Origin of the sequence: Thermomonas sp. LB-4 (assembly GCF_036409385.1) — a bacterium.
Lineage (GTDB): Bacteria > Pseudomonadota > Gammaproteobacteria > Xanthomonadales > Xanthomonadaceae > Thermomonas.
The window spans coordinates 1-43,590 of sequence record NZ_JAXOFT010000017.1 but is presented as its reverse complement, the minus strand read 5'-3'; the positions used below and the strand labels follow the sequence as shown (position 1 = coordinate 43,590).

The 43,590-nt window shown below is 68.7% G+C and carries 44 protein-coding genes and 1 tRNA gene; 28 read left to right on the top strand and 17 right to left on the bottom strand.

Features of this window, described 5'->3' with window-relative positions; translation table 11 throughout:
* The first annotated feature begins 152 nt into the window (after positions 1 to 152).
* Together SPK54_RS10665 and SPK54_RS10660 are read left to right on the top strand one after the other, a co-directional pair.
* Positions 153 to 851 (top strand): DUF433 domain-containing protein, encoded by a 699-nt coding sequence (locus SPK54_RS10665; protein WP_330947879.1) that lies wholly within the window; start codon positions 153 to 155, stop codon positions 849 to 851.
* Entirely contained in the window at positions 841 to 1,245 is a 405-nt protein-coding gene (locus SPK54_RS10660) for a hypothetical protein (protein ID WP_330947878.1), read from the top strand. The genes SPK54_RS10665 and SPK54_RS10660 overlap by 11 nt, the downstream gene beginning before the upstream one ends.
* 21 nt (positions 1,246 to 1,266) lie before the next feature.
* Here the strand turns inward: SPK54_RS10660 and SPK54_RS10655 are convergent, their stop codons facing one another.
* From SPK54_RS10655 to SPK54_RS10630, 6 genes are all read right to left on the bottom strand, one after another.
* Complete coding sequence (locus SPK54_RS10655; RefSeq protein WP_330947877.1) at positions 1,267 to 2,076, bottom strand: abortive infection family protein; 810 nt, start codon at positions 2,074 to 2,076, stop codon at positions 1,267 to 1,269.
* A 14-nt stretch (positions 2,077 to 2,090) separates the two neighbouring features.
* Positions 2,091 to 3,284, bottom strand: a complete 1,194-nt coding sequence (locus SPK54_RS10650; RefSeq protein WP_330947876.1) for a restriction endonuclease subunit S — start codon at positions 3,282 to 3,284, stop codon at positions 2,091 to 2,093.
* A complete protein-coding gene (locus SPK54_RS10645) occupies positions 3,281 to 4,921 on the bottom strand; it encodes a class I SAM-dependent DNA methyltransferase (protein ID WP_330947875.1) in 1,641 nt (546 codons plus the stop codon). The genes SPK54_RS10650 and SPK54_RS10645 overlap by 4 nt, the downstream gene beginning before the upstream one ends.
* A gap of 9 nt (positions 4,922 to 4,930) precedes the next feature.
* Complete coding sequence (locus SPK54_RS10640; RefSeq protein ID WP_330947874.1) at positions 4,931 to 7,072, bottom strand: DEAD/DEAH box helicase family protein; 2,142 nt, start codon at positions 7,070 to 7,072, stop codon at positions 4,931 to 4,933.
* A 57-nt stretch (positions 7,073 to 7,129) separates the two neighbouring features.
* Positions 7,130 to 7,206, bottom strand: a tRNA-Pro gene (locus SPK54_RS10635).
* Positions 7,207 to 7,228: 22 nt separating this feature from the next.
* The gene (locus SPK54_RS10630) at positions 7,229 to 7,564 is read right to left on the bottom strand and encodes a hypothetical protein (RefSeq protein ID WP_330947873.1); all 336 of its coding nucleotides are present in this window, start codon (positions 7,562 to 7,564) and stop codon (positions 7,229 to 7,231) included.
* A 295-nt stretch (positions 7,565 to 7,859) separates the two neighbouring features.
* On the opposite strand from SPK54_RS10630, the gene rocF reads away from it, so the two are divergent.
* Entirely contained in the window at positions 7,860 to 8,783 is a 924-nt protein-coding gene (gene rocF / locus SPK54_RS10625) for an arginase (protein WP_330947872.1), read from the top strand.
* Here the strand turns inward: rocF and hemF are convergent, their stop codons facing one another.
* From hemF to SPK54_RS10600, 5 genes are all read right to left on the bottom strand, one after another.
* On the bottom strand, positions 8,784 to 9,713 hold the full coding sequence (hemF, locus tag SPK54_RS10620; RefSeq protein ID WP_330947882.1) for an oxygen-dependent coproporphyrinogen oxidase: 930 nt from the start codon (positions 9,711 to 9,713) through the stop codon (positions 8,784 to 8,786).
* A gap of 31 nt (positions 9,714 to 9,744) precedes the next feature.
* Positions 9,745 to 10,590, bottom strand: a complete 846-nt coding sequence (locus SPK54_RS10615; RefSeq protein ID WP_330947871.1) for an EamA/RhaT family transporter — start codon at positions 10,588 to 10,590, stop codon at positions 9,745 to 9,747.
* 142 nt (positions 10,591 to 10,732) lie between these two features.
* Entirely contained in the window at positions 10,733 to 11,980 is a 1,248-nt protein-coding gene (locus SPK54_RS10610) for a heme biosynthesis HemY N-terminal domain-containing protein (RefSeq protein ID WP_330947870.1), read from the bottom strand.
* Positions 11,981 to 12,123: 143 nt separating this feature from the next.
* Positions 12,124 to 13,104, bottom strand: coding sequence for a hypothetical protein (locus tag SPK54_RS10605; RefSeq protein WP_330947869.1), 981 nt, complete (start codon positions 13,102 to 13,104; stop codon positions 12,124 to 12,126).
* Positions 13,105 to 13,114: 10 nt separating this feature from the next.
* Positions 13,115 to 13,894, bottom strand: a complete 780-nt coding sequence (locus SPK54_RS10600; protein WP_330947868.1) for a uroporphyrinogen-III synthase — start codon at positions 13,892 to 13,894, stop codon at positions 13,115 to 13,117.
* A 45-nt stretch (positions 13,895 to 13,939) separates the two neighbouring features.
* On the opposite strand from SPK54_RS10600, the gene SPK54_RS10595 reads away from it, so the two are divergent.
* The 5 genes from SPK54_RS10595 (at position 13,940) to SPK54_RS10575 (ending at position 17,063) form a co-directional block, all read left to right on the top strand.
* Positions 13,940 to 14,410, top strand: coding sequence for a YiiD C-terminal domain-containing protein (locus SPK54_RS10595; RefSeq protein WP_330947867.1), 471 nt, complete (start codon positions 13,940 to 13,942; stop codon positions 14,408 to 14,410).
* Between the two features lie 72 nt (positions 14,411 to 14,482).
* Complete coding sequence (locus SPK54_RS10590; RefSeq protein WP_330947866.1) at positions 14,483 to 14,899, top strand: hypothetical protein; 417 nt, start codon at positions 14,483 to 14,485, stop codon at positions 14,897 to 14,899.
* A 49-nt stretch (positions 14,900 to 14,948) separates the two neighbouring features.
* Complete coding sequence (locus tag SPK54_RS10585; protein ID WP_330947865.1) at positions 14,949 to 15,383, top strand: rhodanese-like domain-containing protein; 435 nt, start codon at positions 14,949 to 14,951, stop codon at positions 15,381 to 15,383.
* A 116-nt stretch (positions 15,384 to 15,499) separates the two neighbouring features.
* Complete coding sequence (gene secB, locus SPK54_RS10580) at positions 15,500 to 16,024, top strand: protein-export chaperone SecB (protein ID WP_330947864.1); 525 nt, start codon at positions 15,500 to 15,502, stop codon at positions 16,022 to 16,024.
* Positions 16,025 to 16,034: 10 nt separating this feature from the next.
* A complete protein-coding gene (locus tag SPK54_RS10575) occupies positions 16,035 to 17,063 on the top strand; it encodes an NAD(P)H-dependent glycerol-3-phosphate dehydrogenase (RefSeq protein WP_330947863.1) in 1,029 nt (342 codons plus the stop codon).
* Positions 17,064 to 17,151: 88 nt separating this feature from the next.
* On the opposite strand, the gene SPK54_RS10570 is transcribed toward SPK54_RS10575, so the two are convergent.
* From SPK54_RS10570 to SPK54_RS10560, 3 genes are all read right to left on the bottom strand, one after another.
* Positions 17,152 to 17,709: a diffusible signal factor-reguated Ax21 faimly protein gene (locus tag SPK54_RS10570; RefSeq protein WP_330947881.1), complete on the bottom strand. Its 558-nt coding sequence runs from the start codon at positions 17,707 to 17,709 to the stop codon at positions 17,152 to 17,154.
* 157 nt (positions 17,710 to 17,866) lie between these two features.
* Positions 17,867 to 18,343, bottom strand: coding sequence for a tRNA (cytidine(34)-2'-O)-methyltransferase (locus SPK54_RS10565; protein WP_330947862.1), 477 nt, complete (start codon positions 18,341 to 18,343; stop codon positions 17,867 to 17,869).
* A gap of 77 nt (positions 18,344 to 18,420) precedes the next feature.
* Positions 18,421 to 19,374, bottom strand: coding sequence for an SDR family NAD(P)-dependent oxidoreductase (locus SPK54_RS10560; RefSeq protein ID WP_330947861.1), 954 nt, complete (start codon positions 19,372 to 19,374; stop codon positions 18,421 to 18,423).
* A 98-nt stretch (positions 19,375 to 19,472) separates the two neighbouring features.
* Here SPK54_RS10560 and SPK54_RS10555 point away from each other — a divergent pair, with 98 nt between their 5' ends.
* The 10 genes from SPK54_RS10555 to SPK54_RS10510 all read left to right on the top strand — a co-directional run bounded on the left by SPK54_RS10555 (position 19,473) and on the right by SPK54_RS10510 (position 32,755).
* Complete coding sequence (locus tag SPK54_RS10555; RefSeq protein ID WP_330947860.1) at positions 19,473 to 22,316, top strand: pitrilysin family protein; 2,844 nt, start codon at positions 19,473 to 19,475, stop codon at positions 22,314 to 22,316.
* Positions 22,317 to 22,429: 113 nt separating this feature from the next.
* Positions 22,430 to 22,744, top strand: coding sequence for a DUF4156 domain-containing protein (locus tag SPK54_RS10550; RefSeq protein WP_330947859.1), 315 nt, complete (start codon positions 22,430 to 22,432; stop codon positions 22,742 to 22,744).
* A gap of 123 nt (positions 22,745 to 22,867) precedes the next feature.
* A complete protein-coding gene (locus SPK54_RS10545) occupies positions 22,868 to 23,884 on the top strand; it encodes a 3-oxoacyl-ACP synthase III (RefSeq protein ID WP_330947858.1) in 1,017 nt (338 codons plus the stop codon).
* A 90-nt stretch (positions 23,885 to 23,974) separates the two neighbouring features.
* On the top strand, positions 23,975 to 25,144 hold the full coding sequence (locus SPK54_RS10540) for a Fic family protein (protein WP_330947857.1): 1,170 nt from the start codon (positions 23,975 to 23,977) through the stop codon (positions 25,142 to 25,144).
* Positions 25,141 to 28,869, top strand: coding sequence for a DNA methyltransferase (locus SPK54_RS10535; RefSeq protein WP_330947856.1), 3,729 nt, complete (start codon positions 25,141 to 25,143; stop codon positions 28,867 to 28,869). Before SPK54_RS10540 ends, SPK54_RS10535 begins: the two co-directional genes overlap by 4 nt.
* On the top strand, positions 28,856 to 29,731 hold the full coding sequence (locus SPK54_RS10530; RefSeq protein WP_330947855.1) for a GIY-YIG nuclease family protein: 876 nt from the start codon (positions 28,856 to 28,858) through the stop codon (positions 29,729 to 29,731). The genes SPK54_RS10535 and SPK54_RS10530 overlap by 14 nt, the downstream gene beginning before the upstream one ends.
* A gap of 106 nt (positions 29,732 to 29,837) precedes the next feature.
* Positions 29,838 to 30,260, top strand: coding sequence for a hypothetical protein (locus SPK54_RS10525; protein ID WP_330947854.1), 423 nt, complete (start codon positions 29,838 to 29,840; stop codon positions 30,258 to 30,260).
* Between the two features lie 171 nt (positions 30,261 to 30,431).
* Positions 30,432 to 31,133, top strand: coding sequence for a hypothetical protein (locus SPK54_RS10520; protein WP_330947853.1), 702 nt, complete (start codon positions 30,432 to 30,434; stop codon positions 31,131 to 31,133).
* Positions 31,133 to 31,825 carry a class I SAM-dependent methyltransferase gene (locus SPK54_RS10515; protein WP_330947852.1) on the top strand — a complete coding sequence of 231 codons (693 nt, stop codon included), beginning with the start codon at positions 31,133 to 31,135 and terminating at the stop codon, positions 31,823 to 31,825. The genes SPK54_RS10520 and SPK54_RS10515 overlap by 1 nt, the downstream gene beginning before the upstream one ends.
* Positions 31,826 to 31,852: 27 nt before the next feature.
* Positions 31,853 to 32,755, top strand: a complete 903-nt coding sequence (locus tag SPK54_RS10510) for an alpha/beta fold hydrolase (protein WP_330947851.1) — start codon at positions 31,853 to 31,855, stop codon at positions 32,753 to 32,755.
* 154 nt (positions 32,756 to 32,909) lie between these two features.
* On the opposite strand, the gene SPK54_RS10505 is transcribed toward SPK54_RS10510, so the two are convergent.
* The gene (locus SPK54_RS10505) at positions 32,910 to 33,647 is read right to left on the bottom strand and encodes a glucose 1-dehydrogenase (protein ID WP_330947850.1); all 738 of its coding nucleotides are present in this window, start codon (positions 33,645 to 33,647) and stop codon (positions 32,910 to 32,912) included.
* Between the two features lie 79 nt (positions 33,648 to 33,726).
* Entirely contained in the window at positions 33,727 to 34,152 is a 426-nt protein-coding gene (locus SPK54_RS10500) for a YkgJ family cysteine cluster protein (RefSeq protein WP_330947849.1), read from the bottom strand.
* A gap of 95 nt (positions 34,153 to 34,247) precedes the next feature.
* Between SPK54_RS10500 and oleC the strand changes: the two genes are divergently transcribed.
* The 7 genes from oleC (at position 34,248) to SPK54_RS10465 (ending at position 41,297) form a co-directional block, all read left to right on the top strand.
* Entirely contained in the window at positions 34,248 to 35,900 is a 1,653-nt protein-coding gene (oleC, locus tag SPK54_RS10495) for an olefin beta-lactone synthetase (protein WP_330947848.1), read from the top strand.
* Positions 35,897 to 36,892 (top strand): 2-alkyl-3-oxoalkanoate reductase, encoded by a 996-nt coding sequence (oleD, locus tag SPK54_RS10490; RefSeq protein ID WP_330947847.1) that lies wholly within the window; start codon positions 35,897 to 35,899, stop codon positions 36,890 to 36,892. Before oleC ends, oleD begins: the two co-directional genes overlap by 4 nt.
* A gap of 119 nt (positions 36,893 to 37,011) precedes the next feature.
* Complete coding sequence (locus tag SPK54_RS10485) at positions 37,012 to 37,167, top strand: DUF1328 domain-containing protein (RefSeq protein ID WP_330947846.1); 156 nt, start codon at positions 37,012 to 37,014, stop codon at positions 37,165 to 37,167.
* 54 nt (positions 37,168 to 37,221) lie between these two features.
* The gene (locus SPK54_RS10480) at positions 37,222 to 37,860 is read left to right on the top strand and encodes an SCP2 sterol-binding domain-containing protein (RefSeq protein ID WP_330947845.1); all 639 of its coding nucleotides are present in this window, start codon (positions 37,222 to 37,224) and stop codon (positions 37,858 to 37,860) included.
* Positions 37,857 to 39,509 (top strand): ubiquinone biosynthesis regulatory protein kinase UbiB, encoded by a 1,653-nt coding sequence (gene ubiB, locus SPK54_RS10475; RefSeq protein ID WP_330947844.1) that lies wholly within the window; start codon positions 37,857 to 37,859, stop codon positions 39,507 to 39,509. Before SPK54_RS10480 ends, ubiB begins: the two co-directional genes overlap by 4 nt.
* A gap of 129 nt (positions 39,510 to 39,638) precedes the next feature.
* Positions 39,639 to 40,562 (top strand): cation diffusion facilitator family transporter, encoded by a 924-nt coding sequence (locus tag SPK54_RS10470; protein ID WP_330947843.1) that lies wholly within the window; start codon positions 39,639 to 39,641, stop codon positions 40,560 to 40,562.
* 30 nt (positions 40,563 to 40,592) lie between these two features.
* Positions 40,593 to 41,297, top strand: a complete 705-nt coding sequence (locus tag SPK54_RS10465) for a pseudouridine synthase (RefSeq protein ID WP_330947842.1) — start codon at positions 40,593 to 40,595, stop codon at positions 41,295 to 41,297.
* Positions 41,298 to 41,338: 41 nt separating this feature from the next.
* On the opposite strand, the gene SPK54_RS10460 is transcribed toward SPK54_RS10465, so the two are convergent.
* Complete coding sequence (locus tag SPK54_RS10460) at positions 41,339 to 41,860, bottom strand: DUF2059 domain-containing protein (RefSeq protein ID WP_330947841.1); 522 nt, start codon at positions 41,858 to 41,860, stop codon at positions 41,339 to 41,341.
* A gap of 130 nt (positions 41,861 to 41,990) precedes the next feature.
* On the opposite strand from SPK54_RS10460, the gene arfB reads away from it, so the two are divergent.
* From arfB to SPK54_RS10445, 3 genes are all read left to right on the top strand, one after another.
* Entirely contained in the window at positions 41,991 to 42,404 is a 414-nt protein-coding gene (gene arfB / locus SPK54_RS10455; protein ID WP_330947840.1) for an alternative ribosome rescue aminoacyl-tRNA hydrolase ArfB, read from the top strand.
* A 50-nt stretch (positions 42,405 to 42,454) separates the two neighbouring features.
* The gene (locus tag SPK54_RS10450) at positions 42,455 to 43,048 is read left to right on the top strand and encodes a lysophospholipid acyltransferase family protein (RefSeq protein ID WP_330947880.1); all 594 of its coding nucleotides are present in this window, start codon (positions 42,455 to 42,457) and stop codon (positions 43,046 to 43,048) included.
* Between the two features lie 239 nt (positions 43,049 to 43,287).
* Positions 43,288 to 43,590: hypothetical protein (locus SPK54_RS10445; RefSeq protein ID WP_330947839.1), on the top strand; the 303-nt coding region annotated here is incomplete at its 3' end.

Genomic DNA, 43,590 nt, shown 5'->3' with positions numbered 1-43,590 from the left:
TCAGCAAGTCTGCCCGGTCGGCCGTGCGCCTTTCCCCTCAGTTGGGAGAAGAACCGAAAATCAGCCACCTTCTTAGATCTACCATGGCTGGCTCTCTGGGCGAGGGCTGTGGCTAGCTGGCCCGGTATACTGGGTCAATCTGGAGCCCGGCCATGAACCGCCCTACCGTCGCCGACATCCGCCACATGCCGCTGTACTCGCCCGCCGAGGCCGCCAGGTTCCTGCGCCTGCCGCCATCGACGGTGCGCGCCTGGGCCTTCGGCCAGCGGTACAAGGTCAAGGACGAGGCTCGCCGGTTTCAGCCCGTCATCAACGCGGCGGACCCGAAGGCGCGACGCCTGTCGTTCGTCAATCTGGTGGAATTGCTGGTGCTCGCAGCTATTCGCAAGGGACACGGGGTCGAGCTGAAGCAGGTGCGAAGCGCCGTGGACTTTCTGCGGAAGCGGTATCCCAGCAATCATCCTTTGGCTGACAACGAGTTCCAGACCAACGGCATCGATCTGTTCATCGAGAAGTACGGCAGCTTGCTGAACATCTCCAGGGATGGCCAGATAGCTATCAAGGAAGTCATTCAGCAATACCTGAAGCTGGTAGACCGCGATCCTTCTGGCGTGCCGTTCAAACTGCACCTGCCACGCCGTCCTGGCGCTCCTGATCCCTTGGCTGCCGTGGTGATCGACCCGGAGCGAGGATTTGGTCGTCCGGTGCTGGATGGGCGCGGTATCCGCACGGAAGTCATCTGGGAGCGTTTTCAGGCAGGTGAATCCATTGCCTCCCTGGCCCAGGACTACGGCCTGGAGCCTGCTGTGATCGAGGACATCCTGCGGAGCCTGCAGCCCCTTGCCGCCTGAGGCCGCGCTTGGTGAGCCGGTCTTCTTCGTCGACCGCAGCCTCGGCGGCAAATGGGTAGTGGAGGCGCTGCGCGGGGTCGGTGCGCAGGTCGTGGTCCATGACGACGTGTTCGACCAGAACGCTCCGGATGTCGAATGGCTGCAGGAGACCGCGCGTCGCGGCTGGGTTGTGCTGACGAAGGACGGCGCCATGCGGCGGAATCCCCACGAGCTGGCGATGATCCGCTTGGCGCAAGCGCGCGTGTTTACCTTGTCGCGCCAGGATCTGACTGGGCAGGAAATGGCCGCGTTGTTGGTCAGTGCGCTAGCGGGGATGCGTAAACGGGCAACTGCGACAGAGCCCCCGTTCGTGTACAGCATCTCCCGCGCTGGCGATTTCAAGCGTTTGGACTAGGTCGGCCAATGCCCGGACGGTCTATGGCGTCCTGGCCTCGTATGTCTCGAGGAGAAACATGCACAGCGCCGCGCTTGCGGAGACGGCAAGCCTGGCGTGCCGGATGGTGAGGCCCTTGTGGTTGCTGCTCTTGCCATGGCCGGTTCCGTAAAGGTTGCGGAGTTCCGCAATGCCGATGGCGACGGAGCCAAGATTGCTCAGGGTCCTCTTGATAACGTCCGCGCCCTTCTTCTGTGCGTGGATGTCGGTCGGGGCCAGTTCGAGGGTCGTCTGAACTGCCTTCAGGAGCTGCGGGATCTCGTCACTCTTGCCGTACTCGATGTCCGAGCCTTCCAGGATGGTCTTGAGCGTGGACTCGAGGAGTTCCTTGGCACTGCCAATCGCCTGCGCTGGATCGTCGGCAAGGGACCGTTCGATCCGCTGAACATGCTCGGCGAGATGCCGGCTTCCTAGAGACGCGAGGACCTCCGGGGTAAGACCGACGCCCCGGCCTTTGGCGACAAGGGTGTTCCCTTCCAGAACATAGCCGTCCCGTTCCAGGTGGCGGAGCATTTCCTTGACGTCAGGAAGACTCCGATCCTCGATCTTGAACAGGATGTCTTCGTAGACCCGCAGCATACGCGCCACATGCTCCGGGCTTGACCAATCCACGGACTCGTAGAAGTGCTCGACGGCGCTGCGGCGTTCGCCCTGCGGCAGTAGCTCCTGCGGAATGAACGTCTTCTCGAACCCATAGCCGCTGAACAGGTCATGGATCTCACGTAGGGTTGAGCCGACCAGCCATTCCCGAAAATGCACGCGTGTGACGCGACTGATCAGATCTCGCTTCATGGCCAGAACGGATGTTAGGAGACGGCAAACGACTGGTGGAGCAAGGCGTCGAATGTGGCCTGCGCGGTTGCCAGTGCGGCCGCTTGCTGAGCTGCTATACCGCGCACCGCGTCTGCCTTGGCAGCAAACTGGCGCTGCAGTTCGATCGGAGGAACTGGCAATTCCAGAGTCTTCAACTTGGCTTGCGAGATGTTTTTCATCGAGCCACCGGTGCCGGAAGCAAGCTGGCTCAATTTGTTCCGAATGGCGGGCTGTTGGAACAAATGCAGCGCGAACTTCGGCTCGATAGCTGTATCACTGCGCCAAACGAAACGCCAAAGCTTGTCGGGAAGTAATGTCCTACCGTCAGTGCGATCCACGATCGCAGTTGCACCGACCAACGCTTCCGTATTCGCACGGGAAATCAGCAAGTCGCCTGTGCGGACGAAATGCGATTGAGCTGGAATCAGATCGTTCGGCGCAGGCTTGGACTCGCTTTCGATATAGCGACCAGAAGTCACTGCACTAATTTTCAAGATTCGATACGTTGCTGATTCGTCATCGCCAGCCTGTAGGTTCTTGCCTCCCTCAAATCGTTCGAGTAGCTCATCAATGCGATACATCTGCCATCCCTTCGGATTGCTGGCCGGGTCGCCGAACATTTCCAGGAACAGCGCGGGCACCAGTTCGGCGGCCTTGCGTTGGGCTTCGCGGCGAAGGCGGACAATGCCTTCGGCACGGGAAAGCAGATCGACGACTCGTCTTTGTTCGGAGAGTGGAGGCAGCGGGATCCGTGCCGATTTGATCAGCGAAGTCGGCAGCGATGGCAAGCTCGTTGTCTGCGCTTGGCTGCGCGGGTCATAGGTCAATGACCAGAAGTAGAGATAATCCGCGTCAACGCGTGAAGTATCTGGGACAACAGTTGCAAGGTGCGAAACGACGTAAGCGTCTCGCGCAAGCAGCGCGCGATGGTTCAAGTTGATTGATGCGCCACTCTTAGGGATTAGAAGCGTGCCAGCCGGATAGAGACGAAGCCGATTACGACGAACAGCGTCCGCGGTCAGCTTGTCAGCGGTATGTGTAAGCGTGCGCGTGTGGTGTTCTCGTCCAACGTCCTGCATTCGCACGAATGGCTGACCATCTTCCGAGAAGTCTGCAGCATCTTGAGGCGCCGGATTTCCCGCGCTGATGTCTGCGATGTCCTCCAATGCAATAAAACGCGATGTCATGTTGCGTCAACCGCCAACGCCTCGCGCAGCGCCTCTACCTCGATGGCAATCTCGGCTTCCAGGGCCGCCAACTCGTCCAGTAACTCGCGCGGATCGCGATGGTCCACCTGCGCCGCATTGAGCGGTCGATAGCGACTGGCACTCAGGTTGTAGTCGTTTCCGCGCAAGGTCTCCGCTGTAGCAAACCACCAGTTTTGCTCCCACTCGAAATTGGTAGCGGGGGCAGGATTCGAACCTGCGGCATGCCACTCCGCCCAGCGATCATCGCGGGTACGGAACGCCTCGATCAGCGCCGGCAGATCGTCCGCCTCGATCGGTTGGTCGTGATTGGCGTCCAGCTTGTAGCCGTCGTTGTCCGCATGCAGGAACAGTACGCGATCCGTGCTGCCGCCCTTGCGGAAGAACAGCGCCGAGGTCTTCACCCCCGAATACGGCTGGAACACGCCACCCGGGAAGGACAACACCGCCTCCACCGTGTTGTTCTCCACCAGCAGGCGCCGGATTTCCTTGTGCGCGCCGGTCGAGCCGAACAGCACGCCCTCCGGAACAATTACCCCGCAGCGGCCACCCGGCTTCAACGAGTCGAGCATGTATTTCAGGAACAGGATTTCGGTGGCACCAGTGTTCCCTACCCTCACGTCCTCCACGATCCGGTCGCGGTCAACGCGCCCGGAGAACGGCGGATTGGCCAGTACCACGTCGTAGGCGTCCGGTAGGCCCAGGTCGGCGCGCTGCTGCACGTCCAAGGTGCTGGTCAGCGCATTGCGGCGCAGGATCCGCACGTTCGGCAGGCCACGCAGGGTCAGGTTCATCGTCGCCAGACGCACCATCTTCGGATCGACGTCGTTGCCGTAGAAGGTGCGGTTAGCCAGTTGGCTTTGCTGCGCCTGGTTGAGTCGGTCACCCAGACCGCGCCGTTGCGGCTTGCCATCGGACTCGACGGTTTCGATGGCCGCCTCCGACGAATTGGCCAGGCGAATATGGTTGTAGGCCGCCGCCAGGAAACCGGCCGTACCAGCAGCCGGGTCGTAGATGGTTTCGCCGATCTGCGGGCTCACCACGTCCACGATGGCGCGGATGATGTGGCGTGGCGTGCGGAACTGGCCCAGTTCACCGGCCTGCTTGATCTGGCGCAGCACATGCTCGAATAGGTCGCCCTTGGTGTCGGCGTCAGCCTCGTCCAGGCGCAGGCCGTCCACATCGGTGACCAGCTTCGATAGAACGGCCGGATCATCGATACCCAAACGGGCACCATCCATGAAGTTCACCGCACTGTCGGCGGCAACATCAGCGAAGAACGGGAAGACTTCGTCGCGGACGAAACGCACCAGGTTCTCACCGGACAGGCCGCGCGCCCACAGCGACCAACGCAGGCGCTCGGCAGGGATCGTCGTGTCGCCCTTGTTAGGTGCGTTCAACGGATTGCGCAACGTCCATTCGCCGGCGAACAGGCTGGTGTAGGGCTGCTTCATCACCCGCGCGCGGGCCGCGTTCTGCTTGTCGATCCCTTCGATCAGGTAGAAGAAGAACAGGAACGCCAGTTGCTCGGCATTGCTGACCGGGTCGGGATAGCCACCGCCAAACAGGTCGTCGCGAATGCGATCCACCTTCTGGCGGAGTTCGGGAGTCATCGGCATGGGTAGAACCTAGTGAAGGGAAGCGGAGACGGCGTCGCCAGAATGGCCGGGACCCGTCGCTTCGGTTGAGAACACGGCAAGACTCAGGCTGGCCAGCATATTTTCCAGCGCCAGCGCGCCGCCGAACAGGCGAACCGCCGCGGCCTGGCCACCGAGCGCCGTGAAGGACTGGAAGAAATCCAGGTGATCGGCGGTGAAATCGTCCAACGTGCCGGCATTGGCGCGCAGCGTATTGCCGATCAAGCGCAGCCAGCGGACCTGTTCCTGGTTGAACTGCGCCTCACGCGGCAGCAGCCAGGACTCGAAGCGCGCACCGATGGCCTGCGCCAGTGCCTCGGTCGCTTCCGGCTGCACCAGGTTGCCGTCGGCGTCCATGGTGAGCCAGGCGCGCGTGGTCGGATCGATCTGATCGTCGATATCCAATGCCAGTAGGCGCCGGGGTTGCTGTGGGCGGGGCTTGGGTTCACTGACGCGGACGGCGCCGCCCTCGACCGGGCGATCGTCACCTTCGTGCATATCTGTTACGCCGACGAAGTCGAACATGGTGAACAAGGCTTTGCCGGGCGCCTTGCGTGCGCCACGCCCGCGCATTTGCCGGTAGAGGATGGCGGACTTGGTATAGCGGGCGAAGATCAGGTTCTGCAGTTCCGGGAAATCGAAGCCGGTATCCAGCATGTTCACCGACACCAGGATTTGCGGGTACTTCTCTTTCTTGAAGGCGCGGATCTTCGTCATGCCATCGCGAGTGTCGTCGCCTCCTGTGTCGGAGACCACGTAGTCGGCGTAGCGCACGGCAGGATGTGGCTTTTCGTCGGCGAAGGCTTCATCGAATAGACGCGCCAAGGTCTCGGCGTGGCGCTTGGTTACGGCAAAGACGATGGTCTTGCCAGGCACCGGCTTACGCTGAATGCCCTTGGCGTCCAGATAGCCATTGCGCATGACTTCACGGAACTCGCGCACGATGGCGCGGTTGCGCTCTGGAATAGTGAAACGGCGTTCCAAGGCATTGGGGTCGACGGTAATGCTCTTGTTGTCCCCGAATGCGTCGCGCAATTCGACGGCAGTGACCTCGTCCATTGCCGACCAGTCCAGTTCCTCTTTCTTGACCTCGAAGCCACCTTCTGCTGCCGTCTTGACAGTCTTCGCCTTGTAGATCTGATACGGCACCAGATACCCATCATCGATGGCCTGGCCAATCCCATAACTGAAGGTGGGCTTGTCCACGCCAAAGAAGCGCAATGTGTCGCGCACGAAGGCCTTGTCGTCCTCAGCCTGTTCCTCACCTGCGACGCAAGGCGTAGCAGTCAAGCCCAACTGGATCCCGTCAAAGTGCCGCAGCACGCCCGACCATTGCCCATAAATGCTGCGATGGCATTCGTCGGTGATGATCAGATCGAAATACCCTGCCGAGTAGTCGCGGTAGATGTTCACCATGCTCTGCAGGGTGGCGATCGTGATCCGCTTGGCGTCGTCAAAGCGACGTCCAGCCCTGAGTACGTAACTCGGGAGATCCGGGAGGTATTCGGTGAAGTTCTCTTCGGTCTGCCCTGCTAGGGTGATCCTATCCACGAGGAACAGCACGCGGGTCGCGGCATTGGCCTCGAACATGCGCTTGATGAAGGCGGCGGCAGTGCGGGTCTTGCCGGTACCTGTGGCCATTTCGACCAACAGGCTGCGCCGGCCCAACTGGATCTCGGTGGATAGCGCGTCGATACAGGCTTGCTGGTAATCGCGGCCGGCAACGCGTTTGTCGATGGGGACTGATAACAGGTCCCGACGCTGCACGGCCGTGGCGACACGCCGTTCCAGGTCTGCCTGGGAGTAGAAGCTGGACACCAGCCGCGGGTGGGCCTCGTTGCGCCAATCCCAGAACCAGATTTCACGGCCATTGGCCAGGAAGATGAAGGGGACATTGGCCAGCCCCGCGTAGTGCCGGGCCTGGTCGGCAGCGGTCGGCGCGTGAACGCTGCTGCGCTTGGCCTCTACCACGGCCAAGCCGCGGCCGTTGCGGTCGCACAGCAGGTAGTCGGCTTTGGTGCCGTCAGACAATTGATACTCGAAATGAGCACTGACGCCATCGCTGATCTTCCAGCCGACGTCGCCGAGCTGGGCGTCAATCAGTGTCCGGGAGAATGCCTCGTTGGTCGCCATGTGGTCCCCTTGTGGGGGACGAGGATAGCCGAGTACACACGCAGACTGCCGAAGCCATGGTCGGGGCGGCAGGATTCGAACCCGCGACAGCCGGTCCCCAAGACCGGAGCTCTACCAGGCTGAGCTACGCCCCGTTTGCATGCACCCAGGGGGAGATTAACCGCTGGTCGCCCTAGCGCAGTTGCCGACCGCCACCCGGAAACCGATGTCAGACTGCACTGAGGGCAACTTTGGCAGCATGCAGTCAGCCAACGCTTTATCGATCGGGCGTGCGGCAGGATCCGTCCGGTAGTGGCAGTAGGTCACAGCGGCGCGAGTCGTCAGTTCTGTTGGAGCAGGGACGGCATAGCGCTCAGTGCATTCGTCGTAAGTCTCGGTTAACGCAGTTCTCGCGAGATCCCCGGCCCCGGTGCCCTTTCCTGTGTAACGCGCCATATTTCCGAGCAGCATGACCAGAACGGCAGCAATCGCGATCCAAGTCCACTTCGACATGATGATCTCCCTTGTTTACGGGTAAACGCCAGGTAGGTGCTGGTTCGGTCAGGAGGGTGATGTCCGGCTGCTTACTGAGGCGGAGGCGCGGATTCGCTCGCGGTACACTCTGCCCCGGAGCTTCCCATGTCCCCTGACGCGCCTTTTGGGGCGGTACGGGGGCACAATTGGGGGCACTTGCTTAACAAATCGCTTGTCGATCCAAATAAAAACAACGTCTTACGTTGATTGTTTGGTGCTGACAAGCGCACCACTCCCGCCCGCATCCGCGCTCTTGCCAGCGCCTGGAGTCACCATGACCCGTGCCTATCCGCCCGTTTCCGTGTTCGGCGTGCCCACCGACATCGGCGCGTCCCGGCGCGGCGCCTCGATGGGACCGGAAGCGCTGCGGGTGGCGGGGCTGGTGGAAGCGATCGCCGCGCGCGGCGTGGACGCACGCGATATCGGCGATGTCGCCGGCCCGCGCAACCCGGTTAGCCCGCCGGTGGACGGCTATCGCCACCTGGCGGAGGTCACCGCGTGGAACCGCGGGGTCTTCGACACCAGCATCCGCGAACTGCGCGCCGGCCGCATGCCGATCCTGCTGGGCGGCGACCACTGCCTCGCCATCGGTTCGATTGCCGCGGTCGCCGCGCACTGCCGCGAGACCGGCAAACAACTGCGGGTGCTGTGGCTGGACGCGCACGCCGACTTCAACACCAGCGCGCTTACCCCCAGCGGCAACATCCACGGCATGCCGGTGGCCTGCCTGTGCGGGATGGGGCCGGAGGCGCTGACCACGCTGGGCGGCGTGGCGCCGGCGATCACCCCGGCGCAGGTCCGCCAGATCGGCATCCGCTCGGTCGATCCGGGCGAGAAGCGGCTGGTCAAGGAACACGGCCTCGACATCTACGACATGCGCTACATCGACGAGGTCGGCATGCGCCGCGCGATGGAAGAAGCGCTGGAAGGCGTGGACGACGACACCCACCTGCACGTCAGCTTCGACGTGGACATGCTGGACCCGTCCATCGCGCCCGGCACCGGCACCCGCGTGCCCGGCGGCGTGAACTACCGCGAGGCGCAGCTGATCATGGAGATGGTCGCCGACACTGGCCGCCTGGGCTCGCTGGACCTGGTCGAAGTGAACCCCGCGCTGGACCGTCGCAACGCCACCGCCAAGCTCGCGGTGGACCTGGTGGAAAGCCTGTTCGGCAAGTCCACCCTGATGCGCGACTGATCAGGCCGCCGCCTCGCCCAGCCAGTCGCGCGGGCGCAGGTAGTCGGCCAGCTGCGCTTCGGCGCTTCCGGCCTCGGGCTGGTAGCCGTATTCCCAGCGCACCAGCGGCGGCAGGCTCATTAGGATCGACTCGGTGCGACCGCCGCTCTGCAGCCCGAACAGGGTGCCGCGGTCGAACACCAGGTTGAACTCCACGTAGCGGCCGCGCCGGTACAGCTGGAACTGGCGTTCGCGCTCGCCATGCGGCATGTCCTTGCGGCGCGCGACGATGGGCAGGTAGGCATCGAGGAAGCCGTCGCCGACCGCGCGCAGGTAGCTGAAGCAGTCGTCGAAGTCGCCGTGCAGGTCGTCGAAGAACAGCCCGCCCACGCCGCGCGTCTCGTCGCGGTGCTTCAGGAAGAAGTACTCGTCGCACCAGCGCTTGTGCGCGTCGTAGCGCGCCTGGCCGCCGAACGGCTCGCACAGCGCGCGCGCGGTGCGGTGCCAGTGCAACACGTCATCAAGGAACGGGTAGAACGGCGTCAGGTCGAAGCCGCCGCCGAACCACCACGCCACCGTTTCGCCGTCGCGCTCGGCGCGGAAGTGGCGGACGTTGGCGTGCGTGGTCGGAAGAAACGGATTGCGCGGATGGAACACCAGCGACACGCCCACGGCGCGCCACGAGGCGCCGGCCAACTCCGGCCGACCGGCGCTGGCCGAAGGCGGCAGGCGGTCGCCGGCCACGTCGGAAAAACCGATGCCGGCCTGCTCGAACACCGCGCCATCGCGCAGAACGCGGGTGCGCCCGCCGCCGCGGATCGGCGAGCTGGCGGGGTCCTTGGTCCACGCGTCTTCCATGAAGCGCGCGCTGCCGTCGGCGCCTTCGATGGCGGCGCAGATGCGGTCCTGCAGGCCGGTGAGGTAGTCGCGGACGCTGTCGATGTCGGGGATGTCCATGCGGGCATTGTAGGAGTTGCGCCGCTCAGCCCAGCGCCAGCAGCGCGATCGCCGCCAGCGCCAGCAGCAGGCCGGCGGCGTTGATCCGGCCCAGGCGTTCGCGGAACAACGCCACGCCGGCTACCGCGCCCAGTGCCACCACGCCGAGGTTCATGCTGGCGAACACCAGCGAGGGGCTGTCCGGCAGCGCGCGGTGGGCGCGCAGGTAGAACAGGATGTTGGCGAAGTTGACGGCGCCCAGCAGCAGCCCGCCCAGCGCGCTGCGCAGGGTGAAGCGCGCCCGCCGCGCCAGCTGCCATGCGAAGGCGACCATCAGCGCCAGCGCGAACACCGCCAGCAGCGCGCTGCCCAGCGGCAGGCCGCCGGCGGCCATGCGCTTGAACAGCACGTCGATCACGCCGAAACCGATGAACACCGCCAGCGGCCAGCCCCAGCGGGCCGCACGGTTGCCGTCCGCAGTGGGGCCATCGCGCCAGACCAGGCCGGCCAGCGCCAGCAGGCCCAGCGCGCAGCCGGCCAGTTTCAGCGGCGCGAGGGTCTCGCCGAACAGGGTGAACGCGGCCAGCAGCGGAATCAGCAGCGACAGCCGCTGCGCCGCGTCGCTGCGCACGATGCCGGCATGGCGCACGGAAGCGGCCAGCGCCAGGAAGATGGTTGGCAGCAGCAGGCCCAGGGCCGCCAGGGTCAGCCACGGCGTGTCCGCCTGCTGCAGCGGGGGTAGCGCCGGCTGCAGCACGGCGAGGGTCAACGCGCTGGTGGCGACGTAGTTCCAGGCCACCGCTTGGCCGACGTCGACATCGAACCGCCGGGCCAGCTTGAGCAGGACGGAAACCAGCACGCTGCACAGCGCGGCGACGACGATATTGAGCATCGGAGGCATCCGAAGAAGTGAAGGGGCGGCTGCCCGCGCGTGGGGTCGCGGCTGCATGCGCGGCGGCGCGGGATACGGGCAAGGCGCGCGCTATTTTCGCCGAACCGCGCGCGGGCGATGACGCGCCGCGGTGCGGGCCGGATCAGTCGGACAGGCCCGGCGTGCCGTACGGGTCGCGCGTTTCCACCTGCGCGGCCAGCGGCAGCGCCTGCGGCGCCGGCTCTGCCGGCTCCAGCACGGTCTCCCCGCGCAGGCTGCGCAGCGCGTTGGCATAGCAGCGCTGCGCGCGAACGTGGTCGTCCAGCCGCGCGGCGCCATCGCCCAGCGCTTCCCATGCCGGCGCGCCTGCGCCTGCCGCGATGGCGCGATGCAGCGCGTCCTCCGCCGCCAGCCAGCGGCCCTGGCGCTGGTCGATGCGGGCGCTGGCGAGCAGCAGCGCCGGGCTGGCCGGGCGCGCCTGCAGCCAGCGTTCGAGCTGGGCGCGCCGGGTGTCGAGGCGGTCGTCGTCGAGCTGGCCGTACAGCGCGACCAGCGCCTCGTCCCAGCCGGTCTCCAGCGCCCGCTCGATGCTGCCCGCGGCCGCCTCGTGCCAACCCAGCGCGGCGGCGCGGCCGGCATAGGCGGCAGCCACCTCGGGGCGGGTGCGCAGCGCTGGCGGCAGGGCGTCCCACAGCCCGGCGATGGCGTTGCCGTCCTCGGCCTCGCGCAGTGCCTGCGCCGCCCAGCGTGCCGGCAGCGATTCGCCTTCGGCCGCCGGCAGCGCCTGCTGCTGGCGCAGCGCGCCAAGCAGGCCGTAGGCCTCGGCGCTGCGTCCGCTGGCCACCAGCGCCTGCGCCCGCAGCCACAGGCCGCGCGGCGGCAGCGGCTGCGCGGCCGTGGCGTCGAGCGCATGCAGCGCGGCTTCGGGCTGCTGCCGGGCCAGCGCGCGTTCGGCCTGCACTACCGCGCGGATGCCGGCGTGGCGGTGTTCGAATCCCGCCAGCAGCGCCTCGCCTGCAGCGTCGTCGCCGCGCTCGAATGCGGCGCGTGCCGCTTGCGCACGCGCAACGGCTTCCAGCGCGGGATCGTTTGCGGCCTGCGGCAACAGCTGTCCGGCGCGCAGGTAGTCGCCGCGTTCGTACGCCGCCAGGCCATCGACCAGCTGCGCCCGCGCGCGCCGCCGGCGGCGCCGGTTCCACAGCCGGAACGGCAGCCGCAGCAGGGTCCACAGCAGGGCAAGTGCGAACAGTCCCGCCAGCAGCAGGCCGACGCCGACCGCCAGGGTGGTGCTGTAGTCGGTGCCGCGGTAGCGCACCAGCAGATAGCCCGGGTCCTGCAGCAGGAACTGCACCAGCACGGCGCCCAGCACCGCCAGCAGCAGCCAGAGCAGCACGTTGCGGAACAGGTTCATGGTGCCTCCCGGGTGTGCAGGACCCGCGCGGCGGCGGACGCGGTGCGTGCGTCGATGCGCGGAATGGGGCCAGTGTACGCAGCCGCGTGCAACGGGATGTCCACGCTGCGCGTGGTCGGGCAGGTGCGGCGATGCTCCGCGGCTCAACCGTCGCGCTGCGCGCGCAGCTGCGCCAGGGTGCTGCCGGACAGGGGCATCGCCGGATCCAGCGCGACGGCGCGCAGCTGCGCGCTCAGGCGCTGGCGTTGCGCCAGCTGCGGCGAGCCGGCCAACAGGCGGCGCAGCCAGCCGTCGATGCGGACCACCGCCTGCTGCAGGCCGGCCGCGTCGCGGCGGGCAATGGCGGCCCGCGCCAGCGTGGCCTCCAGCTGCAGCGCAGCCAGCGCGGCCTGGCGATCGGCGGAGTGGCGCAGGCCGGCACCGGCAGTGGGCTGCACGTGCACGATCCGATCCAGCACGCGGGCGTACCAGGGCGCGGCTTTCGCTGCGGCTGCGGCGCTGCTGGCGGGGGGCGCCAGCGGGATCGCCGCGACCAGCTGGTCGAGCAAGCCGTCCGCAACGGTGCGCGGATCGGATCCCAGCGCCTCCAGCGCCGCCCGCTCCTGTGCCAGCGTCTGCTTGAGGTTGAGCCAGGCCGGATCGTCCACCGCGGCCAGCAGGGGCGCCGCCAGCGCCAGCGCGCGCCGTGCGCCGTCGAGGTCGCCGTCGAGTTGCAGGCGCTGCTGGCCGATCGCCAGCAGCAGCTCCACCTGATCGAGGCGCAGCGCCTGCGCGCCGTGGCGATCCGGGTCGGCCAGCTTGGAAACGCTGTCTTCGATTGCCGCGGCGCGCTGGCCCAGGCCGAGCAGTTCGTCGCGCAGCACCCGGTTGGTGGCCTCGGCCTGCTGCAGTCGCTGCGCCTGGCCGCGCTGGCCCTGGCGCAGGGCGTCGATGCGGGCCTCCAGCGCGTCGCGCTGCTGCTGGTCGCGGGCCTGCGCCTGCGCCTGCAGCGCCCGCCACTGCTGCCAGCCGAGCAGGCCCGCGGCGGTGGCGGCGACCAGCAGCAGGGCCAGCAGCAACAGGCCGCCGGCGCGGGAGCGGTGCGCGGGCGTGGAAGCGGGGGCGGCGGTATCGGGCGTGTCCACGGCGATGATGTTAATCGGGCTGGCCGAAGGCGTCCGCGGCTGCGCGCAGCAGCGCGGCCGGCCGCGCATCGGTGGCGACCGCGATGCGGGTGAAGCCGGCTGCGCGGGCGGCGTCGCCCAGGCGTGCGCTGGCGGCGACCACCGCGATGTCGCGCAGGCCGCGCGCCGGCACCTGCGCCAGCAGCGCGTCCAGCGCCTCGCCGCTGCTCAGCGCCAGCAGCACGCGGCCGGGATCACGCGCGGCATCGTCCAGCGCGGCGCGCTGCGCGGGCGACAGGGCCACGCTCCGGCGCATGTACACGTCCGCGCGCCGCACCGTCGCGCCGCGCGCGGCCAGCGTTGGCGCCAACACGCCGCGGCCGCCGGGGGCGGTCACCAGGCCGATGCGCTTGCCGCGCACGTCGGCCAGCTGCGGCAGGCCCAGCAGGCCCTCGCTGTCCATCCGCGCCGGCGCCACCGCGGCGATCCCGCAGCGCGCCAGCGCGCGGCGGGTGCCGGCGCCGACCGCGAGCCAGGGCTGGCCGCGACGTGCGTGCAGCGGCGCCAGTGCCGCCGCCGCGCGCACCGCGTTCGGGCTGGTGAACAGCACGATGTCGGCGCCCAGCGCGGCGGCGAGGGACTGGCGCGCGTCGGCGGTGTCGAGCGTAGCGATCGCGATCGGCGATACCGCGCGCAGGCGCGCCCCGGATCGTGCCGCCGCCGCGCGCAGACCGGCGTGCTGTCCGCGCGGTCGCAGCGACAGTACGGTCCAGTGTTGAAGCGGAAGTGCTTGATCGGCAAGGCGCGGCATGCATACAGCTTGGCATGGCACCGACGATTGCGTCAGGCTGCGCGCATGGATGCAATCGAAACAACCGCTTCTGCGCTGGACGCGCTGGCCCGGCATTTCGCCGGCATGCCGCCGGTGGCCGCCATGCGGCCGCAGGTGCTGGACTGGCGCGACGGCGTGCTGCGCCTGCGCGCGCCGCTGGCCGCCAACGTCAACGACAAGCACTGCGCGTTCGGCGGCAGCCTGTCGTCGCTGATGACCATCGCCGCGTGGGGGCTGGTGTCGCTGGAGCTGGAAACCGCCGGCCTGCACGCCGACGTGTTCGTGGCCGACAGCCGGGTGCGCTATCTCAAGCCGGTGTTCGAGGACATCGTGGTCGAGGCCGCGTTCGATGATGCGGTCGAGCACGCCGCGCTGGTGGACACGCTGCGCCGGCAGGGCCGCGCCGGCATCCGCCTGCAGGCGCGGACGCTGCTCGCCGACGGCGGCGTGGCGGCGACCTACACCGGCCGCTACGTGGCGATCGGCAAGGACTGAGCGATTCCGGCGCCGGCGGCGGGCCTTGCCCGCGAGCGGTTAGGATGCGTCGTCCCCCGCTGGAGAACCCCGATGCAAAGACTGCTGCTGCGCTGCCTGCTGCTGTGCTGCCTGGCCCTGCTGGCCGGCTGCCCGAAGTCCGCCAGCAAGGGCAGCGCGCTGGACGAGGCCCAGTACAGCTATTCGGCGGCGATCCGCTGGGGCGATTTCGAAGGCGCCTGGAACCTGGTCGATCCCAAGGTGCGCAAGGAACACCCGCTCACCGACATCGACTTCTCCCGCTACCAGCAGGTGCAGATCTCCTCCTACCGCGACAGCGGCGGCACCACCCTGGGCAACGGCGAGGTGGTGCGCGACATCGAGATCGGCGTCATCAACCGCAACACCCTGGCCGAACGCACGGTGCGCTACCGCGAGCGCTGGCGCTACGACGAGGCTTCCCGCAGCTGGTGGCTGGTCAGCGGCCTGCCGGACCTGTGGGGCGAATGAGGCGCGCGCTGCGGCTACAATTGCCGCCCCGCCTTGACCGGTCGATGCCGTGACCTTCGCCGAACTGGCCGCCTTCGCCGGCCGCCACCCCATGCTTTCGCTGGCCCTGGCCGGCATCACCATCGCCCTGATCGGCAACGAGCTTGCCAACCTGCTGGGCGGCGTGCGCCGGGTCGGCCCGGCCCAGCTGACCGGCCTGATCAACCGCGACAACGCGCTGGTGGTGGACCTGCGCTCGCCCGGCGAGTTCGAGAAAGGCCACATCGCCGGCTCGAAGAACGTCCAGCCCAGCCAGTTCGATCCCGAACACAAGCAGCTGGCCGCCGCCAAGGCGCTGCCGGTGGTGCTGGTGTGCCGGGTCGGGCAGACCGCCAGCGGCGCCGCCAAGCGCCTGCGCAAGGCCGGTTTCGCCCAGGTCAGCGTGCTCGAGGGCGGCATCCAGGCCTGGCAGGCCGCCGACCTGCCGCTGGTCAAAGGCCGCTGAGCCGGCATCGCGCCGGGCTTGTGTTCCGCGCCCGCACGCCCCACGTCGAAAGGGTCGCGCCGCGTTCGGTGCGATAATCGACGTTTCCCATTCTTCCGCTGCACTCGAGAATTCCCATGTCCGATGAAAACCTGAACGGCATCGCGCCGGCCGCCGACGCCCAGCAGGGCCCGACCTTCACCGTCGAAAAGCTGTACGTGAAGGACGTCTCTTTCGAAGCGCCGAACGCGCCGCAGGTGTTCAACGAACAGGGCCAGCCGGACCTGCAGATGAAGCTGAACCAGAAGGTGCAGCGCCTGGCCGAGAACGCGTTCGAGGTCAGCCTGGGCATCACCCTGACCTGCACCCTGAACGACAAGACCGCCTACCTGGCGGAAGTCGAGCAGGCCGGCGTGTTCGGCCTGGGCGGCATGGACGACCAGATGCTGGACGCCATGCTGGGCATCCAGTGCCCGAACATCCTCTACCCCTACGCTTCGGCCATCATCGGCCAGCTGATCACCTCGGGCGGCTTCCCGCCGTTCCCGATGCAGCCGATCAACTTCGAGGCGCTGTACGCCGAGACCCTGCGCCAGCGCGTTGCGCAGATGTCGCAGCAGGGCGACTCGCTGGCCGACGCCGAAACCGCCGGCAACGCCTGATCCGCGACGCATGACGGCGTCTGCAAAACCGAAGGTCGCCGTCCTCGGCGCGGGCTCCTGGGGCACCGCGCTGGCGGCGCTGATCGCCCGCCACGACCACCCCACCGTGCTGTGGGGGCGCGACGCCGCCACCGTGGCGGCCGTGGAGGCCGCTGGCGAGAACCCGCGCTATCTGCCCGGGATCGCCCTGCCGGGGGCGCTGCGCGCCACCACCTCGTTGCACGAGGCGTTGGCCGATGCCGACCTGGTGCTGGTGGTGGTGCCTTCGCACGCGTTCGCCGAAACGCTGCGCGCGCTGGCGCCGCTGCGCCCGCCGCATGCCGGCGTGGCCTGGGCCACCAAGGGCTTCGAGCCCGGCAGCGGCCGCTTCCTGCATGAGGTGGCTGGCGAGGTGCTGGGGGATGACGTGCCGCTGGCCGTGGTCACCGGGCCGTCGTTCGCCAAGGAAGTAGCCGAGGGCCTGCCCACCGCGCTGACCGTGCATTCGGACGACGCCGGCTTCTGCCAGCAGGTCGCCGATGCGCTGCACGGCCCGGCGTTCCGCGCCTACACCGGCAACGACATGCGCGGCGCCGAGCTGGGCGGGGCGATGAAGAACGTGCTGGCGGTCGCCACCGGCGTCGCCGACGGCATGGGCCTGGGGCTGAACGCCCGCGCCGGCCTGATCACCCGCGGCCTCAACGAGATGCTGCGCCTGAACATCGCCCTCGGTGGCCGCCCGGAAACCCTGATGGGCCTGGCCGGCCTCGGCGATCTGGTGCTGACCTGCACCGGCGACCTGTCGCGCAACCGCCGGCTGGGCCTGGCGCTGGGGCGCGGCGCCTCGATCAGCGACGCGGTGCGCGAGATCGGTCAGGTGGTCGAATCCCTGCAGACCGCCGACGAGGTGATGCGGCTGGCCAATGCGCACGCCATCGAACTGCCGATCGCCGAAGGCGTGCGCGACGTGCTGCACGGCACGGTCACGCCGGCGGAAGGGCTGGCGCGGCTGATGGCGCGCGAGCGCAAGGCGGAATACCCGCAGTCGCTGTTCGGTTGAGTTGGGTCGATGCCGCGGCGTGGGTCGCGCGGCGCGCAAAAGAAAACGCCCGGCAATGCCGGGCGTTTTGCTTGGTGGGGCGATCGCCTTACCAGGTGAAGCGCGGGCCCACGAACCACTGGGTGTCGCCGCCGTTGACCAGCTTGACCTCGGCGGTGGCGCCCCAGTTCTGGTTGAACTTGACCGCTGCGCCCAGGCGGCCATAGGCATCGCCGTCGAAGTCGTCGCCGTCCTGGTAGCCCAGCATCGCGTAACCCTCGATGTTCGGGGTCATCATGCTGCGCACGCCGGCTTCGGCGCTGTAGCCCTCGGCCTTGATGCCGGCGCCGGCATCCACCTTCTCGTAGGCCAGCTGGCCTACGAAGTCGGTGCGGTCGGAGATGCTGCGGTTGTAGCCGCCGCCCACCCGCCACTGGTCGAAATCGACGCTGGTGTTGTCGATCTTCTGGTTGGCGTAGTCGGCGAACAGGTGGAAGTTCGGATGCACGGCCACCGAACCGCGCACGCCCCAGCCATCGGCGTCGCCGGCGTCGGTATTGGTGGCGACGTAGCCGCCCTGCACGTAGTTGTACTTGATGCCGTCGGCCGCGGAGGCGGCGAAGGGCAGGCTGGCGACGAGGGCGAAGGCAAGGATGTGACGCTTCATGAGGTGGACCTCCATGTTGTTGTTGTCCGTCCAGCCGGACCGGCGGGACTTGCGGGCATTCTTTGCGCCCGGTCACAACATGGACTGAATCCCGCCCGGCGCGGTACAGCCGTCATTCGGGTTGCTTGTTGTACTTCGCGCGCGCTTGCCTCCGGCCCTATTCGCCGCCCGCGAACCCCGCCTGCCGCCACGCTTCGAACACCATCACCGCCACCGCGTTGGACAGGTTGAGGCTGCGGTTGCCCGGCCGCATCGGCAGGCGCAGGCGCTGCGCTTCGGGAACGCGCGCCAGCACCTCCGGCGGCAGTCCCGCGGTTTCGCTGCCGAACAGGAAGGCATCGTGCTCGCGGTAGTCTGGCGCATCGAAACGCACGCGCCCGCGCGTGGACAGCGCGAACACGCGCGGCGGCGCGCCGGCCTCGGCGGCGATGGCGGCCAGCGCGGCGTCCAGGTCGTCGTGCACGCGCATGCGCGCGTACTCGTGGTAGTCCAGCCCGGCGCGCTTCAGCTGGCGATCGTCGATGTCGAAACCGAGCGGGCGCACCAGGTGCAACCGTGCGCCGGTATTGGCGCACAGGCGGATCACGTTGCCGGTATTGGGCGGGATTTCAGGGCGATGCAGGATGACGTGCATGGGGCTTCCGGGCCTGGCTTTCGCGCAGCGGAGGAAAGGGTTGGGGTCGTGTGGTCAGGCGAAGCAGGCCTTTGGCTTCACCACGGCAGACGTTCGCCGCGCCAGTCGAAGAAGCCGCCGGACTGCGCAGGCGTGGCGGCGTCGATCAACCGCAGCATGCCGGCGACCACGTCGGCCGGCGCATCGGGTGCTTTCTCGCCGCCCATGTCGGTCTGCACCCAGCCCGGATGCAGCGCCAGCACCACGATGCCGCGCGGTGCCAGCGCCTGCGCAAGCTGCGCGCTGGCCATGTTCTGCGCGGCCTTGCTGATGGCATAGCTGGGCGCGCCGAAGCGGGTCACGCCGGCAATCGAGCCGAGTTGCGAACTGAGGTTCGCGATGACCGGACAACCGGAGGCAGCGGCGGCGGCAGGGAGGCGATCAACCAAGCGGGTATCGGGTAGCGACTTGAGCGCCTCCCTGCCGCCGCCGCTGCCCGCGATGCCCGAACGCAGGTCAAGACCGCTGCTTGTGGTATCCGCCGCTCGGGCGCCACCGGAGCCGTGATCAAGTCGCTCCACCTGATTCGCTTGGTTGATCGCGGCTCCGGCGGCGCCCGTGCCCGCGACATTCTCGCTGCTGTCGACAGGGCGGTCGCGGTCCCGCAGCAACGGCGCCAGCGCCTGCGCCAGCAGCAGTGGGCCGATGGCGTTGATGCGCAGGCTGTCTTCCAGCGTCTCCTGCCGCAGCTGGCCGAAGCGCTCGCCCGAATGCAGCACGCCGGCGTTGTTGATGAGCAGGTCCAGGCGTCCCTCCCCTCCGAGGACCAGCGGCAGTTCGCGCACCAGCTCGGCGCGGGATTTGTCGTTGGCGACGTCCAGCGGCAGCACGTGCAGCCGGCCGGGATGCTCTCCGCCCAGTGCGTTCAGCGCGGCGGCCTTGCCGGGGTGGCGGCAGGTGGCGACGACATGGTCGCCGCGCGCCAGCAGCTGGCCCGCGAAGGCCAGGCCGATGCCCCGGTTGGCGCCGGTGACAAGGACGGTGCGGGTCATGGCGGACTCCGGGCAATGGCTTCCAGCCTAGTGTATCGACGATGCGCGCGGTCTATCATCGACGGGTTTCCGTCCCGTCGTACCCACAGGAGTTGCCCATGACCGTGCTTCGTCCCGCCGCGCTGGCGCTTGCGCTTGCCACTGCCCTGACCACCGGCGGTTACGCCCCCACCGCACGGGCTGCCAGCGCCCCCGCCGTCGACATCCCCTACGAGACCTTCACCCTGCCGAACGGCTTGCGCGTGGTGGTCCACACCGACCGCAAGGCGCCGGTGGTGGCGGTCAATGTCTGGTACCACGTGGGCAGCAAGGACGAGCCTGCGGGCCGCACCGGCTTCGCGCACCTGTTCGAGCACCTGATGTTCAACGGCAGCGAGAACGCGCCGGGCGAATTCTTCACCCCGTTCAAGGCCATCGGCGCCACCAACCAGAACGGCACCACCAACTCCGACCGCACCAACTACTTCGAGAACGTGCCCACCACCGCGCTGGACACCGCGCTGTGGATGGAGTCCGACCGCATGGGCCACCTGCTCGGCGCGATCGACCAGAAGACCCTGGACGAGCAGCGCGGCGTGGTCCAGAACGAGAAGCGCCAGGGCGAGAACCAGCCCTACGGCCAGGTCTGGGACGTGCTGGGCGCGGCGATGTATCCCAAGGGCCATCCGTACCACCACAGCACCATCGGCTCGATGAACGACCTCAACGCGGCCTCGCTGGACGACGTGAAGACCTGGTTCAAGACCTGGTACGGCCCCAACAACGCGGTGCTGGTGCTGGCCGGCGATATCGACCTCGCCACCGCCAGGGAAAAGGTCACCAAGTTCTTCGGCGACATCCCCGCCGGCCCGACCATGGCGCAGCCGAAGGTGGACGTGGCCGCGCACGCCAGCGATTCGCGCTCCGAGATGACCGACCAGGTGCCGCAGTCGCGCATCTACCGGGTGTGGAACGTGGCCGAGTACGGCCAGCCGGACCTCGACCGCCTGCAGCTGCTCGCGCAGATCCTGGGCGGCGCCAAGTCCTCGCGCCTGGACAAGCGCTTGGTGCACCAGGACAAGCTGGTCGACAGCATCAGCGCCGGCGCCTACGGCTCGCAGCTCAGCAGCACCTTCATGATCACCGCCGCCGTCAAGCAGGGCGTTGACGTGGCGAAGGTGGAGGCGGCCATCGACGAGGAGCTGAAGAAGCTGCTGGCCGAAGGCCCCACCGCGGAAGAGGTGGAGCGCAACCGCACCGCCATCGAGGCCGGCTGGATCCGCGGCGTCGAGCGCATCGGCGGCTTCGGCGGCAAGGCCGACGCGCTGGCCGAATGCGCCGTGTTCATGCGCGATCCCGGCTGCTTCCGCGACAGCCTGAAGACCCTGGCCGAGGCCACCCCGGAGGCGCTGCGCGCCACCGGCAACGCCTGGCTGGGCGCGGGCAAGGGCAGCCACACCCTGGTGGTGAACCCGGGCAAGCGCGTGGCCATCGCCGAAGAAGCGGCGGCCACCCCGACCCCGTTCAAGCTTCCGAAGGTCGATGCCAAGTACAAGACCACGGCGAGCACGGTGGATCGCAAGGCCGGCGTGCCGATGCCGGCCAGCTTCCCCGACCTCAAGTTCCCGCAGCAGCAGCACGCCACCCTCAGCAACGGCACCAAGGTGGTGCTGGCCGAGCGCCATGACATCCCGGTGGTGCAGATGAGCTACGAGTTCCGCGGCGGCCAGGCGGCCGACCCGGCCGGCAAGCCGGGCATGGCCAGCTTCACCATGAGCCTGCTGGACGAGGGCGCCGGCGACCTCAACGCGCTGGCCTTCGCCGACCGCGCGCAGTCGCTGGGCGCCAACCTCGGCGCCAGCGCCGGCCTCGACAGCAGCAGCGCCTACCTGTCGGCGCTGAAGCAGAACCTGGACGCGTCTGTGGCGCTGTTCTCCGACATGCTGCGCAAGCCGCGCTTCGAGCAGGCCGACATCGAGCGCGTGCGCGGGCAGTGGATCGCCGGCATCAGGCAGGAGAAGGCCAACCCCAACGGCATCATCCAGCGCGTGCTGCCTGGCCTGGTGTTCGGTGCCGGTCATCCCTATGCCGCGCCGCGCACCGGCAGCGGCACCGAGGCATCGATCGGCGGACTGACCCGCACCGACCTGCAGGGCTGGCACGCCAGCGCCCTGCGTCCGCAGGATGCGACCCTGGTGGTGGTGGGCGACACCACGCTGGGCGAGATCGTGCCGGTGCTGGAGAAGCACTTCGGCGGCTGGAAGGCCTCCGGCAAGGCCGGCGCCGCCGCGGCGATCCCGCAGGTGGCCGCTTCGAAGAAGGCGCGCGTGTTCCTGGTGGACCAGCCGGGCGCGGTGCAGGCCAACATCGTCGCCGCGCAGACCCTGCCGCCCAGCAGCGATCCGAAGACCGTGCAGTACGACATGGCCAACATGATCATCGGCGGCGACTTCACCGCCCGCCTGAACATGAACCTGCGCGAGGACAAGCACTGGTCGTATGGCGCCCGCAGCGGTGCCGGCAGTTCGGTGGGTCCGCGCCTGTGGAGCGCCTCGGCGCCGGTGCAGATCGACAAGACCGGTGAGGCGATGGCGGAAATCCAGCGCGAGCTGGCCGACTACGCCAGCGGCAAGGCCCCGGCCAGCAAGGATGAGGTGGAGGGCATGGAAAAGGTGCTCACCCTGACCCTCCCGGGCGCCTACGAAACCGCGGCGTCGGTGATGAACACCATCGCCAGCAACGTGCTCTACAACCGCCCGGACGACTACGTGTTCCAGCGCGCTGCCGAGATCGAGGCGATGACCCCCGAACAGGTCAACGCCGCGGCCAAGGTGCTGGACCCGGCCGGGCTGACCTGGGTGGTGGTGGGTGACCTGTCCAAGACCGAGGCCGCGGTGCGCGCGCTGAACCTGGGCGAAGTCACCGTGGTGGACGCCGACGGCAAGCCGGTGGCGAAGAAGTAAGCCAGTGTCGATGGCCGCGCCCCGCATGTGCAGGGCGCGGTCACTGCCGCTTTTGCGCGATTCAGACGCACCGGGCCACAATCCGGTGCGTTTTTTTTATGGGAACCCAACGCATGGCCCTGCCGCTCCGCTTCGCCGCCGTCCTGCTGGTGCTTGTTCTGCCCGCCTGCACCTTCGTGAAGATGGCGCCCGGCGCGCAGCAGGTGAAGGTATTGTCCGCCGCCCCGACCGGTTGCGAGCGGCGCGGCGACGTGGCGGTGTCCATCACCCACCGGGTGGGCTTCTACGAGCGTGACGACACCCGCGTTCGCGACGAGCTGGAGCTGCTGGCCCGCAACGAGGCGCCCGGGCTGTACGCCAACCGGATCAGCCCGCTGGGTCCGCCGGAAGACGGCAGCCAGCGCTGGGCGATGTGGCGCTGCAAATGAATGCGGGCCAGACCGCGGGTGTGATCCCAACCGCAGTTTGGACAGTACGCCACCGCATGGTTTGACAAGGCGCTATCCTATGCGGTTCCGGCGCCGCCCTGGCGCCCGTGCGAGTGTCCCGCCATGCTGTTCCAACACGTCTCCATCGCCGGTCTGGCCCATATCGACGCACCGCGCCGGTTGTCTTCGGACGAGATCAACGCGCGCCTGCGGCCCACGCTGGACCGGCTGGGCATCCGTGTCGACGTGCTGGGCGACATCGCGGGCGTGCATGCGCGCCGCCTGTGGGACGACAACGTGCAGGCCTCCGACGCCGCCACCCTGGCCGGCGTCAAGGCGCTGGCCGATGCCGGCATCGACCCCGACAAGGTGGGCCTGCTGGTCAACACCTCGGTCAGCCGCGACTACCTGGAGCCGTCCACCGCCTCCATCGTCAGCGGCAACCTCGGCCTGCCCGATACCTGCCAGAACTTCGACGTGGCCAACGCCTGCCTGGCCTTCATCAACGGCATGGACATCGCCAGCCGCATGATCGAGCGCGGCGAGATCGAGTACGCACTGGTGGTGGACGGCGAGACCGCCAACATGGCCTACGAGAAGACGCTCGAGCGCATGACCCGCGCCGACGTCACCGAGGACGATTTCCGCCGCGAGATGGCCACCCTCACCCTGGGTTCCGGCGCCGCCGCCATGGTGCTGGCCCGCAGCGAGCTGGCCCCCGGCGCGCCGCGCTACAAGGGCGGCGTCACCCGCGCCGCTACCGAGTGGAACAAGCTCTGCCGCGGCAACCTCGACGGCATGATCACCGACACCCGCATGCTGCTGATCGAAGGCATCAAGCTGGCCACCAAGACCTTCGAAGTGGCCAAGCTCAAGCTGGGCTGGGTGGCCGGCGAGCTGGACGAATTCGTCATCCACCAGGTCAGCAAGGTCCACACCGCCGCCTTCACCAAGGCGATGGGCATCGACCCCAAGAAGGTCATGACCATCTTCAGCGAACACGGCAACATCGGCCCGGCCAGCGTGCCGATCGTGCTGAGCAAGCTGCGCGAGATGGGCCGCCTGAAGAAGGGCAGCCGCGTGGCCCTGCTCGGCATCGGATCGGGCCTGAACTGCTCGATGGCGGAAGTGGAGTGGTGATTTCCCAAGGCCTGTACTTGGGTTCTTTTAAGTAAAAAATGGGTGTGATATTTTCCTTGTGATGCCGTCACTGGCGCGCAAGGAAAGTTGATGGGTACGCGCATTACCGGGCGCTATGTCCCCGGCTCGATGGCGGAAAGCCGCTACCAGGCGTTTATTCCGTCGCCCCTGCCGCCCGATCCGCCGCTGGATCTGACGGGCAATGAACTCATCGCGCGCAAGGAGCGGGCCGACCAAGCCTTGGGGCGGCTCGACGGCATCACCTTGATGTTGCCGGATCCGCAGCTGTTCCTTTACCAGTACATCCGCAAGGAAGCCTTGCTGTCCTCGCAGATTGAAGGAACGCAGTCCTCGCTGTCCGACCTGCTGCTGTACGAGCTGGACGAAGCACCCGGCGTGCCGCTGGACGACATCGAGGAGGTGTCCAACTACGTCTCCGCGCTCAACCATGGCCTGCGTCGCCTGCGCGAGGACGACTTTCCGCTGTCCTTGCGCCTGATCCGCGAAATGCATGCGCTGCTACTGCAGGGCGGTCGCGGCGGCAACAAGCATCCGGGCGAATTCCGCACCGGCCAAGTGTTCGTGGGTGGAGGCTTCGGCGCGCTGGCGCATTTCATCCCGCCGCCGCCGGACGCGCTGCCGGAGGCCTTGGCAAGCTTCGAGCGCTTCCTGCATGCCCCGCGCGGGGAAATGCCGCCACTGGTAAAGGCGGCGCTGGCGCACGTGCAGTTCGAGACCATCCATCCCTTCAACGACGGCAACGGCCGCCTGGGCCGGCTGCTGATCGCGCTGATCCTGTGCAACGAAGGCGTGCTGCGCGAGCCCAATCTGTACCTCAGCCTGTACTTCAAGCGCCAGCGCGCCGCCTACTACGACCACTTGAATGCGGTGCGCGTGGCTGGCGACTGGGAAGGCTGGTTGGGCTTTTTCCTGGATGGCGTGGCCGACACCGCGCAACAAGCCGTGGACACCGCGCAACGCCTGCTGGCCTTGCTGGCCGCGGACCGCGCGCGCATCGCGGCGCTGGGCAGCCGCGCCGGCAATGTCGGTCTGGTGTTTGAACTGTTCGCGCGCCGGGTGTTGCTGGGTGTGCCGCAGATACTCCCGCAACTCGCCCTGAGCGCGCCCACCGTGCGTTCGGCCATCCGTACCCTGCAAAACATGGACATCCTCAACGAGTTGACCGGCCAGCAGCGCAACCGGGTGTTCGCCTACCAACGCTATTTCGAAATCCTCAACGAAGGGGCACAACCGCTGTGACCGATGCCGCCGCGCAAGCCGCCGATGCCTTCATCGCCAAGTGGAAAGGCACTGCCGCCAGCGAGCTGTCCACCTCGCAGAGCTTCCTGATCGAGCTGTGCGAGCTGCTGGGCGTGGACCGCCCGCACGCCACTGCCGAGCAGGACTACATGTTCGAGCGCCCGCTGACGTTCCACCATGCCGATGGCAGCAAGAGTCCGGGCCGCGTGGATTTGTACCGGCGCGGGGCGTTCGTGCTGGAGTCGAAGAAACTGAAAGCCGGCGCGCATACCCGCGGCTTCGACGAAGCCATGCTGCGCGCGCATTCGCAGGCGCAGAACTACGCCCGCGCCCTGCCTGCCAGCGAAGGCCGCCCGCCGTTCCTGGTGGTGGTGGACGTGGGCCACCGCATCGAGCTGTATTCCGAATTCAGCCGCAGCGGCGGCAGCTACGTGCCGTTCCCGGACCCGCGCAGCCACCGCATCGCGCTGGACGACCTGCGCGATGCCGCCATCCGCGAACGCCTGCGCAAGGTCTGGCTGAACCCGCTTTCGCTGGACCCCAGCCGCGAGTCCGCCCGCGTCACCCGCGGCATCGCCGCCCGGCTGGCGGAACTGGCCAAGTCGCTGGAACGCAGCGGTCACCCGGCCGAGGCGGTGGCGCAGTTCCTGATGCGCTGCCTGTTCACCATGTTCGCCGAGGACGTGAAGCTGCTGCCGCAGGACAGCTTCCGCGAGCTGCTGCAACGCCACGCCGAGCAGCCCGACACCGCCATGCGCATGCTGGCCCAGCTCTGGCGCGACATGGACGTGGGCGGCTTCTCCGCGGTGCTGGCGCTGGAGGTGCTGCAGTTCAACGGCAAGCTGTTCAAGCAGCCCGACACCCTGCCGCTGGACAAGGCGCAGCTGGCGCTGCTGATCGAAGCGGCCAAGGCCGACTGGAAGCACGTCGAGCCCGCCATCTTCGGCACCCTGCTGGAACGCGCGCTCAGCCCCGGCGAGCGCCACAAGCTGGGCGCGCACTACACCCCGCGCGCCTACGTGGAGCGGCTGGTGCTGCCCACCGTGATCGAGCCGCTGCGCAAGGAATGGAGCGATGCCAAGGCCGCCGCACTGGTGCAGTTGGCGGAAGCCGAGTTGGCGCGCGAAGAAGGCATGCGCGGCACCGGCATGAAGTCCAACGCCGAGCGCCTGAAGCAATACAACGCGGAACTTCACAAGGCACGCGACACCGTGCTGGACTTCCACAAGCGGCTGTGTGGCGTGCGCGTACTGGATCCGGCCTGCGGCAGCGGCAACTTCCTGTACGTCACGCTGGAACACCTCAAGCGCCTGGAAGGCGAGGTGCTCAACACGCTGGAAGAATTCGGGCTGAGCAGGCTGGGTGTCTCCGAGCAGACCGGGCTGGACATCGGCGGCGAGCGCGCCATCTCGACCGAGGCCGAGACCGTGGACCCGCACAACCTGCTGGGCATCGAACTGAACCCACGCGCCGCCGCCATTGCCGAAGTGGTGCTGTGGATCGGCTACCTGCAATGGCACTTCCGCACCCGTGGCGACGTGCGCCCGCCGCAGCCGGTGATCCGCGACTTCCGCAACATCGAGAACCGTGATGCGGTGCTGGCGTATGACCGCGTGGAGTTCGTGACCGACGCGCACGGCGTGCCGGTGACGCGCTGGGACGGGGTGACGATGAAACCTTCCCCGGTGACCGGTGAGCCGGTTCCGGACGAGAGCGCGCGCAAGCCGGTGGAGCGGTATGTGAATCCGCGCAAGGCGGCGTGGCCGCAGGCGGATTTTGTGGTGGGGAATCCGCCGTTTATTGGCAACAAGCGGATGCGGACGGCACTGGGCGATGGCTATGTGGAGGCGTTGCGCGGAGCGTGGCCGGATGTGCCGGAGTCGGCGGATTTCGTCATGTACTGGTGGCATCACGCCGCGCAGCTGACCCGTGCGGGAGGACTGGAACGGTTTGGCTTTATCACCACCAACTCGATCCGGCAGTCATTCAACCGCCGCGTGCTGGAACCGCATCTTGGCGACAAGAAGCAGCCGCTGTCTCTGGTGTTCGCCATTCCGGATCATCCGTGGGTGGACGTGGCAGATGGGGCGGCCGTACGGATTGCGATGACGGTGGCCACCTCCGGCAATCACGGCGCGACATTGCGGGAAGTCATCGCGGAACATGAGGGCACGGAGGAAATCGAAGTCACCCTGCTTGAGAAACGTGGTGCGATGTTCGCCGATCTCAAAGTGGGCGCGGACGTTGCAGGCGCCCAACCGCTTCGGGCCAACAGCGCGATCAGCAACCGGGGCGTGATTCCGCATGGCGAGGGCTTCATCGTGAGTCACGACGAAGCTGCGCGGCTCGGCTTGGGGCGCGTTCCGGAGATGAACAAGCACATCCGGCCGTATCGCAACGGACGCGACATTTCTCAAACAAGTCGCGACGCTATGGTGATCGACATGCTGGGGCTCACGGCTGACGAGGTACGCCGTCGGTTTCCGGCTATCTTTCAGCACTTGTTGGAGCGAGTTAAGCCGGAGCGTGACGAGAACAAACGCGCATCCGTCCGAGACAGATGGTGGCTCTTTGCGGAGCCTCGGAAGGTGATGCGCCGAGCGCATGACGGCCTAGCCAAATACATCGCCACGATCCAGACCGCCAAGCACCGCTTCTTCACCTTCCTTGAGGCGGAGATCCTTCCCGACGACAAGTTGATCGCCATCGCATCCGACGATGCGGTAGTCCTCGGCACCCTGTCGTCACAGGTGCATGTCGTCTGGGCACTGGCCGCTGGCTCTCGGCTTGGGGTAGGTAATGATCCTGTCTACAACAAGTCCACCTGTTTCGAGTGCTTCCCTTTCCCCGACCTCCACGTCGCCGACAAGTCTGGCGGGCCCATCGGCGGCGGCACCATCACTTCGCCCGACGGCACCGTGCGCCCGAATCCGGTGATCGGCGAATACCCCTCTGCGCGCATCGCCACCCTCGCCGAACAACTCGACACCCACCGAAAGCGCCAGCAGGCCGCGCACCCCGACCTCACGCTGACCGGCATGTACAACGTGCTGGACAAGCTGCGCAGCGGCGAGCCGCTGACCGCCAAGGAACGCGTGATCCACGAGCACGGCCTGGTCTCGGTGCTGCGCCAGCTGCACGACGAGCTGGACGCCGCCGTGCTGGACGCCTACGGCTGGTCCGACCTGTTGCCGCTGCTGCGCATCGCGATGGGCACGGATGCCCGAGTGCCGCGAGCGCAGGATGCGCAGGAGCGGCCCCACGGCAACGACGCGCCCGCCGAGGGCCAGACCCGCATTGAGGCCAAGCGCGCCTTCGACGAAGCCATCCTGGAACGCCTGGTGGCCCTCAACGCCGAGCGCGCCGCCGAGGAAGCGCGCGGTCTGGTGCGCTGGCTGCGCCCCGAGTTCCAGAACCCGCAGGCCCGCACCGACGCGCCCGCCCCCGAGCAGGCCACGCTGGCCACCACCACGGCCGACGAGGACGACACCGCGCCCGCCACGCCGGCCGCCACCAAGCCGCAGCCGTGGCCCAAGGACACCGTTGATCAGGTCCGCGCCGTCGCCGACCTGCTGGCCGCCAGCCCCGCGCCGCTGTCGCTGGACGACATCGGCAACCGCTTCACCGCCCGCGGCCCGTGGAAGAAACGCCTGCCGCAGCTGCTGGACATGCTGGTGGCGCTGGGCCGCGCGGCGGAACAAGGCGAGCGCTATGGTGGCGCTTGAACTCAACGACCTGCTGGCCAAGGCCGGGCTGGACCCCGCGCGTACCCTGGTCATGCGTCACCGCCCCACCGAACCGGCGTTGCGCCGGACGCTGCCGTGGCTGGCGCAGGATCGCCCCGATGTCTACAACGCCTACCAGTCGCAACACGGCGAGCGGGTGGAAGTGGCGCTGCGCCGGGCCACCCATCTGGCCTCCTTCATCGGCAACCAGGCGCGCACCGCGTTGTTCGTTGGCGTGTACGCGGTGGCCGGCCATCGCGTCCTTACCGAACAGCAATTCTGGAAAATTCCGCAGAACAATGACCTGCGGGCGCTGGGTACACGTGGCCCGGCCAATGGTCGCGACAGCCTGTGGTTCGACCTGCGCCTTGCCGAAAGCCTGGCAGCGCTCAAGGGCCGGCTGGTGATCGAGTGGAGCGGCATCGAGCGGTCATGGTGGCGCTGGGCGGGCCGCAACGTCCTGCCAGTGCGCGCCATCCACGAAGAATCCCAACTGGTGCCGCCCATGCCAGACTGGCAGTCGCTGGTACTGGACTGGCCTGCGTTGCAGGCGTTGCCGGCGCGCTGGCGCCAAGCGCTGTCGCACTGGCGCGGCATCTACTACATCCATGACCGGAATACCGGAAGGGGCTATGTGGGTAGTGCCTGCGGCGCCGAGAACTTGCTGGGCCGCTGGACCGCTTATGCGGCAAGCGGCCATGGCGGCAATCGCCAGCTGCGTGGGCTGGACCCGGCCGGGTTCGCCTTCAGCATCCTGCAGCGCACCTCGCCCGATCTGGCCGCAGACGAGGTCATCGCACTGGAATCATCCTGGAAGGAAAGGCTGCACACGCGAAAGCCGCATGGGCTCAATGACAATTGATGCAGGGGAACTTGCGAGGCAAGCCCCGCTTCTCCCGCACGCTGTTGATCGTCGCGCCGGCATCTGGCCCACTGGTCGCATCGATCACGTCCTGGGGGAGTCCGGCATGAACGCAGTACCCGGTTGGTTCAAGGTGGTCGCAGTGCTGGCGCTGTTGTGGAACGTGCTGGGCTGCGTGGCGTTCTTCGCGGATCTGCGCCTGTCGCCTGCGGAGGTGGCGCAACTGCCCGACGCGCAACAGGCGCTGTATGCCGCGCGGCCGGCGTGGGCGGTGGCTGCCACCGGGCTTGCGGTGTTTGGCGGCGTGCTGGGCTGCCTGGGCCTGCTGCTGCGCCGGAAGTGGGCGGTGGTGGTGCTGGCGCTTTCGCTGTTGGGCATCGTGGTACAGGACTTCGGGCTGTTCGTGCTGGTGGATGGCGCCAGCCTGGCCGGCCCGGTGGCGGTGGTGATGCAGGCCGTGGTGCTGCTGGCGGGGATCGCGCTGCTGTTGCTGGCGCGGAGCGCCCGTGCGCGGGGCTGGCTGGTCTAGGGCATCGCGGTAGTCGTCGCACGCCCTGGCCGCAGCCGAGGCATGATCGCGAGCGCCGCCCGCAGCCTGCCGACGTTGCGCGGGTTTGGAGAACCCCCGCGCCGCTGGCTATCCTCGCGGTGGGCGGCTGGGGTGCGCTGCCCGACACCATCACGCAACCAGGGGAATGCAATGGCAGACAGCGAGAACAGCCCGCCGATAGCGCCGGCGGCAGCCGCAAGGCCGGGCATGCTGCGGCGCGCGCTGCAGTGGTACTGGGGCCAGCGCGACAGCGCGGAGCGGGGCGAGCCGGTCAAGCGCACGCTGGTCGCACTGGTGCTGCTGGCGCTGGGCGTGGGCGGCAGCGAGGCCTATGGCTACGTGCGCGACAAGTTCCGCGACCCCGACGCCTATCTGGTGCAGATGAAGCAGGACCAGGACGCCGCGTTCAAGAAGCTGCAGGGCAGCCTGGACGCGCTGGGCAGTTCGGTGGAGGGCAACGGCCGGCAGGCGCTGTCGCAGGTCAGGAGCGCGGTCAGCGAGATGAAGTCCGCCAACGCCGGACTGATGGCGCAGCTGGCTCTGGCCAAGCAGGAGAACGTGCGCCTGTCGCAGGTGGCGGGCCAGCAGGCGGGGGTGAGCGGCGGCTACGACATCATCCTGTCCGAGAACACCGGACTGGCGCTGGATGGCTCGTCGGTACTGGGCGTGCAAGGCGTGCAGCGCAATGGCGCGTGGGTGCGGATGAGCACGGCGGGCGCGGACGATCAGCGCAATTTCCTGGAAAGTGGCGAGTCGCTTGTCTATCGCAACGCGGCGGGTCGTGAATGCAAGATCAGCCTGCTGTCGGTGTCGGGCGGCGAATCGGCGTCGTTCAAGACCAGCTGCGTCTGATGCCGGAAGCCGGTGACGGAGCCTGCGAAACCGGGCGTGGCGGGGCTGTTCCCGCCATCGCCTGCCCGTTGTGCGGCGCCGCCACCCATGCGTTCTGCGAAGACCGCGCACGGCGCTATCTGGAATGCCCGGACTGCGGACTGGTGTCGGCCGATCCGGCCTCGCACCTGTCGCGGGAAGACGAACGCGCGATCTACGACCTGCACCAGAACGACCCCGCCGATGCCGGTTACCGCCGCTTCCTGGCGCGGCTGGCCGATCCGTTGCGGGCCAGGCTGGTGCCGGGCATGCGCGGGCTGGACTTCGGCTGCGGGCCGGGCCCGGCGCTGTCGATGCTGCTGCGCGAGGCGGGCATGGCGATGGCCGATTACGACCCGTGCTACGCGCCCGACGCAGCGCTGCTGGCGACGCAGTACGACTTCGTCACCTGCACCGAGGTGGTGGAGCATTTCCGCGACCCGCTGGCGGGTTGGACGCGGCTGGCGGGATTGGTGCGGCCGGGCGGCTGGCTGGGCGTGATGACGCAGCTGGCCCCCGACCTTCCGCAGAACTTCCTGCGCTGGCGCTACCGCGACGACCGCACCCACGTCAGCTTCCATCGGCTGGCCACCCTGCGGTGGCTGGCGGCGCGGTTCGCCTTCGCGCTGGAGCAGGTGGAAAGCCAGGCCTTCCTGCTGCGCAGGCAGGGCTGAGGCCGGCGCACCGCCTACAATGGGCGGATGCGCTTCCCCGACTATCCGTTCACCCCGCAACGCTTCGAAGTCCGCCCCGGCATCGCCATGTCCTTCCTCGACGAAGGCCCGCGCGACGGCGAGGTGGTGGTGATGCTGCACGGCAATCCGTCGTGGAGCTACTACTGGCGCCATCTGGTGTCGGGACTGTCGGACAGGTACCGCTGCATCGTGCCCGACCACGTCGGCATGGGCCTGTCCGACCGCCCGGACGACGGCGTGTCCGCGCAGCCCCGCTATGACTACACCCTGCAGTCGCGCATCGACGATCTGGACGCGCTGCTGAAGCATCTGCGCATCGACGGTCCGGTGACGCTGGCGGTGCACGACTGGGGCGGGATGATCGGCTTCGGCTGGGCGCTGCGCGATCCCGCGCGGATCAGGCGGCTGGTCATCACCAATACCGCCGCGTTCCCGCTGCCATCGGCCAAGCGCTTCCCGGCGCGGCTGGCGATGGGCCGCGATTCGCGCCTGGGCGGCTGGCTGATCCGCCGCTTCAACCTGTTCGCCCGCGGCGCGGCGTGGATGGGCACCAAGCGTTCGCTGCCGAAGCACGTGCGCGCGGCCTATGCCGGCGTGTACGACGGCTGGGACAACGCGATCTCCACCCTGCGCTTCATGCAGGACATCCCGCTGCACGACGGCGACCGCGCGATGCCGCTGGTGCAGGCCAGCGCGAAAGCCCTGCCGGGCTATGCGGACCGGCCGGCGTTCATCGGCTGGGGCCTGCGCGACTTCGTGTTCGACAGGCACTTCCTCGAAGGCTTCCGCCAGGCGCTGCCCAACGCGGAAGTGCATGCGTACGCCGATGCCGGCCACTACGCGCTGGAAGACAAGCACGAGGTGCTGGTGCCGCTGATCCGGGCGTTCCTGGAGCGCAATCCGCTGTAGCGGTTGTTCCACCGCGGGAGTATCGACGGAAGGACGGCACCACAAGTTGCGAGGCCAGCCGGACGGCAGCGGCCTCGCAACCAAGCGAGTATCGGGGAGCGACTTGCGAGGCCGCTGCCGTCCGGCTGGCCGGCTCCCGCGGTGATTGCTGGCGTTAGAGAATCCAGCCGCCGTCCACCGTCAGCTCCGCGCCGGTGACGAACCCAGCGTCCGCGCTGGCGAGGAACGCCACCGCGGCGGCGATTTCCTCGGGCTTGCCGATGCGCTTGAGCGGCGTGGCCTCGATGCCGGCCTGGTTCGCTTCGGGCGGATTGTTTTCCAGCATCGGCGTTTCGATGAAGCCCGGATGCACCGAGTTCACCCGGATCTGCGCCGGCGCCAGTTCCAGCGCGGCGGTCTTGGTCATCCCGCGCACCGCCCACTTCGTGCCCACGTAGGCGGCCGCGTTGGGGAAGCCCAGCTGGCCGGCGATCGAACTGATGTTGACGATGCAGCCGCCGCCGGCCGCGCGCAGCGGCACCTGGCCGTGCTTCATACCGAGGAACGGACCCAGCTGGTTGACCCGGAACTGCTGCTCGATATCACGCACCGGGGTGTCGGCGATCTGGCCGGGGTGGAAGATGCCGGCATTGTTGACCAGTACGTGCAGGCCGCCGAAGCGGGCGGTGGCCGCCGCCAGCGTCTCCACCCATGCGGCTTCGTCGCCGACGTCGTGGTGGAAATAGGCGGTGCGTTCGCCGAGTTCCGCCGCCAGCGCGTGGCCGGCGTCATCCAGCACGTCGGTGATGACCACGCGTGCGCCGTCGGCGTGCAGCCGGCGGACGATGGCTGCGCCGATGCCGCGTGCGCCGCCGGTGACCAGGGCGACCTTGCCTTCCAGTTTGCCGCTCATTTCGCAATCCTCCGCAGTGGGTGGACGGCCAGCCTGCCCGCCTGCGCCTGCCCGCGTTTTGATCGGGATCAATCAACGCTCAGGCGGCGACCGGCGGCAGCGCCGGCGGCGACGGGCTGTTGCCGCTGTCGTCCGGATGGTCGTCGTTGTCGGCACCGTCGCGCCAGCGCCAGTCGGCGGCGGTCAGCACCGGCAGGCTGAAGGCGATCCGGGCCTTGTCGCACTGCGCGCTGGGGCGGCCGAACTCGAACGAGGCTTCGACCTCGCGGCAGACCGACGGCCGGTTGGGGTGGATGCTGCAGCGCGAGTACCTGCCGATGTCGGCATCCAGTGCCACGCAGCGGATCGGTGGGGCGAAGGTGCCCTGCATGCACAGGCGATGGGCGTCCAGCCGCTCGGTGAGCGCGGCCGGCACGCCGCCGGGCGTGACCTCGTCCGATTCCATCCAGTGGAAGGCGACGCGGTACTGGGCGCAGCAGGCGCCGCAGGTCAGGCAGGGATGCATGGGGGCCGGGCCTTGCGCGGCGTAGATCGATGAGGGGGACGCGATTTTTTTCCGCGCCGGGCCGGCGCGCAAGGGGGGCGGGCGATAATGCGCGGATGACCGACCCCTGCAACATCGCCGCCGCCTTGCCGCGGCTGGCCCGCGAACACCCCGACCAGGTGGCGATGCGCTGCCCCGGCGCGGGCGGCCGCTACGAGGTGGCGCTGACCTATGCGCAGCTGGATGCGCGCAGCGACGCCATCGCCGCCGGCCTGGCCGGGCGCGGCATCCGCCGTGGCACCCGCACGGTGGTGATGGTGCGGCCGACGCCGGAGTTCTTCCTGCTGATGTTCGCGCTGTTCAAGGCCGGCGCGGTGCCGGTGCTGGTCGATCCCGGCATCGACCGGCGCGCGCTGAAGCAATGCCTGGACGAGGCGCGGCCGGAGGCCTTCATCGGCATTCCGCTGGCGATGCTGGCCAAGGTGCTGCTGGGCTGGGCGCGCGCGGCCAGGGTGCGCGTCACCACGGGCCGCTGGCCGCTGCTGGCCGACGCCACGCTGGCGCGCGTCGAAGCCGAAGGCGCCGGCGCCGGCCCGCAGCTGGCCGCCACCGACGGCGAGGACGTGGCCGCCATCCTGTTCACCAGCGGCAGCACCGGCGTGCCGAAGGGCGTGGTCTACCGGCATCGGCATTTCGTCGCGCAGATCGCGATGCTGGGCGAGGCGTTCGGGATCGCGGCGGGCGGGATCGACTTCCCCACCTTCCCGCCGTTCGCACTGTTCGACCCCGCGCTGGGGCTGACCAGCATCATTCCCGACATGGACCCCACGCGGCCGGCGCAGGCAGACCCGCGCAAGCTGCATGCGGCGATCGAGCGCTTCGGCGTGACCCAGCTGTTCGGCTCGCCGGCGCTGATGGGCGTGCTGGCCGCGCACGGCGAGAAGCTGCCCACCGTCAAGCGCGTCACCAGCGCCGGTGCGCCGGTACCGCCCGCGGTGGTGCGGCGGATGCTGGAGCTGCTGCCGGCGGATGCGCAGCTGTGGACGCCCTACGGCGCCACCGAGTGCCTGCCGGTGGCGGTGATCGAAGGCCGCGAACTGCTGACCCTGCGCGGGCGCACCGAGGCCGGCGCCGGCACCTGCGTGGGCCGGCCGGTGGCGGGCAACACCGTGCGGATCATCCATATCGACGATGGCGCCATCTCCGACTGGAGCGACGGCCTGCAGGTCGCGCCGGGGCAGGTAGGCGAGATCACGGTGGCCGGCCCCAGCGCCACCGATGCCTACTTCAACCGCGACGCGCAGACCGCGCTGGCGAAGATCCGCGAGGCGCTGCCCGATGGCGGCACGCGCATCGTCCACCGCATGGGCGACCTGGGCTGGTTCGACGCCGACGGCCGGCTGTGGTTCTGCGGGCGCAAGTCGCAGCGCGTGGTCGTCGATGCGCAGACCACGCTGTGCACCGAGCAGGCCGAGCCGGTGTTCAACGCGCATCCGCAGGTCTTGCGCAGCGCGCTGGTCGGCATCGGCTCGCAGGGCGCACAGACGCCGGTGCTGGTGTTCGAACTGCAGCCGGGCGTGCGCGTCGACGTGGCGGAAGTCGCCGACGAACTGCGCCACATTGCCCAGGGCTTCGTGCACACCGCGAAGATCGAACACTTCCTGCACCATCCGAAACCGTTCCCCGTGGACATCCGCCACAACGCCAAGATCGGCCGCGAGAAACTCGCGGCCTGGGCGGCGGCGCAACTTGCGAAGGACAGCGCATGAAGCTCCTGGTCACCGGCGGCGGCGGTTTCCTCGGCCAGGCGCTGTGCCGCGCGTTGCAGGCGCGCGGGCACGAGGTCGCCAGCTTCAGCCGCAGCCGCCATGCGGCGCTGGACGCGCTGGGCGTGCGCCAGCTGCAGGGCGACCTGGCCAACCGCGCGGCGGTGCTGGCGGCGTTCGCGGAAGGCTTCGACGCGGTGCTGCACAACGCCGCCAAGGCCGGCACCTGGGGCAGTCATCAGAGTTATTTCGAGGCCAACGTCACCGGTACCCGCAACGTGATCGCGGCTTGCCGCGCGCACGGGATCGGCCGGTTGGTGCATACCTCCACGCCCAGCGTCGCCCATCGCGCGACCCATCCGGTGGAGGGCGCCAGCGCCGAGGAAGTGCCTTACGGCGAAGGCGTGAAGGCGCATTACGCCACGACGAAAATCATCGCCGAGCGGGAAGTGCTGGCCGCCAACGACGCGGGGCTGGCCACCATCGCGCTGCGGCCGCGGCTGATCTGGGGGCCGGGCGACACCCAGATCCTGCCGAAGCTGGTGGTGCGCGCCCGCAGCGGCCGCCTGCGGCTGGTCGGCAGCGGCGACAATCTGGTCGACACCACCTACATCGACAACGCCGCGCAGGCGCACGTGGATGCGCTGGAGCACCTGCGCGCGGGCGCCGCCTGCGCCGGCCGCGCCTACTTCATCAGCAACGGCGAACCGTGGCCCCTGCGCGAGGTGTTGAACGGGCTGCTGCGCTCGGCGGGCGCGCCGGAGGTGCACAAGACGCTGCCGTTCCGCGCCGCCTATGCGATCGGTGCGGTGTGCGAAGGGCTGTGGACCGCGCTGCCGCTGAAGGGCGAGCCGCCGATGACCCGCTTCCTGGCCGAACAACTCAGCACCGCGCACTGGTATTCGATGGCGCCGGCCGCGCGCGATTTCGGCTACGTGCCGAAGGTGACGATGGCCGAAGGGCTGGCGCGGTTGCAGGCCTCGCTGGCGGCCTGAGGCGGGCAGCGCGATGGCAGCCCGGCAGACTGCCGCGACCGGCGCCTTCACCCGGGCGTGATCGGCCGACGCCCACTCTGGCGGCGCGCCGATCCGGCGCGACCGCCTGGAGTCGCCCGATGCTGCACTACGCCGTTGTTTTCCTGATCATCGCGCTGATCGCCGCCTTCCTCGGCTTCAGCGGGCTGGCCGGCATGGCGGCCACCATCGCCAAGGTGCTGTTCGTCGTTTTCCTGATCCTCGCCGTGGTTGCCTTCCTGCGCAAACGGGTCTGATCCGGGCGGCTGCCGGCGCGCGGTGCAGGCGCGCAACCGCCCTACAATGCGCGCATGACCGAGCCCGCCTTCAACTGGAAACAACCCGCCGGCCGCGCACTCGAACTTGCGCTCAACCGCGCGCTGGCGCTGGATGAGGACACCCGCGCCGCCCTGCGCGCGCTGGAAGGGCAGCGGGTGGCGCTGACGCTGGCCTCGCCGCCGCTGGCGCTGCAGGTGCGGGTGGAGGAACAGGCGCTGCGGGTGGGTCCGGTCGACGCCGACGCCGAGCCCGACCTCGGCGTGCGCGCCACCCTCGGCGGGCTGATCCAGCAGCTGCCGATGTTCCGCAGCAGCAACGCGCCGCCGGTGGGCAAGCTGCGCATCGAGGGCGATGCCGAGCTCGCGCGCCGCCTGCAGAAGCTGGCGCAGGGCTTCGACCCCGACTGGCAGCTGCCGTTCGTGCGCGTGTTCGGCGAGGTGCTCGGCGTGCAGATCGCCAGGGCCGTGCGCGCGGCCCTGCAGCAGGCGCAGCTGGCCGGCCGCAACCTGGCCGGGATGGCGGCGGAATACATCACCGAGGAAAGCCGCGACGTGGTGCCGCGCGCCGAGCTGGATGCATTCCACGATGACGTGGACGCACTGCGCGACGGCGTGGAGCGGATCTCCGCGAAGATCGCCCGGCTGCGCCGCGAGCGGGGCCTGGCCGCATGAAGTCGGCGCTGCGTGCGTGGAAGATCGGCCGTGTGCTGCTGCGCTACCGGCTGGACGACCTGCTGGATGGCACCCCCGCCGAGCGCTGGCTCAGGCTGATGCGGCCTTTCGTGCCGCGCGCCTCGCGCGAGGTGGCCACCCAGTCGCGCGGCGCGCGCCTGCGGCTGGCGTTGCAGGAACTCGGCCCGATTTTCGTCAAGTTCGGGCAGATCCTCTCGACCCGCCGCGACCTGGTGCCGCCGGACATCGCCGAGGAGCTGACCCTGCTGCAGGACCGGGTGGCGCCGTTCGACGGCGTGCAGGCCCGGGCACTGGTGGAAGCGGCACTGGGCCGCGGCATCACCGATGCGTATGCGGCGTTCGACACCACCCCACTGGCCTCCGCCAGCATCGCCCAGGTGCATGCGGCCACCCTGCACGACGGCCGCGAGGTGGTGGTCAAGGTGCTGCGCCCGGACATCGGCAGGCTGATCGCCGCGGATATCGCGCTGCTGAAGAACGTGGCCGGCGTCGTCGAGCGCACCCACCCGAGCGCCGACAAGATCCGCCCGAAGGAAATCGTCGCCGAGATCGAGAACACCCTTGCCGCCGAACTCGACCTGCAGCGCGAGGCCGGCAACGCCAGCCTGCTTCGGCGCAACTGGCTGGGCTCGCCGGACCTGTACGTGCCCGAGGTGATCTGGAGCCACACCGCCGAACGCGCGATGACGATGGAGCGGGTGCGCGGCATCCCCTCCGACGACATCAAGGCGCTGGACGCCGCCGGGATCGACCGCAGGGCGCTGGCGGCAAAGGGCGTGCGCGTGTTCTACCAGCAGGTGTTCCGCGACAACTTCTTCCACGCCGATGCCCACGCCGGCAACATCTGGGTCGACCCGGAGCGCAAGGCGGACCCGCGCTTCATCGCGCTTGATTTCGGGATCATGGGCCAGCTCTCCAGCGACGACCAGTACTGGCTCGCCGAGAACTTCATGGCGATCTTTAACCGCGACTACCGGCGCATCGCGGAATTGCATGTGCAGGCCGGGTGGATGCCGGCGCACCTGCGCATCGACGAGCTGGAAGCCGCGGTGCGCGCTGTCTGCGAACCGTACTTCACCCGCCCGCTCAGCGAGATCTCGCTGGCCGAGGTGCTGGTGAAACTGTTCCGCACCGCGCAGCGCTACGAGCTGACCCTGCAGCCGCAGCTGATCCTGCTGCAGAAGACCCTGCTCAACATCGAGGGCGTGGGCCGCCAGCTGGACCCGAAGATCGACATCTGGGCGGTGGCGCGGCCGGTGCTGGAGGCCATCCTGGCCGAGCGCTACAGCCCGAAGCGGTTGGCCGGCGAGCTGCGCAAGCGGATGCCGGAGCTGGTCACCCGCGCGCCGGAAATGCCGCGCCTGCTGCACGCCTGGTTGCAGCAGCAGGTGCAGGGCGGGCACGAGCTGAGCATGCGTTCGACCGACCTGCGCGAGATCGCGCAGACGCTGGCGGCGATGCAGCGGCGGATCGTCGCCTCGATCCTCGGCGTCGGCCTGCTGATCGTGGCCGCGGTGCTGTATGCGCTGGAGGCCGGCGGGCCGCAGCTGCTGTCGCTGCCGGTTTCCACCTGGATCGCCGGCGTCGGTGGGCTGTGGGCGCTGCTGGCGGCGTGGCCGCGGCGATAGCGATGGGCGCGCGGCGTCGTCCGCGCGCGCATTCCACGGTGTGATCGGGGGGCTGGAATTGTGTAACCAGCGGGCCTGTCGCTAGGGTGCCGGGCATCTTTTCAGGCATCGTTCCAGGTATCCACGGCGATGGGCGCAGGCCACTCCGATCATTCCCATGAACACGGGCACGCGCACAGCCACGTGCCCGCGCGGATCCGCCACGAGCGCCCGCTGTGGATCGCGTTCGCGCTGACCCTGCTGTTCCTGCTGGTGGAGGTCGCGGGCGGGCTGCTGAGCAACAGCCTGGCGCTGCTGTCCGACGCCGCGCACATGACGACCGACGTGCTGGCGCTGGGCATCGCGCTGTTCGCGGTGCGAATGAGCCGCCGCCCGCCGGACGCGCGGCGCACCTACGGCTATGCACGGATGGAGGCGATCGGCGCGCTGGCCAACGGCGGCCTGCTGTTCGTGGTGGCCGGCTTCATCCTGTGGGAGGCGCTGGGCCGCTTCCGCGCGCCGCAGGCGGTGGCCTCGGACGCGATGCTGGTGGTGGCCGTGCTCGGCCTGCTGGTCAATCTGGCCTCGATGCGGCTGCTGGCCGCAGGTGCGGGCGAGAGCCTCAACGTGCGCGGCGCCTACATGGAAGTGTGGAGCGACATGCTCGGTTCGCTGGGGGTGATCGCCGGCGCGCTGCTGATCCGCTTCACCGGCTGGACCGTGGTCGACCCGGTGATCGCCGTGCTGATCGGCCTGTGGGTGCTGCCGCGCACCTGGCTGCTGCTGCGTGCGGCGGCGCAGGTGCTGATGCAGGGCGTGCCGGCGGGGCTGGACATCGACGAGGTGCGCGACGCCATGCAGGCCACGCCCGGCGTGGCCACCGTGCACGACCTGCACGTGTGGGCGCTGGGCTCGCGCGAGCCGATCCTGACCGCGCATGTGCTGCTGTCGGACGAGGCCGGCGATGCCGACGCGCTGCGCGGCGAACTGGCCGGCATGCTGGGCGCGCGCTTTGACATCGACCACGTCACCCTGCAGATGGAAGCGCGGCACTGCGGCGGCGAACATCACTGAGAGTGATCGGACATAGGCGACAATGACGGCATGACCGATGCGCCGCTGCCCGTGCTCCATATCGACGACACGCTGGCCGTGGTCTGCAAGCCGGCCGGGCTGATGGTCCACGACAGCGCGCTGGCGCGCGGCGAGACCGACTTCGCCGCGGATCGCCTGCGCGAGCAGTTCGGGCGGCCCATTTTCCTGGTGCATCGGCTGGATCGCGCCACCAGTGGCTGCCTGCTGCTGGCGTTCGACCGCGATACGGCCTCGGCGCTGGGCAAAACGCTGATGGCGCACGACGTCGAGAAGGACTACTGGGCGGTCTGCCGCGGTTGGCCGGCGGAAGCCGTCTTCACCGTCGACCATCCGCTCGACGGCGGCCCCGGCAAGCCGCAGAAGAAGCCGGCGATCACCGATTTCGAAGTGCTGGCGACCTGCGAGCTGGCGCTGCCTTCGGCGGGCTTTGCGACCTCGCGCTATGCGTGTTTGCGGGCATCGCCGCGAACCGGCCGGTTCCGACAGATCCGCCGCCACCTCAAGCACCTCTCGCACCACCTGATCGGCGATTCCAGCCACGGCGACGGCCGCCACAACCGCAGCTTCCGCAGCCTCGGCATCCATCGCATGCTGTTGCATGCGCGCCGGCTGGCGTTCGCTCATCCGCATAGCGGCGCGCGCATCGAGGTGCTGGCACCGCCGGATGCGGAGTTCGCCAAGGCGCTGGCGTTGTTCGCCGCCCCGCCGGCCTGATCCCCGCGTCGGCGGGGATCGGACCGGCATGGCGCCGTGGCTTACTTCGCCGCCTGCTGTTCGATGGCGGCCTTCACTTCCTGCATCGCCGCCTGCATCGCCGGCTGGATCTCCTGCATGGTCAGGCCCATCGCCTGCGGCGACTTCTTCAGGATCGAGGCGCCTTCCGGGCTACTGTAGAACGCGGTCATCGCCTGCACTTCGCGCTTGCTGAAGACCTGCGCGTAGACCTTGCGCACCACCGGTGCCAGCGCCTCCCACGACAGGTGCCTCTGGATGATGGCGTTGCTGGTCGCCATCGCCTCCTGCATCCGCGCGCGCGCGGCCGCGTCGAGGTCGGCGCCGAACGCATCCGTCAGCATCTTCTGCTGCGCGCCCTGCATCTGCTGCTGCATCCCGGCCATCATCGACTGCATGTCCATTGCCTGCAGCAGGCGGTCCACGTCGTAGGTGTCCGCGGCTTCCGCGGCCGGCGCCGGGGCGGTGGTCTGGGCGGTGGTCTGGGCCAGGGCGGCGGGGGAGAAGGCGAACAGCAGGGCAAGCGACAGGCCGATGCAGCGCATGGGGAGACTCCGGGAAATCAGGGTGGGGCAGCATCTTCGCAGCCGTGGCCGGGGCGCGGCAATGCCCGCCTCGTCCTGCTGCACCCGCGGTCGTCGCTGGCCGGCGGCATGCTGCCGGTAGAATCGGTGCATGCAGATCGGCCGGCTTGCCATCGACGACGACGAACTGATCGAGCGCTTCGTGCGCGCGTCGGGCCCGGGTGGGCAGAACGTCAACAAGGTGGCCACCGCGGTCGAGCTGCGCTTCGACATCGCGCGCTCGCCCTCGCTGCCGGAGCCGGTGCGGGCGCGGCTGCTGGCCAAGCGCGACCGCCGCGTGACCGGCGAAGGCGTGCTGGTGCTGTCGGCGCAGCGCTTCCGCACCCAGGAGCGCAACCGCGAGGATGCGCGGGCGCGGCTGGCCGCCTTCATCGAAAGCGGGCTGCACGCGCCGACGCCGCGCATCGCCACCAAGCCGACCCGCGGCGCCAGGGAGCGCCGCTTGGGCGAGAAGCGCGGGCGTGCGAGCATCAAGCAGGGGCGCAGCGGACGGGGGTGGGATTGAGCCGGGAGCAGGGGGATATCGTGCTGGCGCTGCCGGAGCACGCGCCGCGCATGCCGCGCAACCGCGGCATGGAATGGCTGGGGCGCAGCGTGCTGCGGCTGGGCGGCTGGCGGATGGTCGGGGCGTTCCCCGACGTGCCGCGTGCGGTGCTGATCGCCGCGCCGCACTCCTCCAACTGGGATGGGGTCTGGGGCATTGCCGCCAAGCTGGCGCTGGGCATCCGGCTGTCGATCCTTGGCAAGCACAGCCTGTTCCGGATTCCGCTGCTGGGGCCGCTGCTGCGCTGGCAGGGAGTCATCGCGGTGGATCGCGCCGCGCCGCATGGCGTGGTCGGTCAGGCGGTCGACGCGCTCAATGCGGCTGACTGCATGTGGTACGCGATCGCACCGGAAGGCACGCGCAAATGGGTGGAGCAGTGGAAGCCAGGCTTCTGGCGGATCGCCCACGGCGCGGGCGTACCGGTGATCGTTGCCGCGTTTGATTACCCCAGCCGTACCATCACCATCGGCCCGGCATTTGCGCCGGGCAACGACATGCAGGCGGATATCGCCCGCATCCAGCGCTGGTATGCGCCCTTTCGAGGCCGCAACCACGATGTGGTGCAGCCGGTGGAATCCGCGTCGCCGCAGCACGTCAAAAACTGACGCGACACGTCATCGGCTGCTGGCCCGGGCGTGACGATGCGCCGCGGGCGCGGCTTGTCCGGTCTGGCATGCGAATTGCGTCACATTTCCTACAGCCGCATTGCGCGGCCGCTTCCGTGCCTTCCGCACGGGCGGTCCGCGGACGGCACGAGCAGGGGGCGCATGACGTCGACCACCAGATCCCGCGGGCGGGGTCGCGGCGGCGTGCATCCCGCAATCCAGCATATCGGTCAGGAACCATGTACAAGCCAAGCAAACGCATCGTCATCGCTGTCCTCGTGCTCGGTCTCGCCGGCTTCGCCTTCGGCGTGTGGGTGCTGCTCAATCCGGCCAGCATCTTCGTGCAGCCGTGGCGGGCGGTGCGGGCCGAGGCGCCGGTCAAAGGCGTGCTGCTGGGCCCCTATCCGGTGGAGGAGGACTTCGCCGACCTCAAGAAGCGCGGCGTCACCACCATCATCAGCCTGCTCGAGCCCAACGTGCCCTATGAAAAGGTTCTTCTCCCAACTGAGGGGAAAGGCGCACGGCCGACCGGGCAGACTTGC

Coding starts and splice junctions, on each gene's coding strand:
- SPK54_RS10465 (WP_330947842.1), top strand. CDS start 40,593: ATGACCGATGCGCCGCTGCCCGTGCTCCATATCGACGACACGCTGGCC.
- SPK54_RS10665 (WP_330947879.1), top strand. CDS start 153: ATGAACCGCCCTACCGTCGCCGACATCCGCCACATGCCGCTGTACTCG.
- SPK54_RS10480 (WP_330947845.1), top strand. CDS start 37,222: ATGACCGAGCCCGCCTTCAACTGGAAACAACCCGCCGGCCGCGCACTC.
- oleC (WP_330947848.1), top strand. CDS start 34,248: ATGACCGACCCCTGCAACATCGCCGCCGCCTTGCCGCGGCTGGCCCGC.
- SPK54_RS10540 (WP_330947857.1), top strand. CDS start 23,975: ATGGGTACGCGCATTACCGGGCGCTATGTCCCCGGCTCGATGGCGGAA.
- SPK54_RS10525 (WP_330947854.1), top strand. CDS start 29,838: ATGAACGCAGTACCCGGTTGGTTCAAGGTGGTCGCAGTGCTGGCGCTG.
- SPK54_RS10595 (WP_330947867.1), top strand. CDS start 13,940: ATGGATGCAATCGAAACAACCGCTTCTGCGCTGGACGCGCTGGCCCGG.
- SPK54_RS10565 (WP_330947862.1), bottom strand. CDS start 18,343: ATGCACGTCATCCTGCATCGCCCTGAAATCCCGCCCAATACCGGCAAC.
- SPK54_RS10640 (WP_330947874.1), bottom strand. CDS start 7,072: ATGGCGACCAACGAGGCATTCTCCCGGACACTGATTGACGCCCAGCTC.
- SPK54_RS10600 (WP_330947868.1), bottom strand. CDS start 13,894: ATGCCGCGCCTTGCCGATCAAGCACTTCCGCTTCAACACTGGACCGTA.
- SPK54_RS10500 (WP_330947849.1), bottom strand. CDS start 34,152: ATGCATCCCTGCCTGACCTGCGGCGCCTGCTGCGCCCAGTACCGCGTC.
- SPK54_RS10575 (WP_330947863.1), top strand. CDS start 16,035: ATGACGGCGTCTGCAAAACCGAAGGTCGCCGTCCTCGGCGCGGGCTCC.
- rocF (WP_330947872.1), top strand. CDS start 7,860: ATGACCCGTGCCTATCCGCCCGTTTCCGTGTTCGGCGTGCCCACCGAC.
- SPK54_RS10520 (WP_330947853.1), top strand. CDS start 30,432: ATGGCAGACAGCGAGAACAGCCCGCCGATAGCGCCGGCGGCAGCCGCA.
- SPK54_RS10505 (WP_330947850.1), bottom strand. CDS start 33,647: ATGAGCGGCAAACTGGAAGGCAAGGTCGCCCTGGTCACCGGCGGCGCA.
- SPK54_RS10560 (WP_330947861.1), bottom strand. CDS start 19,374: ATGACCCGCACCGTCCTTGTCACCGGCGCCAACCGGGGCATCGGCCTG.
- arfB (WP_330947840.1), top strand. CDS start 41,991: ATGCAGATCGGCCGGCTTGCCATCGACGACGACGAACTGATCGAGCGC.
- SPK54_RS10460 (WP_330947841.1), bottom strand. CDS start 41,860: ATGCGCTGCATCGGCCTGTCGCTTGCCCTGCTGTTCGCCTTCTCCCCC.
- SPK54_RS10650 (WP_330947876.1), bottom strand. CDS start 3,284: ATGACATCGCGTTTTATTGCATTGGAGGACATCGCAGACATCAGCGCG.
- SPK54_RS10515 (WP_330947852.1), top strand. CDS start 31,133: ATGCCGGAAGCCGGTGACGGAGCCTGCGAAACCGGGCGTGGCGGGGCT.
- SPK54_RS10630 (WP_330947873.1), bottom strand. CDS start 7,564: ATGTCGAAGTGGACTTGGATCGCGATTGCTGCCGTTCTGGTCATGCTG.
- SPK54_RS10590 (WP_330947866.1), top strand. CDS start 14,483: ATGCAAAGACTGCTGCTGCGCTGCCTGCTGCTGTGCTGCCTGGCCCTG.
- SPK54_RS10510 (WP_330947851.1), top strand. CDS start 31,853: ATGCGCTTCCCCGACTATCCGTTCACCCCGCAACGCTTCGAAGTCCGC.
- SPK54_RS10655 (WP_330947877.1), bottom strand. CDS start 2,076: ATGAAGCGAGATCTGATCAGTCGCGTCACACGCGTGCATTTTCGGGAA.
- SPK54_RS10555 (WP_330947860.1), top strand. CDS start 19,473: ATGACCGTGCTTCGTCCCGCCGCGCTGGCGCTTGCGCTTGCCACTGCC.
- SPK54_RS10450 (WP_330947880.1), top strand. CDS start 42,455: ATGCCGCGCAACCGCGGCATGGAATGGCTGGGGCGCAGCGTGCTGCGG.
- ubiB (WP_330947844.1), top strand. CDS start 37,857: ATGAAGTCGGCGCTGCGTGCGTGGAAGATCGGCCGTGTGCTGCTGCGC.
- SPK54_RS10550 (WP_330947859.1), top strand. CDS start 22,430: ATGGCCCTGCCGCTCCGCTTCGCCGCCGTCCTGCTGGTGCTTGTTCTG.
- SPK54_RS10485 (WP_330947846.1), top strand. CDS start 37,012: ATGCTGCACTACGCCGTTGTTTTCCTGATCATCGCGCTGATCGCCGCC.
- SPK54_RS10610 (WP_330947870.1), bottom strand. CDS start 11,980: ATGAACCTGTTCCGCAACGTGCTGCTCTGGCTGCTGCTGGCGGTGCTG.
- SPK54_RS10570 (WP_330947881.1), bottom strand. CDS start 17,709: ATGAAGCGTCACATCCTTGCCTTCGCCCTCGTCGCCAGCCTGCCCTTC.
- SPK54_RS10545 (WP_330947858.1), top strand. CDS start 22,868: ATGCTGTTCCAACACGTCTCCATCGCCGGTCTGGCCCATATCGACGCA.
- secB (WP_330947864.1), top strand. CDS start 15,500: ATGTCCGATGAAAACCTGAACGGCATCGCGCCGGCCGCCGACGCCCAG.
- SPK54_RS10615 (WP_330947871.1), bottom strand. CDS start 10,590: ATGCTCAATATCGTCGTCGCCGCGCTGTGCAGCGTGCTGGTTTCCGTC.
- SPK54_RS10645 (WP_330947875.1), bottom strand. CDS start 4,921: ATGCCGATGACTCCCGAACTCCGCCAGAAGGTGGATCGCATTCGCGAC.
- SPK54_RS10470 (WP_330947843.1), top strand. CDS start 39,639: ATGGGCGCAGGCCACTCCGATCATTCCCATGAACACGGGCACGCGCAC.
- SPK54_RS10530 (WP_330947855.1), top strand. CDS start 28,856: ATGGTGGCGCTTGAACTCAACGACCTGCTGGCCAAGGCCGGGCTGGAC.
- oleD (WP_330947847.1), top strand. CDS start 35,897: ATGAAGCTCCTGGTCACCGGCGGCGGCGGTTTCCTCGGCCAGGCGCTG.